The organism is Myxococcus sp. AM011 (assembly GCF_013372595.1).
Lineage (GTDB): Bacteria > Myxococcota > Myxococcia > Myxococcales > Myxococcaceae > Myxococcus > Myxococcus eversor.
In genome coordinates this window covers 1-48713 of the sequence record NZ_JABXEM010000051.1, presented here as the reverse complement: position 1 = coordinate 48713, position 48713 = coordinate 1, and the positions used below count along the sequence as shown (strand labels likewise).

Annotated in this window: 31 protein-coding genes; 11 read left to right on the top strand and 20 right to left on the bottom strand. The window is 70.8% G+C overall.

The annotated features are described in order from the left end of the window. The first annotated feature begins 359 nt into the window (after positions 1 to 359). On the top strand, positions 360 to 1448 hold the full coding sequence (locus tag HUW62_RS13515; protein ID WP_163867822.1) for an SGNH/GDSL hydrolase family protein: 1089 nt from the start codon (positions 360 to 362) through the stop codon (positions 1446 to 1448). Between the two features lie 96 nt (positions 1449 to 1544). Here HUW62_RS13515 and HUW62_RS13510 read toward each other — a convergent pair whose 3' ends face one another. Next, positions 1545 to 2456 (bottom strand): hypothetical protein, encoded by a 912-nt coding sequence (locus HUW62_RS13510; RefSeq protein ID WP_176434678.1) that lies wholly within the window; start codon positions 2454 to 2456, stop codon positions 1545 to 1547. A gap of 88 nt (positions 2457 to 2544) precedes the next feature. Between HUW62_RS13510 and HUW62_RS13505 the strand changes: the two genes are divergently transcribed. The 5 genes from HUW62_RS13505 (at position 2545) to HUW62_RS13485 (ending at position 7063) form a co-directional block, all read left to right on the top strand. After that, positions 2545 to 3201, top strand: coding sequence for a hypothetical protein (locus tag HUW62_RS13505; RefSeq protein ID WP_163867821.1), 657 nt, complete (start codon positions 2545 to 2547; stop codon positions 3199 to 3201). Beyond that, positions 3198 to 4829 (top strand): apolipoprotein N-acyltransferase, encoded by a 1632-nt coding sequence (gene lnt, locus HUW62_RS13500; RefSeq protein WP_255203407.1) that lies wholly within the window; start codon positions 3198 to 3200, stop codon positions 4827 to 4829. The genes HUW62_RS13505 and lnt overlap by 4 nt, the downstream gene beginning before the upstream one ends. Before the next feature lie 214 nt (positions 4830 to 5043). Continuing rightward, positions 5044 to 6207 (top strand): bestrophin family protein, encoded by a 1164-nt coding sequence (locus tag HUW62_RS13495; RefSeq protein ID WP_163867820.1) that lies wholly within the window; start codon positions 5044 to 5046, stop codon positions 6205 to 6207. Between the two features lie 98 nt (positions 6208 to 6305). Further along, on the top strand, positions 6306 to 6701 hold the full coding sequence (locus HUW62_RS13490; RefSeq protein WP_240356638.1) for a hypothetical protein: 396 nt from the start codon (positions 6306 to 6308) through the stop codon (positions 6699 to 6701). A 218-nt stretch (positions 6702 to 6919) separates the two neighbouring features. Then, positions 6920 to 7063 carry a hypothetical protein gene (locus HUW62_RS13485; protein ID WP_163867818.1) on the top strand — a complete coding sequence of 48 codons (144 nt, stop codon included), beginning with the start codon at positions 6920 to 6922 and terminating at the stop codon, positions 7061 to 7063. Between the two features lie 53 nt (positions 7064 to 7116). Here the strand turns inward: HUW62_RS13485 and HUW62_RS13480 are convergent, their stop codons facing one another. Beyond that, on the bottom strand, positions 7117 to 8643 hold the full coding sequence (locus HUW62_RS13480) for a GMC family oxidoreductase (RefSeq protein WP_176434677.1): 1527 nt from the start codon (positions 8641 to 8643) through the stop codon (positions 7117 to 7119). Positions 8644 to 8811: 168 nt separating this feature from the next. Here HUW62_RS13480 and HUW62_RS13475 point away from each other — a divergent pair, with 168 nt between their 5' ends. Next, complete coding sequence (locus HUW62_RS13475; RefSeq protein ID WP_176434676.1) at positions 8812 to 9717, top strand: alpha/beta hydrolase; 906 nt, start codon at positions 8812 to 8814, stop codon at positions 9715 to 9717. A gap of 10 nt (positions 9718 to 9727) precedes the next feature. Here HUW62_RS13475 and HUW62_RS13470 read toward each other — a convergent pair whose 3' ends face one another. The 17 genes from HUW62_RS13470 to HUW62_RS13390 all read right to left on the bottom strand — a co-directional run bounded on the left by HUW62_RS13470 (position 9728) and on the right by HUW62_RS13390 (position 44589). Next, positions 9728 to 11185, bottom strand: a complete 1458-nt coding sequence (locus HUW62_RS13470; RefSeq protein WP_176434675.1) for a reverse transcriptase family protein — start codon at positions 11183 to 11185, stop codon at positions 9728 to 9730. A 409-nt stretch (positions 11186 to 11594) separates the two neighbouring features. Next, complete coding sequence (locus HUW62_RS13465) at positions 11595 to 13439, bottom strand: SWIM zinc finger family protein (protein ID WP_176434674.1); 1845 nt, start codon at positions 13437 to 13439, stop codon at positions 11595 to 11597. Further along, a complete protein-coding gene (locus HUW62_RS13460; RefSeq protein WP_176434673.1) occupies positions 13436 to 19966 on the bottom strand; it encodes a HEAT repeat domain-containing protein in 6531 nt (2176 codons plus the stop codon). Before HUW62_RS13460 ends, HUW62_RS13465 begins: the two co-directional genes overlap by 4 nt. 41 nt (positions 19967 to 20007) lie before the next feature. Then, positions 20008 to 22737, bottom strand: coding sequence for a hypothetical protein (locus HUW62_RS13455; protein ID WP_176434672.1), 2730 nt, complete (start codon positions 22735 to 22737; stop codon positions 20008 to 20010). Positions 22738 to 22863: 126 nt separating this feature from the next. After that, positions 22864 to 23682, bottom strand: a complete 819-nt coding sequence (locus HUW62_RS13450; RefSeq protein WP_163867811.1) for a phospholipid scramblase-related protein — start codon at positions 23680 to 23682, stop codon at positions 22864 to 22866. A gap of 54 nt (positions 23683 to 23736) precedes the next feature. Continuing rightward, positions 23737 to 27072, bottom strand: coding sequence for a carboxypeptidase-like regulatory domain-containing protein (locus HUW62_RS13445; protein ID WP_176434671.1), 3336 nt, complete (start codon positions 27070 to 27072; stop codon positions 23737 to 23739). A 60-nt stretch (positions 27073 to 27132) separates the two neighbouring features. Then, positions 27133 to 27819, bottom strand: coding sequence for a lysophospholipid acyltransferase family protein (locus tag HUW62_RS13440; protein WP_368670404.1), 687 nt, complete (start codon positions 27817 to 27819; stop codon positions 27133 to 27135). Positions 27820 to 27921: 102 nt separating this feature from the next. After that, entirely contained in the window at positions 27922 to 29475 is a 1554-nt protein-coding gene (locus tag HUW62_RS13435) for a cyclic nucleotide-binding domain-containing protein (protein WP_176434670.1), read from the bottom strand. A 241-nt stretch (positions 29476 to 29716) separates the two neighbouring features. Next, positions 29717 to 32968 carry a carboxypeptidase regulatory-like domain-containing protein gene (locus tag HUW62_RS13430; protein ID WP_176434669.1) on the bottom strand — a complete coding sequence of 1084 codons (3252 nt, stop codon included), beginning with the start codon at positions 32966 to 32968 and terminating at the stop codon, positions 29717 to 29719. 71 nt (positions 32969 to 33039) lie between these two features. Beyond that, positions 33040 to 36324 (bottom strand): AAA family ATPase, encoded by a 3285-nt coding sequence (locus HUW62_RS49655; protein WP_176434668.1) that lies wholly within the window; start codon positions 36322 to 36324, stop codon positions 33040 to 33042. Beyond that, on the bottom strand, positions 36321 to 37577 hold the full coding sequence (locus HUW62_RS13420) for a DNA repair exonuclease (RefSeq protein WP_176434667.1): 1257 nt from the start codon (positions 37575 to 37577) through the stop codon (positions 36321 to 36323). The genes HUW62_RS49655 and HUW62_RS13420 overlap by 4 nt, the downstream gene beginning before the upstream one ends. Positions 37578 to 37665: 88 nt before the next feature. Then, entirely contained in the window at positions 37666 to 40920 is a 3255-nt protein-coding gene (locus HUW62_RS13415; RefSeq protein WP_176434666.1) for a carboxypeptidase regulatory-like domain-containing protein, read from the bottom strand. A gap of 68 nt (positions 40921 to 40988) precedes the next feature. Continuing rightward, on the bottom strand, positions 40989 to 41189 hold the full coding sequence (locus tag HUW62_RS13410) for a hypothetical protein (protein ID WP_176434665.1): 201 nt from the start codon (positions 41187 to 41189) through the stop codon (positions 40989 to 40991). Between the two features lie 130 nt (positions 41190 to 41319). Then, positions 41320 to 42189, bottom strand: a complete 870-nt coding sequence (locus HUW62_RS13405; RefSeq protein ID WP_176434664.1) for a cyclopropane-fatty-acyl-phospholipid synthase family protein — start codon at positions 42187 to 42189, stop codon at positions 41320 to 41322. Next, on the bottom strand, positions 42186 to 42923 hold the full coding sequence (locus HUW62_RS13400; RefSeq protein ID WP_176434663.1) for a hypothetical protein: 738 nt from the start codon (positions 42921 to 42923) through the stop codon (positions 42186 to 42188). The genes HUW62_RS13405 and HUW62_RS13400 overlap by 4 nt, the downstream gene beginning before the upstream one ends. After that, positions 42920 to 44275 (bottom strand): HAMP domain-containing sensor histidine kinase, encoded by a 1356-nt coding sequence (locus HUW62_RS13395; RefSeq protein ID WP_176434662.1) that lies wholly within the window; start codon positions 44273 to 44275, stop codon positions 42920 to 42922. The genes HUW62_RS13400 and HUW62_RS13395 overlap by 4 nt, the downstream gene beginning before the upstream one ends. Beyond that, complete coding sequence (locus HUW62_RS13390) at positions 44272 to 44589, bottom strand: hypothetical protein (RefSeq protein WP_217911304.1); 318 nt, start codon at positions 44587 to 44589, stop codon at positions 44272 to 44274. The genes HUW62_RS13395 and HUW62_RS13390 overlap by 4 nt, the downstream gene beginning before the upstream one ends. A 385-nt stretch (positions 44590 to 44974) precedes the next feature. Here HUW62_RS13390 and HUW62_RS13385 point away from each other — a divergent pair, with 385 nt between their 5' ends. The 3 genes from HUW62_RS13385 to HUW62_RS13375 are packed head-to-tail and all read left to right on the top strand — an operon-like array spanning position 44975 to position 47490. Beyond that, on the top strand, positions 44975 to 45874 hold the full coding sequence (locus HUW62_RS13385; RefSeq protein ID WP_176434661.1) for a halocarboxylic acid dehydrogenase DehI family protein: 900 nt from the start codon (positions 44975 to 44977) through the stop codon (positions 45872 to 45874). Beyond that, complete coding sequence (locus HUW62_RS13380) at positions 45871 to 46770, top strand: alpha/beta fold hydrolase (protein ID WP_176434660.1); 900 nt, start codon at positions 45871 to 45873, stop codon at positions 46768 to 46770. The genes HUW62_RS13385 and HUW62_RS13380 overlap by 4 nt, the downstream gene beginning before the upstream one ends. Positions 46771 to 46821: 51 nt before the next feature. Continuing rightward, positions 46822 to 47490, top strand: coding sequence for a hypothetical protein (locus HUW62_RS13375; RefSeq protein WP_176434659.1), 669 nt, complete (start codon positions 46822 to 46824; stop codon positions 47488 to 47490). Positions 47491 to 47566: 76 nt separating this feature from the next. Here the strand turns inward: HUW62_RS13375 and HUW62_RS13370 are convergent, their stop codons facing one another. Then, positions 47567 to 48301, bottom strand: coding sequence for an SAM-dependent methyltransferase (locus HUW62_RS13370; RefSeq protein WP_176434658.1), 735 nt, complete (start codon positions 48299 to 48301; stop codon positions 47567 to 47569). A gap of 182 nt (positions 48302 to 48483) precedes the next feature. Here HUW62_RS13370 and HUW62_RS13365 point away from each other — a divergent pair. Then, positions 48484 to 48713 (top strand): alpha/beta fold hydrolase (locus HUW62_RS13365; protein WP_176434657.1); only part of this gene is annotated, 230 nt, incomplete at its 3' end.

The window sequence follows — 48713 nt, the reverse complement described above, 5'->3', positions numbered from 1 at the left end:
CTCCTGGCCCTCCCGCAGCCGGGTCGCCGCATCCAACAGCCACAGGAACCCCGCGGACGCCACGCCGCACACCACCCCCACCAGGGCCCCCAGCACCAACCACTGCCCCAGGACTCGCGCTCCTCCCGTCCACCTCACCGGGCCTCCCTCCCAAACCGTTGAAACATCGTGAAACACCGCGTCATACGTCGCGACGCGTCAGGAATCAGACACCCCAAGGGCGCGACACTTTGGGTTCCATGCAATCCGCGAATTCTGACTGGTCGCGTTATTCCAGTTTGCGGGTGATTCGCGAATCGACGGCGTGTAGCCTTCGGTTTCCCCCTACATCCCCCCAGCGGGAAGAAAAGAGAGCGGGCATGTCCTTCCGTCGCAATGGGCTGTCCTTCGCCGCCGTTGTCGCTGCCGCCACGGTGAGCGGTAGCGCGATGGCGAGCACCATCAACCAGAACACGTCGTGGACCATCGACCGGTCCACGTCCACGACCAAGTATCGCGTCGTGGCGTACGGCGACTCCATCTATGCCGGCTACAACGGAGGCATTGGCGGCGTCGCGCGCCGCGCGGCCCCCGTCGTCCAGGGCGAGTACCTGGCGAAGCTGTGGAACACGGACATCGAGGTCATCCGCCGCACGAAGTCCGGCGCGAAGGCCGACGACATCTACAACAACAAGATTGTCTCCGAGCGCTCGTACATGCAGGCGACCAACACGCGCGCCGTGATGTTCGAGATGTGCGGCAACGACTACCTGCAGGCGCGCAGCGCCTTCACGGATCAGACGGGCACCTGTAACTACAGCGGCCTGGAGGCGGCGCTGGCGGCCTGCACCACGTACACGGAGAGGGCCATGCAGGCCATCAACCAGTACGCGACCACCGCCAAGGTCAAGATTGTCTCCAACATCTACTACCCGGGCTTCGGCGCGGACAACGTCCAGACGGCCTGCAAGGACTCGGCGACGGGCGCCACCATCAACAAGCAGGTGAAGTTCCTCCCCCTGCTGGCGCGCAGCAACTGGCGCACCTGCAACCTGGCGGGCCGCTACGGCTTCCAGTGCGCGGACTCCTTCGCGGAGATGATGGGCGCGGACTACGACTCGAACGGCGACGGCCAGGTGGACTCCGCCGCCCTGCGCTACCGCGCGGGTGAGACCGAGGACGCGTACGTGGCTCGCATCACCGGCGCGCTGCGCTCCACGCTGCGCGACGCGAACACGCACTTCGTCAACGCCTCCACGAGCTACGACTACATCCAGTCGGACAACACCCATCCGACGTACTTCGGCACCACCATCAGCGTGAGCATCTTCTCCGGCTCGGGCTCCGGCACCGGCGCGCCCCAGTTCACGGACGCCCAGGTGGTCGACGGCAAGAACCCCGAGTGGAACAAGACCGGCCACGAGCGCATGGGCTGGGAGAGCGCGCGCTTCAACCCCGCCGCTCCGTAGTCCTCGCGGCACCTGCCTTGCGCGGGTGAGCTTCACCTCGAGGCCTCCGACGCTCGTACCGCGTCGGGGGCTTCGTCGTTTCCAGCGCCGCTCATGTCACATCAGGAAGCGCGACGCGGTGAAGGCCATGATGCCCGCGTAGTACACCAGCCGGCAGACCCACTCGGCGCTCCGACGCACGCCGCGCGTCCATGACGGCACGAAGCGCGCCGCCGCCAGGGACACCAGCTCCGCCACCCCGCGCCAGAAGCACGCGATGAGCAGCAGGCTCAGCGTCACCGGGGCGTAGTAGCGACCGAACGAGCGCAGATACGCCGTCAGCCCGTTGAGCTGGTACTCGCCGAACGGACCGCCGAAGGCGATGTACTGGTGCGCTCGGAAGAAGATGCCCGCGGGCACGAGCGGGAAGACCACGAGCTTCAGCACCAGGTGGTACCAGCGCTTGCGCCACAGCTCCCGCCGCGCTCGCCCGTAGCGGACCAGGGGATGCACCACCGCCGCGCCCAGTGAGCTCTCTTGTCGCGCCAGCGCCACGAGCAGTGGCACCGCGTCCTCTACCTCCAGGCCGTACTCGAGCGCTCGCCCTGACTTCAGGCGCAGCGTCAGCCCGGGCCCGGGGAGCGGCAATCGCCAGGGGCGCACGGACTCCACGGCGTCGAGCGGAATCTCCAGCCGGGCGCCGTCGCGCAGCGTGAGCGTCAGGGTGCTGGCTCCTACCTCCAACGTGGCGCGGGCCCGCGAGCGCAGCGCGGCCACCAGGGCCAGGGGCAGGCCTCCGCCCAGGATGAGGCTCCAGATGAGGGGCTCGGCCTTGAGCGTCTCCGCGCCTTCGAGGATGTCCGACAGCAACCAGGCGGTGAAGAAGAGCAGGTTGCCCACGGTGAGGAGGCGGGCCGACATCGCCACGCCGCGTCGCGCGGTCGTCCAGGCGTGGAGCGTGAAGCGCTCGGGCTCGGCGGTGGGCGGCGGCGCGCTGACGGGGAGGGTGTCGACGGAAGGGGAGCTCATGGTGCGAGGACGGGTCGCCGGGAGAGGCCACATTGCCTCGGCGAGAGGGTGTCCGTAGCATACGCAGCGCGGAGGTCTCACGGCGAGCATGCGGCCGCAGCACCCATCCCCTGAACGGCGTGTCGACAGCGACGGCGTCACCCATGTCGCCCCGACGCGCTCCTCCTCCGGAGGCGGTGTCGCGCGGTGGCTGGTGGGCGGCGCGCTCGTCTTCACCGTGCTGTGCATCGCGCTGAGCGCGTGGCTGAGCGCCTCCGACGTGGCGGTGGAGGGCGAGCCCTTCGTCGAGGCCACGCCGCCTCCCGTCGTCGAGTCCGCGCCCGTGGTGGCTCGCGCTCCCGTGCGCAAGCCTCCCGTGAGGCAAGCGCCGCAAGGGGACGCCACGCCCGTCATGGGCGAGCCCACCGCGCCACCCGAGCCCGCCACGGAGCCCGACGTGCCCTCCTCCGGCCCCACGGGGATTCAGCTCTATCGCCCTGGCACCAAGCCGCTGAAGCGCGGACTCGTCGTACCCGAGGGCTTCGAGCTGCCTCCCGGCTACGTGCGCCACTACCAGTCCACGGACGAGGGTGAGCGCGTGGAGGCCATCCTGATGTTCCATCCGGACCACCAGCCGGTGGATGCGAACGGGCAGCCGCTGGAGATTCCGGAGAATCGCGTGGTGCCCGCGGAGCTGGCGCCCCCAGGCATGCCCGTGCGCATGCTGGAGCTGCCCAAGTCGGACGAGTCCAAGGACTCGCCTTGACGCTGCTGGGGCGAGAGGACGCGTCATCCGGGCGTCGGTTCGTCTGGAATCTGGGCGCGGTTGTCGCGACCACCGTGGCGTTGTGGGCGTTCTCGCTGCTGCGGATGCCGTGGACGTTGCTCGGTTGGTTCGCCTTCGTGCCGTGGCTGGTGGTGGTGGACCGGGCCCGCTCGTCGCGCGAGGCGCTGCTGCTGGGCGCGGGACTCAGCGTCACCTTCAGCGCCGCTGTCTTCGGGTGGTTTCCGGGCGCGCTGCAGTCGTACTCGGGCGCGCCGCTGTGGCTGTGCTGGTTGTTGATGGCGCTCCTGGCGCCGGTGTTCCAGCTCCAGTTTCCGCTCACGGCGCTCGCGCGACATCTGGCCCGGCGCGCGGTGGGGAATCGGGCCCGGTGGCTGCCGCCCGCGGTGAGCGTGCTGGTGTACGTGGGCGTGGAGTGGCTGGCGCCCAAGCCCTTCGCGGACACGCTGGGACAGGGCTTCGTCTACTCGCAGCGACTGCGGCAGTTCGCGGACATCGCGGGCGCGCCCGGGCTCACGCTGGGGCTGTTGTTCGTCAATGAGTGCCTGTTCGCGATGGGGCACGCGTTCCGGACGCGCGGGGCGCCGGGTGCGCTGAAGCCCCTGGTGGTGGCGGTGGCGATGGTGGTGGTGATGTTGGGCTACGGCTCGTGGCGCTTCTCCCAGTACCAGGAGGGGCGGAACGCGCAGCCCGCGCTGGTGGTGGGCGCGGTGCAGGCCAACATCACCCACTACGAGAAGCTCAAGGCGGAGCACGGTGCTTACGAAGTGGTGCGGATGATTCTCGACACGCACTACGCGATGTCGGACGCGCTGCTGCGCGAGGCTCCGGTGGATGTGCTCATCTGGCCGGAGACGGTGTATCCGACGCCCTTCGGTGTGCCCAAGAGCGAGGCGGGCGCGGAGCTGGACGCCGAGATATCCGCCTATGTCGCCGCGCGGAACGTGCCGCTCATCTTCGGCTCCTATGACCTGGAGGGCGGAAAGGAGTTCAACGCCGCCATGTTCCTGTCGCCGGGCGAGAAGGAGGGAGGGGCCCCGACGCGCGAGGTGTACCGCAAGTCGAAGCTCTTCCCGTTGACGGAGTGGGTGCCGGAGCTCATCGACTCGCAGGGCCTGCGCGAGTGGCTGCCGTGGACGGGGCGCTGGACGCCGGGCCCGGGGCCTCGAACGGTGATGCTGCGTCGGCGCGACGGGCGGATGCTCACGGTGGCGCCGCTCATCTGCTACGACACCATCTTCCCCTCCTACGTCGCGGAAGAGGCAGAGGGCGCGGACCTGCTGCTCACGCTGTCGAATGACTCGTGGTTCGGGGGCACGCACGGGCCCAGGTTGCACCTCACGCATGCGGTGTTCCGCAGCATCGAGACGCGCCGCCCACAGGTGCGGGTGACGAACTCGGGGATCTCCGCGCTCATCGACGACACGGGCGAAATCCTCACGGAGATTGGCGATGGCCAGCGCGGCACGGCCGTCATGCGCGTGCACTGGCATACCGCGAGCTCCTTCCTGGCGCGCATGTGGGGCAACTGGCTGGGACCCGTGGCGCTGATGATGGCGGTGGTGCTGCTTGGCGGCGCGGTGCTCGGCGCACGGAGCGACCGGTACTGACGAGGCCGTGCGCGGCCCGTGACGTGGCGACAACGGCGCTGTCAGGGGCGGCGGACTCCGGAGTGGCTCTGCTCGCTCCAGGACACTTCATCACCCGGCAGCGCGCCTGCGTGACACATCCGCTTCGCGGCACGGCGTGGGCCGTTGTCGCCCCGCACCGTCGGCACTAGACGCTCCGCGCAGGGACGCCTCACTCAGGAGCGGAGCACTCGCGATGATTGTCGGACGGCGGCTGTCGTGGCACATCATCCTGCGTTACACGGGCATCCCCGTCGCGGTGCATGTCATCTTCGCCCTCGCCATCATCGTGGGCTATCGCCTGTTCCATGCGTCCTGGATGGCCGTGCCCGCGATGCCCATCTCGGTGCTCGCCGCCGCGCTGGGTGTGCTGCTCGCCTTCCGCAACAACTCCGCCTACGACCGCTGGTGGGAGGCCCGCACGCTGTGGGGCGGCGTGGTGAACTGGTCGCGCACCTTCTCCCGCCAGGTGCTCACGCTGCTGCCCCGTCCCGGACGTGAGCCGGGTGACACCATGACGGAGCTGGAGCTGGCCGCCGTGCCCTCACGCCTGCTGCGCAGCGCGGTGGAGCGCCCCGGTGCCATGCTGACGGTGCGCGGCACCCGGGCGAGCGACGGCGCCGTCCGCGACAGATTCGGTCAGGCCCGGGTGCGCTCGGGGGAACGAGACTCGGAGGGAGAGGTCGCGGTGCTCGGCACTCCGCTACAGGCCCAGGGAGAGCCGCGCGGGGTCATCACCCGCATGGTGGAGGACATCACCGAGGACGCGCGTGAGCTGGTGTACGCGCAGATGGGCTTCGTACACGCCCTGCGCTGCCACCTGCGCCGACAGGACCCGTTGCCGGAGATTGTCTCCTTCTTCCGCCCCGACGTCATCGACGCCCTGCGCGACGAGCACAACGTCCCCTCCGCGATTCTCCTGTGGATGGCGACACGCCTGCGCCGCATCTACGGACAGGTGTCCGACCCGCAGAAGGTGCTCTTCCTCCACGTGACGATGGACCGGACGTTGACGGAGCTGACCAACCTGCTGGGCGCCTGTGAGCGCATCAAGAACACACCGCTGCCTCGCCAGTACGACAGCCTGCTGTTCGCGATGACACGCGCCTACCTGGTGCTGCTGCCGCTCGGTGTCGTGGAGGAGCTGGGCTGGCTCACCCCCGTCGTCACCGCCATCATCGCGTTCCTCTTCATCGGGCTGGATGCCGTCGGACGCGACATCGAGACGCCCTTCGAGGACGACGTCAGCGACACGCCGATGACGGCCCTCAGTCGGACCATCGAAATCAACCTGCGGCAGATGCTCGGAGAGAACGAGCTGCCCCAGCCCGTGCAACCCAAGGACGGGCTGCTCTACTGAGGCCGCGAGCTTCTCGAATGGACCCTGTCAGCGCCGCGCCGTCCGTGCCGGCGGCCCGCGTTGCGACAGGGGCGGGCGGGGCGTATACCCGAGGCATCGTGTCCGGACTGTCTCGGCTCCTCACGCTCGTGCTGCTCCTCGGCTGGCAGGTCGCCGCCAGCGGTGTGGCGGGGCTGGGGCACTACTGCGAGAAGCAGGTCCAGACGCGCGCTTCCAAGTGCCGCTGTCATGAACACGCGAAGGCGGACTCCCACGGCCAACCCACGCTGAAGTGGGACTGCTGCGAGGAGCCTCACTGGGACCTGCCTGCTCCCCTTGAAGGCAGTGTCTCCAGCGCCACTGTCTTCGTCGCGCCGCCCGTTGCTGTACCTCCGGTCGCCTGGCTGCCGCTCAAGGCGCCCGAGCGGGGCCCTCGTCGCTCCCTGTCCCCGTGGGACATGCCCCCGTCCCAGGGGCCCCCTGTCTTCCTCCGCATCCGCACGCTGCTCCTCTGAGCGCTCCGGCGTACGGGGCTCGCTCGTGGTGTGTCCTCGACTCGACCGGTGTCTTGTCGAAGGCCCCATGCGCGCCGCCCCGTGCCCTGGGCGAGGTGCCTGTGTCCCCGTGACTTGGGGATGCGCGCGGCCGCGCCTCCTGAACGCAACCGAGGAGCCGTGTGCGCGAGGTCTGTCGCTCCGGCTCGCCGTCAGCCCGACTTCAGAAGAGCGAGACCATGGACATGATTTGGGAGTTGATGATTGGCACTGTGCTGTTGACGCTGCTCATCGTGGTGATGACGCCCGCGATGTGGAGCTCCAGAACCAGCCTGCGTGAGAAGCCCAAGGAGCACGAGAAGCCCCCCAAGCCCGACGCGTGAGGCCTGGCTTCGAGGACGCGGCCACGTGGAGCGAGGTGGCCGCGTCCCTCGGGTCAGAGCCTGCCGGCCTTCAGCTCGTCGACCAGGTGCGCGCTGGCGCGCACGGCGAGGGCCATCATCGTCAGCGTGGGGTTCTGCGGCCCTTGCGAGGGGAAGCTCGCGCCGTCCATGACGAGGAGGTTGGGCACGTCCCAACTCTGGTTCCACGGGTTGAGCACGGACGTCTTCGCGTCAGTGCCCATGCGCGCGGTGCCCACCTCGTGGATGGCCATGCCCGGCGTGGACAGGGTGTCGTTCACCTTCTCCACCGTGAAGCCCGCTTCCTTCATCATCTCCTGGCACGCCGCCACGGCGTCCTTGCTCATCCGCAGCTCGTTCTCCGAGTGGCGACAGTCGATGTGCGCCGCCGGAATCCCCCAGCGGTCCTTCACCGTGGCGCTCAACGTCACCCGGTTGCCCGCGCGCGGCACCATCTCCCCGAAGGGGACGAAGTGGCAGCTGTCCGCGAAGGTGAAGACCTGCACGCCATAGCCTCGCGCGAAGCCCTCCTCGCGGGACGTGACGTTGCGGAACTGGGGGATGTACGCCCAGCTCTGCTCGGCGCGCTGCTGCTCGGGCGGCAGGTTCATCTTCGCCTCGATGCCGAGCAGGTACGTGTGGTCCATCAGGTTGCGGCCGAGCTGCCCCGACGAGTTGCCCAGCCCGTCCGGGTGCGCCGCGCTCTTCGAGTGCAACAGCAGGCGCGTCGTCTCGATGGTGCCCGCGGCCAGAATCACCACGCGGCCATGCGCCTCGTGCGTCCTGCCGGACTCGGTGTCGACGTAGGTGACGCCGGTGACCCGGCCTGTCTTCGCGTCGTGCAGCACCTGGCTCACCACCGCGTGGGTGCGCAGGGTGAGGCGGCCCGTCTTCAGCGCGGCGGGGAGGGTGACGGGGGCGCCCGCGGTGCGACGGACGACGACGCGGCGCTCGGGCCAGCGGCGCTCCACGTGCGCCTTGAGGTGTTGCTCCGCGGGGTTCATCGCGATGGAGGAGGCGAAGACGGAGTCGGGCAGCGTGTCCAGCCCGTCCGCGTTGCCGGAGAGGCCCATCCACCGCTCCACCGTCTCGTAGTGCGGCGCCAGCTCCGCCAGGCTCAGCGGCCAGTCCGGGCCCTGTCCGTCCTGCCCGCCTGCTTTGAAGTTGAAGTCAGACAGCCGGTAGAACTGGCGGCCGTGCGCCTTCACCGACGTGCGCCCACCAACCTGCCGGGCGCGAATCCACGCGAAGGGCGCGTCGACCGGTGTCGTGTAGGGATTGTCGACGTCATCCACGAAGGCGTGTGGATGGAACGGCCACGCGAAGGTGGTGGACTGCACCGACTGGCGCTGCTTGCGCGCGCTGTCCGTCTCCGCCTGGTAGCCGAGCAGCTTCTGACGGAGGCGGTGCCACACCCAGAGCATGCGGTCCGCCCGGTTGCTTCGCCCGGCCTCCAGCACCAGGACGTTCAGCCCTGCCTCCGTGAGCTGCTTGGCCGCCCAGCCGCCACACGCTCCGGAGCCCACCACCACCGCATCGAAAATCTTCTTGGACGTGCTCACAGCATCCCTGCGACTGCAAAGGGGGTGCGCGGTACGCGTCACCGCGAGTTGAATCACCTCAGTGTAAGCTGGGCCGCGCGAGATTGACCATGGACGCCCCCCCTGTGTCGCGGGTGACTCGCGTTGATGCTGGACGGGCAGCCGGGCAGGACCCGGGGAGGGTGTTTCATGAAGTGGAGGCGAGTCGTCGCGGGCGTGCTGGTGCTGGGGGTGCTCGCCGCCCTGGCCCTCTTCGGACGGGCCCTGCGTCATTCGGAGTCGTACTTTCACTATCCCCGCACCGCCCCCACGCGGCCCGCTGACTTCGCGCAAGCGCAAGACGTGCGCCTGTTCACCGAGGATGGGCTGGAATTGCGTGGCTGGTATTCGCCTTCACGCAACCGCGCCGCCGTGGTGATGGCGCATGGGTTATCCCAGACACGCGCGGACCTGCTGCCGGAGGCGCGCATCCTCCGCGATGCGGGCTACGGCGTGCTCCTGTTCGATTTGCGCGCCCATGGTGAGAGCCAGGGCGAGACGTCCACCTGGGGTGACAAGGAGCGGCTGGACGTGCGCGCCGCGCTGGCCTTCGTGCGGGCCCGCCCTGACGTGGACGCGGAGAAGGTGGCGGCCCTGGGCTTCTCGATTGGCTCCGCGGCCGTGGCGGAGGTCGCCGCGAAGGACTCGGGCGTGCGCGCGGTGGTGCTGCTGTCTCCGTTCAACACGCTGTGGCTGGCGGCGGCGTATGACTTCCGCCGCTTCGGCTTCGTGTCCCAGTCCGGCGCGCTGGTGCCCTTCTGGCGCCGGGGAATCGCGCTCGACGAGGTGCGCACCATCGACGCGGTGGACCACATCCGTCCCCGGCCACTGTTCATCGTCATGGGCACGGAGGAGTCCGGCCAGCCGCTCGCGGACGAGCTCTTCGCCCACGTGCGCGAGTACGCCCAGACGTGGCGAATCCAAGGCGCGGCGCACGGCGGCTTCAGTGACGTGGAGCCCCAGGAGTATCCCCGCCGGCTGCGCGCCTTCTTCGACTCGGCGCTGCTGGCGGGCGGGGAGGGTGCTTCCGGAAGCGCTGCCCCGGCGGTGCCCTGACGACTCCGCGTCAGGAGACCTTCGGAGTCTCCTTCTCACGGGCCTCGAGCTGCTCCAGGTCCTTGAGGAAGGCGCGGCCCTTGTCCGCGTCCGTCATGTAGACGAAGGCGGCCATGCCCTTGAGCTGCTCCAGGGACTCGCCCTCGCGGCCGGGCTTGCCCTTCTGGCGGTTGTGGATGGCCGCGCGCAGGCGGCGCACCACGTCGCGGGGGACTCGCGCGGTGGCCACGCCATCCCGGGCCTTGTTCACCACCAGCCCCGTGACTTGCTGCCGGGTGCCCTTGCGGCTCACCCGCGTCTTGTCCGGGTGCACGGTGAAGCCCTCGGCCTCCACCACTTCCTTCACGCGCGTGAGCAGCACCGACACCGCGGGGCCCTGCGCCCGCTTCGCCTTGGGCTGCTTCGTCTTCGTCCAGGAGAAGGTGAGGTCGTCCGCGTAGCGCGTGTAGATGAAGCCCAGGCGCTTCGACAGCGCGGACAGGCGCTTGTCCAGCTTGAGGCACAGCGCGTTGGTGATGCCGGGAGACGTGGGCGCGCCCTGCGGCAGCGCGCGCGGGCCCTTGGCGACGTAGAGCGTCTTGCCTCGGAACTGCACCGTCTCGCGAGGCGCCTCGGTGGCCATCAGCGACAGCAGCGTGGCGGTGTTCTCTTGCAGGCCGCCCTTGCGCAACAGGCCCTTCACCCGCCGCCACGTCACGGTGGGGAAGAAGTCCTTCAAGTCCACCTTCACCACCACGTCCGCGCTGTGGTGGGCGAGCGCGTTGGTGAGGATGGAGCGTCCCGAGACGAAGCCGTGCGCCGCGCCGTGCACGGGCAGCCGCTCCACCACGTTGGACAGCACCCAGCGCTGGGCCTGCTTCAGCTCCGGCTTGGGTGACGTAATCGTGCGCGTGCCGCCGTCGCGCTTGGGGATGCCCCAGCTGATGTAGTGCGAGCCGGTGTCCACCTCGCGGTGGAAGGCGAACCAGCGCAGCTTGGAGACGCTGAGTCCGAGCGCCTTGGCGAGCGCGTCCACGGTGCCCAGCTCCGGCAGGCCGTTGGCCTTCGCCCGCTCCTCGCGGTGGGCCACGTCGAACTTGTCGGAGCCGGCGTCTTCCTTCCAGTGCACGCCAGCGCCCAGATGGCTGATGTGCGTGGCCTTCCAGGCCTCATGGGCCTGTCGACCCAGGGCGCGGAGCTCGGCGGCCTCGGCCTTCTTCTTCTCCTTCCAGGCCGTCTTCTCCTTCTCGGAGGCGCCGGAGAAGTCCAGGTCCGCCACGGCGAGGCCGCGCGAGACGAGCTGGCCCTGGGCCCAGGCGTCGGCGCCGCCCGCTTCGGTGATGGCCTTCCAGCGGATGAGCAGGGCTTCGTGCGCGGCGCGGCGGGCCTCACGCTGGGCGACCGCGTTGGCGGCGGGAGCCTGGGGCGCGGGCGTGGCAATGACTTGCGGCGCTGCTGCGGGGACGAACGACTCCAGCCTGGCGGTCATTTCAAGAACCTCGAGGGGGCGCGTCGGCGTCGGACGAGGCGGGCAGTCATCGCGAGCAGTCGAGGGAGGCCAGGAAAGCACCACCATCTTACCTGGTGCACGGTAGCCTCACCGGCTCTCCCCTCCTAGTCACTACGGCCGGGGTGGGCAAACGGCGGTCGCGTCGTTGGTTCCGCTGCCCACCCCGGCCGTAGTGACTAGGAGGGAGAGAGCCAAGAACAGGCTACCTTGCGGAGAGTGTCCTGCATTCCAACCGGAGCGGCGCAACGCCGCTCCCGCGCTCGAGGCGCTCAGGCTGATGAATTCCAGACCTCTCTCGGCTGCTCGCGCGTGAAGCGCGTCTCATCGTGTCTTCCGTCGCACCTGCCCTTTCGGCCGCTGCGTGAGCGGCCGAGCCGTGAGTGGGGGTTTACACCAACGCCGATGCCGCGTCGATGTAGCCTTCAGCCGAAAGCTTCTCCAAGCGCGTGAAATATGCAGTCCGCGCCTCCGTGTCCGTGTCGAACCAGAGCCGCTGATGACGCGCCTCGCCAGTGCGAGGGCCCCATTCCACGGCGACGACCTGGCCGTCCAATGACACGCGATACACCATCTCCTGTCCGCTCTCCGCGTCGCGCCGCACATACGAGCGAGTCTCCGCGCGGATGAGCTTGCGACCCTCGGGCGTCTTGCGCAGCGCCTCTTCCTCGGCGCGGCGGCGCGCATAGGCCAGACGCAGCGCGAGCTGATGCTCGCAAGGCCCCTCGCGCATGCCGGAGCGGCGGAAGTGCGGACACCCGCAGGACGCGTCCTTCACGCGGCCTTCCAAATCCAACGTGAAGCTCGGGAAGAAGCTGCGCACCGCCTCGCGGTCCACGACTTCGCCGTGGATGCGGGTGCCCTCTCCGACGAGCTCGTGCACCTTGGTCAGCTTCACCTCGCCCGCGCCCGGGCCGCCGTCACCCAGCAGGCGGTGGGCCCGCGCCTCGCGCTCGCTGCCGAAGCGGATGACGGACTCGTCCACCGGCTTCGCCATCAGCTCGCGGGGACGGTACTGGCCCTTGGCGACGTCGAAGAGGATGCGGCCTCGCAGGCACTCCAACTGGAGCGCGGCGCGCACGTGCTCCTTCGATGCGCCGTCCGCTCCCGCGACGAGCGTGTCGAAGGGCTGGGGCCCGTCCGCGCGCAGCTTGTTGCGCAGCTTCTCCGCGAGCCCGTCCGGCACCGCGCGGGGCATGAGGACATCGAAGGCCGCCGCGGAGGACCAGCCGCTCTCCGTCCAGCCCGTGAGGCCCAACGTCAGCGTGGCCGCGCCCATGTCGATGACCCAGAACACCGGCAGGCCAGGGCCCATCAACTGGAGACGCACCGACTTCGCGTGCGGCAACAGCCGGGCGAGCGCGACCAGGCGCTGACGGCCGAACGTGCGCACCACGGCGGGCGCGGTGCCGTTGTACGTGCCGCCATGGCACTCCAGCACCAGCTCCCACGGCTCCAACACCAGACGCGGCGCGGCGCCGGGGACCAGCTCGAAGCGCAGCGCGCGCGGGGCCTTCTTCGCCTTGCGGGTGCGCAGCGCGAAGAGGAGGTTGTAGAGGTCGATGGGCGCCAGCACGCAGGAGCTGGCCGGCAGCGTGGCGGCGGACTGCACCTGGAGGAAGCCGCGCAGCCAGGCGTGCGGCACGTCGACATTGCGAGGCTCGCGGGCCGCCTTCGCGGGCAGGGCGACGTGGGCCTCCAGCGACACGGGCAGGTAGGTGCGCAGCCGGTCCATCCTCGTGGAGAGGTTCGCCGGGACGTCCAGGAAGGTGGAGCCGTGCGCGGCCTCGCGGCCCTCGAAGAGGCTGTTGTCGAAGGACAGGCGCGCGTAGGCGCTCTCGTCGCGGGAGAAGACCTCCAGTGAGACGCTGTCCGGGTCCACGGTGAGGACGGGGTCGAGCACCTCGTCCTGCTTCTCCTCACCGTCGAGCGCGTTGTCGAGGAACGCCTTCTGCGCCTCCCAGATTTGCGCGCTCGCCCGCTTCCCCTTGGACATGAGGTAGGCGAGGTACGCGGTGCGGTCCTTGCCCCGGTAGCGCAAGTCGCTGGAGAGGATGCCGAAGGCGGCGGTGAGCGCGTCGCGGAAGAGGGCGGCGTCCTTCAGTCTTCCGCGCACGCCCACGGTGCCGCGCGAGCCCTCCAGGGCCAGCAGCACGCGGGACGCGTCGGACGTGGACTCCACGTCGCTCGCGGTGGCGTAGCGAAGCTCGACGGGGTGCCGGGTGGCGGTCGTCACGACGGGGTTCCTTCCTTCCGGTTCCGCGCACGCTCGACGGCGCGACGTGCACGTTTGTGGGCGCGCCACGCGGCCTTGCGCAGCTCCACGGACTGAGACTTGTCGAAGGCGGCCTCGTGCAGCAGCTTCGCCGCCTCGTCACTCCCGAGCCGACCCAGGCCGGCCCACGCTTCCTGCTTCAACTCCGGCTTCGCATTCTGCGCCAACGCCTTCAGCGGGGCGATGTTTCCGTGGCCCAGCAGCGCGGGCTCGGCGAGGCGACGGCCCTCGGAGGTGACGAGCGCCTCGGCGGGCACCTGCGCGCCCGTGGGGCCCAGGGCCACCGGGTCGAAGGGCTTCACCTCCAGCGCCCACGTCGCGGCCTTCTCCGGCGCCAGTCGCGCCAGCGCATCCGCCGCCGCCGAGCGCACCCGCGCGTCCGGGTCCACCAGCGCGCCCTTGAGCGCCTCGGCCGACGCCGCGAGTTCCTTGGTGTTGGTCAGCACGGCGCCTGAGTCCTGGCCCACGAGCTTGAGCGTCGCGCCCGCCGTGCCCAGTCGAGACAGCACTCGCGCCGCCTCCTGACGCACGGTGGCCGGAGACGCCGTCTCGCCGCCCTGGAGGAGGGCTCGCGCGGAGTCCGCCAGGCTGGCCGCGCCCAGTCGTGAGCCCGCCCACAACAGTCGCTCCCACGCGGTGGCCAGCGCCTCGCGCTTCTTGCCCGGAGGTGAAGCCGTCCAGTCGGCCGCCGTCTTCCGCTCGGCCGTCACCAGCGCGCGGGACAGCGCGGCGACGTCCACCTGACCGGCCTGACGCGCCTCACCGGTCCACGTGCCCACCAGCAGCGCGGCTTCCTGCCGTGCCTCCGGCTTGTCGTTGGCGAGCAGGGCCACCGTCTCCGGCACGGGCAGCGCGCCACGGCGGGCGAGTCCCCGGCGCAGTCGCAGCCGCAGCTCCTCGTTGGTCAGCGTGGCCAGACGGGGCACGAGCAGCGCCGGGTCACCCTCGCGCGACAGGTACGCCGCGGCGGGCTCGGAGATGTCCTCGTTGATGCTGGCCACGGCGAGGAACTCGACGCGGGTGCGCTCCTTCGGGAAGAGCGCGTCCAGCGCCTTGCGCGCTTCCTGACGCAGGTCCTCGTCGCCGTCGTCGAGGATGGTGGCCAGCGTGGCCTCCGCCTCCACGTCCTTCAGCTTGCCCAGCTCCTGGGCGATGGTGATGCGCACCTCGTCGCGGGTGCTCGTGTCGAGCAGCAGCGCCTCCAGCTTCACGCGGGCACGCTCTCCGCCGATGGCGCGAAGGCCCTTCACGCCGGCTTCCTGCAGCTCGGAGGTGGAGCCCTCCACCGCGGCGGCCTCCACCTTCTCCTCGACGCGACGGCGCTCCTCGCCCTCGGGCAGGCGGCCCGCGAGGCGACCCAGGCCCTCCAACGCCGCCCACACCATGGACGGCTCGGTGGGAGCCTCGGGCGTACCGCCAGCGGCCACCGTCTCCAGCTCGCTCAGCGCGCGCGGGTCACCCAGCGTGCCCAGGGCGAGCAGGGCGCGCTCGCGCTGCCCATCCTCACCGGCGCGGGAGTACAGCAGCAGGGGCCGCAGCGCGCTGACTCCGCGCAGGTGCGCCACGCCCTCGGCGGCCGGGAGCATCAGCTCGCGCGTCCCGCCGCGCAGCACGTCCTCCAGCGGAGCCACGGGGATGCCGTGCTCGATGACGCGCTTGGAGTACAGCTCCACCGCCGCCGCGCGCACCGCCACGTCCCGGTCCGAGAACAGGCCCACGAGCAGCTCGGCCTGACCGGCCTCCGTGCCGTGCTCCAGCTCCTTCAGGGCCGCCAGCCGCACCGCCACATCGTTGGACTTCACCGGCGAGCGGAGGAAGCGCACCGCGAGCGCCGCGTCCCGCTTCTTCACGTCCGGGGGGCCCGCGATGTTCATCGCGGCGGCCACACACGCGACGCGCACCGAGCTCGTGTCGTCCTCCAGGCTCCGTCGCGCGAGCACATCCAGTGCCTCCGCGCGCTTCGTCTGTCCCAGCGCGGCCACCAGACGCAGCCGCTCGTTCACGTCCGTGGCGACGGCCACGCGCGCGGCCAGGGCGCTCACGGCGGAGGGCGTGCCCAGCCGTGCCAGCGCCTCCGATGCGCGCTTCGCCACGGCCGACGTCTCCGAGCGCAGGAAGGAGGCCAGCACCTCCACCGCGCGGTCATCTCCGCGCCACGCCAACAGCTCCGAGGCGCGCAGGCGCAGGTCCTCGTGCTCGCTGGCCATGGCCCGACCCAGCGCCTCGGTGACACGCGAGTCGTTGGCGCCGGCCAGCCGCTCAATCACCCCGACGCGCAGGTCCGCGTGCTCACTGCCCAGCGCGGCCAGCAGCGGCTCCAGGCTTCCGGCCGGGCTGAGCTTCTCCAGCAGCTCGAAGGCGTAGCGACGCACGTCCGGCAGCGGCGAGTTGAGCGCGGCGGTGATGCGCGGCTTCGCGGCGTCACCGCGCTCGGCCAGTTCGTCCAGCGCCGCGCGGGCCACGTCCGGCGCCAGCGAGGCGAGGGCGAGCGACAACGGCTCATCGCTGCCCGCGGGGAACAGCTCCTTGAGCCCCGTGAGCGCCGCCTTGCGCACCAACTGGTGCGGGTCCTCCAGCGCGCGCAGCAGCGCGGCGACGGCGGCGGGAGTCCCGGCGAAGCCCTCCAGCGTGAGCTTCACCACGCGGTCCACGGCGTCGCGACGGACGCGGTGGCTCTCGTCGTCACCCGCGGACACCTGCCGCAGCAGACCCACGTACGCGCCGAAGGCGAGCCGACGCAGGTGCTGTCGCTCCGCGCTGGCGGCGGCCTCCGGCGAGGCGCCCGGCGTCCCCGGCTTCACCGCCGAGAAGAGCCGACGCAGCCAGCTCTTGCCCTGGGCCTGCACGGGCGAGGTACCAGGGGCCGTCTCCGGCTTCCACGGGGCCTCCAGCGTGCGCGGACGGGCGACCTTCTGGGCCTCGCGGAAGTAGTCGAGCGGCTTGTTGCGCAGCAGCAGCACCTGGGCCGCCGCGTAGCGCTGCTCGGGCTGCTCGCTGGAGAGGGCCTCGGCGAGCCCCACCATGCGCTTCGCGCGCTCCTCCTCGGCGGGCCACTCCTTCATGTCGCCGGCCTTCTCCGGGCGCGGCGGCAACAGTCCCTCGACGAGGTTGGCGCGGTACGCGTCCGTCTCCGTGCGCAGCTCCAGCGCGCGGGCCGCGGCGTAGCGCACCTCCGGCCTGCCGCTGGACAGGGCGCTGGCGAGCAGGTCGGGCGGCTCGCCTCGACGGCTGGCGCGCAAGTCACGGGCGAGGACGATGGCGAACACCATCTCCTGCACCTCGCGGGCGCGGTCCTCCAGGCCGTGCAGCAGGCCACCGTCGCCCTCGGGGCCCAGGGCCGCGAAGGAGAGGATGGCGCCCAGGCGGATGGGCAGGTGCTCATGGCGCAGGTTGCCGGTGAGCACGGGCAGCGCGCGCGCGTCACCCAGGCGCGACAGGCCATCCGCGCCCCACGAGCGCACCGCCACGTTGGCGTGGCCCAGCGTGTCCAGCAGGAAGCCCTCGTCGCCTCGACGGCCGGCGGTGGCGAGGCCGCGCGCGCCCTGCTCCTGGAGGTCGCCCAGCTCGCTGGGCACCAGCACGGTGGCGAAGAACGTCAGCAGCCGACGCGAGCCCAGCGACGCCAGCGCGCGAGCGGCGCGGATGCGCAGCGGGATGAGGTACGCCGGAGTGTAGAGCCGCTCCAGGTCCTTGTCGGTGATGAGCCCGCGCATCGGCTCGATGATGTCCTCGGCGCCGCGCGGGGCGAGCAGCTCCGCGGCCCGCACGCGCACCTGCAGCTCCCCGGCGGCGATGCCCGCGAGCAGCGGCCCGTTCTCCCCGGGCACCAGCTTGTCCAGCGCCTCCAGCGCGGCGACGGCGACGACCACCTCTTCGTCCTGCACGCGCTTGAGCAGCGGCGAGCGCAGCGTCTCCACCGGGGCGTGCACGGAGCCCTTGGCACCCAGCACGCGCACCGACGGGTGCGTGGACGCGAGGGCCGCCAGGTGCGGCTCCGGCTTCTCCTTGCCGACCAGCTTCACCCACGCCTCGTACGCGGCGGTGGCCACGCCCGCGTCGCGGTCCTCCACGGTCTTCTTCAGGCGCTCTTGCGCCCAGCCCTCGGTGCCGCGCTGCGAGAGGACTTCCACCGCGCGGCCGCGCAGGTCCGGGAAGCGGCCGGCGAGCGCGCGGTCCAACGCCTTCTCCGGCACCTTCTCGTTCCACGCCCACAGCGTGCGGAAGGCCTCGCCGCGCACCTTGGCGGACTCGTCCTCCAGCGCGTCACCGAGCAGCGGCTCCGCGCCCTGCGTCGCCGCGCCCAGCTTCACCAGTCGGTCCAGGCCGCGCACACGCACGTCCTCGTGGCCGGAGCGCAGCGCCGCCTCGGCGGAGGACAGCGGCGCCTCCACGTCCAGCGTCACCACCGCGTCCAGCGCGGCGGCGCGCACGTCCGCGTCCTCGTCATCCAGCATCCACACCAGTCGCTCGCGAGCGCGGGCGTCCTGGAGCGCCTGGAGGGCGGCGGCGGCCTGACGGCGGATGGGGGCTTCCGGCTCGCGGGAGAGCTGGAGTAGCGCGCCCAGCGCCCGCGCGTCACCCAGCTGCGCGAGGCCGCGAGCACCGCGCACGGCGGTGTCCGGAGTGCGGCAGGCCATGGCGGCGAGCAGCGGCTCCAAATCGCTCTCCGCCAGCGCGCCACCCACAGCGCCCTGCGCGGGCAGGGTGTCGCGAGCGGCCTGCACGTCCGCGTCGGTGATGGTCAGGGCGGCGCCACTCGGGCCGCGCGTGCGAGCGACGAGTCGCCGGGCCACGTCCTTGACGGAGCGGGCGAAGTCCTCGTCGCGGGCTTCCAGCGCGTGGGCCAGGGCCCGGCGCTCCAGCACGCGGATGGTGAAGGCCACGCGGCGCACGTCCGCGTCCGCATCGTCCAGCGCCCGAGCCACCAGCGGCTGCAACTGCGCATGACCCAGGAGGCCCGCTCCCGCGGCGCGGATGAGCACCTCCACGCGAAGCCGCGCGGGCCCGCGCTCGAAGGCGGTGCGCAAAGGCTCGGTGTTGCCGCCCGGCGTCACCTCGGAGAGCGCGTCCAGGGCGGCCAGGCCCACGGCGGCCTCGGTCTCACTCAGCTTGCCGGCGATGAGGCCGGGCACCAGCGGAGACGTGCCTCCCAGCTTCGCGAGCCGATGCAGGCCCGCAACGCGCATGTCCACGAAGCGCGAGTCCAGCGCGGCGCGGGGCGCGGCCAGGGGCGACTCCGTCTCCAGCACGTCGAGCGCCTTGAGGGCCTCTTCACGCACCTGGGGGTGGTCGTCGTTGAGGCGCTCACGCAGCTTGGGGCGCGCGGCGATGCGGCCCCTGGCGCCCAGCTCGCGGGCGGCGAGGCGACGCACCTCCGCCTCCTTGTCCGAGCCGAGCACCTGGAGCACGAACTCCAACGCCTCCGGCTCGTCCAGCGCGGCGGCCTCGCGCACGGCGGCCTCGCGCTTGGGACGGGCCGCCTTCACCGACTCCGTGAGCAGGTCCAGGCCGTGCACCGAGGTGTCCTGGTCATTGCCCGGCTTGCCGTCCGTCTCGATGCCGAAGCGGAGCACGCGCCGGTCGTCGCTCGCGGTGAAGACGGAGCCCAGCGCCGTGCGCGCCGCGCGAGGGTTCGCGGGCGGCATGAAGGCCAGCGCGTTCACAGGCTTGCTGCCGCAGTCGAACGTGCGCGGCTTGCGGCGCTCGTCCACCCGCCACACCTTCACCTTGCCGTCGCTGCCCGCGGACCAGATGCGGTCCGCCGGCTCCTCGTCATCCTTCGTCGCGGGCGTGGGCGGGAAGAGCAGGGTGAGCACGGAGCCGGCGTGGCCGGAGTCCTTGTCGCCGCGCACCTCGAACTCCACCGCGCCCACCAGGTACCAGAGGCGCAGCTTGCCGTCGTCGCCACCGGAGACGAGCCGACCGTCGCGAGGCGTGAAGGCCAGCGCGCGCACCGCGCCCTCGTGGCCCACCATGTCCCGGCGCTCACCGGAGGCGCGCGTGAAGGAGCGCACCACGCCGTCGTCACCCGAGGTCGCGACATACGTCCCGGACGGGTCCACCGCCACGGCGCGCAGCGGCTGGGGCGACGCCTTCCACTCGTGAAGCTTGCGAGTGGAGTCCCACTCCCAGCCGCGCACCACGCCATCCGCGCCCGCGCTGAAGAGCACCTTGCCGTCCGGGCTGGAGGCGAGCGCGGTGACACCGCCAGGGTGCACGCCCTCGAGCTTCCACTGCACGTTGCCGTCGGCGTGGGTGCCGAAGCGCAGCGTGCCGTCCGCGCAGGCGGCGGCGAAGCGCTCACCCGACAGGGCCAGGGCGTTGACGGCGGAGGGGAGCTCGGTGCTCCACAGCACCTTGTTGGTGCCCGGCTCGTACGCGGTGACGCGACTTGCGGCCGAGGCGCGAGCGCCGCCGAGCAGCAGCACCCGGGGGCTGGCCGCGAGGGCTCGGAGCTTCTCGATGTTGCCGATGGAAAGGACGGACATGGTGTTCTTTCGAAACTCGTTGGAGGCGAGTGACGCGAGGCTCAGAGGCCCCCGAGCTGCGCGCTCGGATGCGCCGTGCGCAACTGGACCAGGGAGGCGAGACAGCTCTGCCATTCACCCTTCGCCATCGAGCCGGTGAACTCCCCCAGCACGGGCGACACGACGCGGGCGAAGTTCTCGTCATCCAGGCCCAAATCCCTCACCAGCTCAATCACGCGGCGCTTGGCGACGCTGGCCGACAGGCGCTTCTGCACCTCGCCCTCGCGCGCTTCCTTCGCCCGGCCCGGGGGCAGGCCGAAGAGCATCTTGCGCAGGAAGTCCCGCAGGGCCGCGACGTCCGCGAAGCGCTCGCCGCCACCCGCCGTCGGAGCCTCCTTCGCGCCCGCCGGCTTCCAGCCCTCCGGCAGGTGCGTGGGACGGTGCTTCTCCCAGAGCAGGCGCACCGCGAACAGGCCCACCTCGCGGTCCGCGCTCTGCATCAGCCACGCGAGCCGCTCCGCGCCACCCAGCCGCGCGTAGTGCCGACGGATGAGCTCCACCGCCACTTCGCGCGTGCTGCGCCTGGTGCTCTCCGTGAGCGAGAAGACCTTCACCGGGTCCAACTCCTCCGGGTGCAGCACGTAGCGGGCATCCGCGCCGTCCTCGCCCGCGCGCAGAAGCGCGTCATAGGCCAGGTTGCGAATCTCCTTCGCCTCGGCCTCGGCCAGTTCGTACACGCGCGTGTGCCAGCCCCAGGCGCGCAGCTCCGCGCGGGTGATGGCCAGGGCGAAGCGGCGCACGTCGTCGCGCGCGTCGAACAGCGCGGGCCACAGCTTCTCCGGCGTGTACGCCTTGCGAGGCGCCTTCGGCTTGAGCTCGTACGACTTCGACTCCGGCTGCTCCGGGCCAATCACGGGGTGGTGGCAGCGCAGGTACGTCTGGGCGAACGTGCGCACGGGCACCGGCTGCTTGGCTCCGAGTGCCAGCTCGAACAGGCGCTCCAGGCCCGCCGCCGCGTCACCCGTGTCGCTGAAGTCCGCCGGCACCACGTACTCCAGCAGGTAGCGGTGGGCGAAGTCGTGCAGCGTCGGGTCCGCCCGGCGCGCGAGCGCCAGCAGCCAGGGCACCGTGAGCTGCCGCGCGGTGAACAGCTTGCGGTTGCCCAGGAGCGCCAGCGCCACTTCCCGGTGCTTCGCGCTGAAGACCAGCCCCTTCACCTTCTCCACGTCCAGCCCGGGCAGGCTGTCCGCGCGCTTCAGCCACGTCGCCATCTGGTCGCCGAACGTCGGGTTCGCCGCCTTGTCCAGCATCCACTCCGGACCGATGACCGCGGGCGTGTAGGCCGACAGCGCCTTCACCACCAGCCCCTCCACCGGGTAGCGCTTCTTCTTCAGGCGCGGGTCCTCGAGCAGCTCCTTCCAGAAGGCCACCGGCATCTCCCCGGCGGCGTACTTGGAGGAGACGAAGCCCTTGACCCAGTTGAGCTGCTCGGAGGTGCCCAGGTACATGTCCCGCAAGAAGCTGGCCGTCAGCTCCGCGCGGTCGAACGACTGCTCCAACGACCTGGCCGCGAAGGCCGCCGTGGGCTTGTACGACAACAGCCGGCCCAGCAGCTCCAGCCCCAGCTCGCGCGGGTTGCGCTTCTCCAGCACCGCCGCGGCGAACGACTTCACATCGCTCTCGCCCTGGGCCACCAGCTCCGCCAGCCGGTCCGCCGCCAGGTCCTGCGCGTGCGCCCGCGCGTACTCAATCGCGTACGTGCGCGCCTTGCCACTGGGAGACAACAGCAACGCGAGCACCGCTTCGTGCAGGCCGAGCGCGCGCAGCTTGCCCTGGTGGAACTCCGGCGAGCCCTGCAGCGTCTCCACGAGGAAGTCGTGCGCGCTGCCCAGCGGCCTGCGCGCGAGCCGGTCCAACCACGCGGGCGTCACGTTGCGCAGCGTCTCCGGGAAGTCCTTGCGCAGGCCCTGGATGGCGAAGCGCGCGGCCGGGTCCGACAGACACGTGTCGAGCAGTCGCATCAGCGCGTCCGGCGAGCGCTTCCACGCGTCGGGGAACGCGCGGTGCTTCAGCGTGTCGTTGGGCGGCTGGATGGCGAAGCTGGTGGCCGTGTAGTTGCCAGAGCCGTGGGCCCAGATGTGGTGGGCCACCCAGACGGAGGACCAGGTCGTGTCCTCGTCGTAGTGACGCAGCACCTCGGCGGCGAACTGCGGGTACAGCTCCGGCACCGCGGCGCCCAGGTGACGCAGGTAGCGCCACGCGCGGCGGCGCAGGTACTGGAGCGTGCCACCGGAGACTTCGTGCCGGTACGCCTGCCGACGCTCCACGTCGAAGCGCCACGCGAGCACGCCGAACAGCTCCGCGTCGTGGTTGGCCTCGGCCAGCTTGTAGATGCGCTTGAGGCCGCCCCAGAGGCCGAACCTCAGGTCCGCCTTGCGCGCCAGCTCCAGGATGATGGCGCGGGAGGCGTCGGTGTTCTTCGCGTAGAGCGAGACGAGCAGGTCCGCCAGCGCGAGCCGCGCGGGCTGGGGCAGGTCCTTCTGCGCCTGGAAGCGTTGCCACGCTTCGGCGGAGGCCTCGCGGCGGCTCGCGGAGTTGTAGCGGGCCTGCGCCTGGGTGAGCGAGCGCAGCAGCTTCTCGAAGGTGAAGGCGTCCTTGGGCGGGGCCTTGCCTTCCTCCGGCTCAGGCTCCGACTGCTCGAGGAGGGCGAGCACGGCATCCGCCAGGTCCGGCGACTCCGCCTGGGCCAACCGCTCGAGGTCTGCTGCGTTCAGCGCATCGCTCGTCGACATGGGCCTGGGGACTTACCACAAGCCGCTTGCCTGGACAGCGCTGGAGCGCGGGGGGCCGGGAGTTCTCGGTTTCGGCTGTTCCGCGAGTCCACCGCGCCTGGCGGGCCCGCCGAGCCCTGCGCCTGACTACGAGCCCACGTCCACGCCCCCGCCGGAGCCGCTCTTCCGGTTGTCGAAGTACGTCAGGTCCACGAGCAGCGCGGCGGCCAGCACCATTTGACGCAGCCTGCCGTCGCTGCACGCGGGCTGGAAGTCCAGGCTGAAGTTGTCCGCGTCGCTGAAGGTCTCCTGCAAGAGCCCGCTCCACCTCTTGCGGATGACGGCGACCTCTTCACCTCGTTGGAGGATGCGGAACGTCCAGGGCTTGAAGAAGGGCCCATGCACGGTGGCCATCACCACACCCGCGGGAGAGAGGATGTCGAACCGGCGGGTGAAGAAGCGGAAGCGCTGGACGATGGTGCCCATGAGCCGGCCGTCCCACGCCGACACCTCCGCGCGCGCGAAGAAGAGGTGCCAGGGCAGCTCCACCGCCAGGGCCAGCGTGCCGCCCACCGTCATGCACTCCAGCCGCGCGCGGTAGAAGGGCCAGAAGTTGCGCAGGAGCTGTGACGCGAAGCCCTCGCCCGTCTCGCCCACGTACACGGTGTCGCGGCCCTCCGCGTCGCAGACCTCGTAGCGGTTCTTCCCCTCCCAGCCGATGAGGATTTCGAGCGCCTCCCGGAACTGACGCATGCGCACCTGGGCCGCCGTCAGCACGGCCTCCAGCGACAGGCGCAGCTCCACGCTCATGTAGCGCGGGTCTCCCGGCGGGCCCTTGCCGGCGAGCATCTCCTCGGGCGGCTCTTCTTGGGGCACTCCTGGCTCATCCGCCCTGGGCCGCGGCGCACGCGCGCCCCAGTCCAGCTCCAGCGTCGTGTCGTCCCCGGCCCATGGCTTGTTGCCCATGTCGCGGAGCCTTAAGCGGCACCCCCGCGGGACGCAAACGGGGCGCTTCGGACCTCAGTCGTCATTCGACAGCGAGACCCAGGCGGGAGGGATGTCCACCGTGATGGTGCCTTGTGCGGGCAGGTCCACCTCGCCTCGGTGGAGGGCCCAGTGCTGGGTCAGGTGATTCCTGCCCATCAGGACGTAGGTGTAGTGGCCCGGGGGCAGTTGGTCGAACTGGGAGTCGGACTCCGAAGAGGGTGCGATTCCCAGCGTCTCCGAGAAGTGTTCCAGCTCCTCCCGGTCCTTCGGCACCGGCACGGTGCCGGCGAACAGGTGGTAGCCCACGACCATCACCGAGGAGGTCGGGTTCATGACGGCGAAGGGCGGCGGGCGCAGCTTCAGCGTGGTGCCTCCGCTCAGCTCCTGGAGGTGGAGCTCCTTGCGCTCGCCAGCGGTCAGCTTCACGCGCTGGGGCATGAAGCGGATGGAGTCTCTTCGGGAGGTCGTCGCCGCCTTGGCGACGAGGGTGTACTCCCCGGGCGCCAGGCCCGTCGCGTGGAAGCTGCCGCTGTCCTCCTCCATCGTGATGGACTCCGCGCCGACCGGGGACAGGGGGCGCAGGGAGAGGAAGGTGCTCACGAGCCGCCCCTCGCGGTCCTTCACCGTGCCCTCCAGCCTGGCACCCGTGAGCAGGCGCAGCTCCAGCGTCGTCTCGCCCGGTGCCACCTGCTGGCTCAGCGGCAGGTAGTCCGGATGGGAGAGCTCCAGACGCAAGGCCGCGCCCGATTCCAGGGGAGGCAGCACGAAGGCGCCATCGGCGGTGGTGCGCGCATGCGCCAGCGACTGCGCCTCCGGCTCCTCGTCCCCTGGTGACGCGGGGACGACGAGGTTCGCCTGCACTTCCACTCCGACGACCGGCGTGGACGTCACCGCGTCCAGCACCCGGCCGCGCAGCCGACGCCCGGCCTTGAGGACCACGTCACCCAGGTCCGTGTCCCGCCCCACCTCCACCTCGACCTCCCGCATGACGCGCGTGAGGCCCGGCGCCTCCATCGTCACCCACGTGCGGCCCGGCTCGTCCACGGTGATGTGGAAGACGCCGTCAGGCTCGCGAAAGGACTCCTCGTTGACGTCGAAGCGGGTGATGGGCGTGCGGTCCTCGCGCACCAGACGGCCCCGGATGCCTCCCTGATAACGCACCACCAGCTTCACGTTCGTCGACCCGGCCGCCACGAGGACCTGGGGGGTTCGTGAGCGGGCCCCCTCTTCTTCCTGAAGCGGCTCCGCCACCAACTCGAAGCCCTCCGCCCTGACGCTGAGCTTGCACGGGCCCGGCGACAGGTGGTCGAACGTGAAGCGCCCCTGCTCATCCGTGGTGACGCTGGAGCCATCATGGAAGGGATATCGCCCGTGGTGGAGGAACCTCGGACGAGGGCTCTCCTCGCTCAAGACGTAGGCGTGCACGTCGGCGTCGGCCACCGGCTTGCCGGCTTCGTCCACGACGAGGCCCGACAGCGACAGCCCCGGCTCCAGTCGCAGCGTCACCGTCTTCGTCTCCGCGCCCTGGAGCACGACGGGGAGCTGCGCGCGAGGCGGGCCGCCCCGGGTGCGGTGGGCTCGCAGGGAGTACCGGCCCGGAGAGAGGCCCCGCAGGATGAAGCGGCCCTCCGCGTCGCTGATGATTTCGGAGGTGGCGGAGTCCTGGCCGTCCTCCCAGAGGGAGACTGAAAGCCCCGCCAGCGGAGCGCCGCTGGTGCTCACCACGGTGCCCTCCACGCTCGCGCCCCGGCGCATGACCAGGCGCACGTCCCGGGAGGGCGCCTGTACCTCCCTCCACTCCGTCTCCAGGAAGCCCGGGGCCCGCGCCTTGAGTCGATGGAGCCCTGGCTCGCTCAGGTTGAGCACGAAGCGCCCCTCCTCTTCGGTCGAGGTGTAGGCCGTCTCCGCGTCGTTGGAGACGTCGTCCAGGTCCTCGTCGGAGGCCGGGGTGCCGTCGGGCCGGAGCCCCGGCTCGCGCCGCCACTTCATGGCGATGACCTCCGCCTCCGTCAGCGGGTTGCCCTCCGTGTCGGTGACGACGCCTGCCAGCACGAACGCGCGCTTCAGGGTGAAGTCCAGCGGCGCCGGCTTCCGCGTCACCACCACGTCGCTCACCGAGAGGTGCTGATAGCCCACGGCGAACACCGAGAAGTCGTTGTGGCCCAGCGTCGCGGAGTGGAACACGAAGCGCCCATCCGCGCCGGTGTCGACGACGGTGCTCATGGACACGTCCCCGTGGGTGTCCAGCGTCACCTTCGCGTCGGCGACAGGCTGCCCCGCCTCATCGCGCACCAGGCCCTCCACCTTGACGACGGTGCCCAGGTGCAGCGTCACCTCCGCCTCGGCCTGCTCCTCCGCGAGCGTGGTCTCCGTCTCTCCCTGGTGGTCGCCTTGCGCCGCCCGCAGCACGTAGTCGCCCGGCGACACGTCCTCCAGGACGAAGCGCCCCTGGGCGTCCGTGACGCCGGTGAAGGGGGCCTCGCCGTCGGTCTCTGGTTCGTACTCGGAATCGTGGGCTCGCACCCGCACCCCCGCGACGGGGCGCTCGTCCAGCAGCACCTGTCCCACGATTCGCCGGGGCCGGTGCAGCACCAGGTCCTCGGCCGAGAGGTCCTCCGCGACGATGTCCGTCAGGTGCGCCGTCAAGAACCCCGGACTGGAGACGACCAGCGCGTAGTCGCCAGGAGGAAGGGGCCCCACGCGGAAGCGGCCCTCCGCGTCGGTGCGGGTCTCGAAGTAGCGCGAGTGCTCGGCGTGGAAGAGCGTCACGCTGGCGTCCGCCACGGGCCGCACGGCCTCGTCCACCACGCGGGTGGTGAACACGTCGCTCGGCTGGAGGATGAGCTCCACGGCCTGTGAGCTCGTCGCCACGTCGAGCTCCAGCGCGGAGCCCTGGGCTCCCACGGCCCACAGCGCGACGCTGCCCTCGGGCAGGCCTTCCAGCATGAAGCTGCCGTCCTCCGCCGTGGTGGCGCGCGTCAGCAGGGGCGCTGTGCCGCGCCCTTCGTCGATGAGGCCGCGCAGCGCGAGCAGGGACTGGGTGTCCAGACAGGACGAGGAGGACATGGGCGTCTCGGCGTCCTGGCCGCAGGGGAGCGCGGACAGCGATTCACCGGGCAGGGCTCGCGACGCGGAGACCTCCACGCCCCGGGCGGGCGCCCCTTTGTCGGTGAGCACGCGGCCCCGGAGGGACAGCGCGCCGCGCGGCGGAGGCGAGGGCTCGCTGGGGCCGGGCAGCTCCTGGGAGGCGGGCCTGGAGGTGGAGGGCGCGGTGTCGCCGTCGGAGGGCTCGCGGAAGGTGATGACGGCGATGACCGAGCTCAGGCCAATCACCCCGAGCATGAGCCCCACCATGGCTGGCCTTCGCATGGACCCCTCCCGTTGGCCCCCCAGGCTAGCAGGGCGCTCGGGACGAAGTCGCCGGGGGGCTCAGGCGCGAGCGGGGAGCGACTCCAGGCGGGCCTTCTCGGCGGCGATGAGGTCCCGGACGTGCTCGCGCAGGACGGCGACGTCGTCGAAGCCGCTGACGTCCACTGGAGGCATGACCTGGACGTGGCAGTGGGCGGAGGTCTGCATCACCAGTCCATGCTTGGGAAGGACTCGCGCCGTGCCGGTGAGGACGACGGGGATGATGGGGCAGCGCATCTTCAGGGCCAGCGCGAAGGCGCCGTCCTTGAAGGGCTTGAGCTGGCCGTCCGCGGAGCGCGTGCCCTCCGGGAACATGAGGATGGGGACGCCGCGCTCGAGCCAGCGCTCACTCAACTGCATCATCTTGATGATGCTCGGCTTGTCGCCGCGCACCAGGGGCACGTAGCGGTTGAGCCTCATGTTCCAGCCGATGAGCGGCAGCCGGAAGTTGGCCTGCTTGGAGACCCACTTGAAGGGGCTGTACAGGCCGAAGAGGACGAGGATGTCGCCGAGCGACTCGTGGTTGGCCACGAGCACCGCGGGCCCGTGCCAGGGCAGGTGCTCGCGGCCGTCCACCCGCAGGTGCCACAGCGGGTTGACGTAGAAATACAGCTGCGCCCAGAAGCACGAGTACAGGTGCAGGACCCGGCCGTTGCGGTCGAAGGGCGTGGTGACGGCCCACACCACGATGGCGCCCAGGAAGAGCACCACGCTGGAGAGCGCGAAGAACGCCCAGAAGAAGATGGAGAACAGGAGTCGAATAGGGCGCGCAGTCTGCCACAGGGTTGCGAGTGGAGGGGAAGGGAGTTGTCACGCCCACGCGTGGAGAAGGTTCGCGGGAGGTCTTGCCCGAGGGAGTGTCAGGTCCACGGCGAGCTGGAGCTCCGGCGACGCCAGCCGAGGCAACACGACGAGCCGCGTGGCCTCCATGGTGACGACGGGGAGCGGACGCTCCACCTCCAGGAGCAGGGCCCCGCGCGCCGTCAGCCGGGGCGAGGCGTGCGCCAGCTCCACCGCGCCCAGCACCATGAACAGATGGGAGCCCGGCTCCAGCAGCAGCTCCTTCCTGGGCGCGAGCACGTGCCCCTGTCCACGCAGCAGCCACGCGCGCCGCTCCTTGCGGCCCAGGTGGGCATAGCGGTTGCGGCCACGGACCAGGTCATCGAAGCGCCGCTCCGCGAAGGTGCCCCAGACCTGCCGGCTCAGGTCCGCGTCCGACTCCAGCAGCTCGCGCAGCGCGGCGCCCGGAATCCGCACCACGGTGGAGGCCGACGCCGTGCGCACCGAGGCGGAGCGCCTCCCGCCCGCGAGCGTGGACTGCTCTCCGAACACCGTGCCGCTGCCGAGCTGGTTCACCAGGTCCTCGTCGGCGCCGTGGGTGGCGAGCACGTAGGCGGCGCCGCGCGCGAGCAGGTACAGCTCATCGCTCATGTCGCCCTGGCGGAAGACGAAGTGGCCCGCGGGCAGCTCCTGCACCTGGGCGCGCGCGGCGAGTGACTCCAGCGCGCGCGTGTCGACGTGGGCGAACAGCGGGGAGGAGCGCAGCTGGCGGGCCACCGTCGAGCGCAGCAGGCGCGAGCCTCCTGGCAGCCGGTACGCGAGCTTCATGGCCGGCTCCACGGGCTTGCGCAGGACGCGCCCGCTCATGACGCGCAGGACGCTGAGGACGTTGCCCATCGTCACCGGCGCGAGCGTCAGCAGCCCATGGCCCAGCGTGTAGCCCGGGTTGGTTTCGAGGAAGTAGCGCGCGGACCGCTTCTCGCACTGTTGCCAGTAGTCCTGCTCCACCTCGGACTCGCGGGTGCGCCAGCCCACGTGGCGCAGCAGGGGATTGCGCGCGTCGACAGGGGCCAGTCCGAACTCGGTGCCCAGCTCCGCCAGGAAGTCGCGCAGCCCGGGAGGCACGGGCTGCTCGTGACGCGGCCACAACTCGTCGCAGTACTTCGCGAGCAGGGCATAGCTGGACGGGTGCACCAGCGCGCCCAGGTAGTACGCGGGCCGGCCCGGGTGGCGGAGCAGGTATCTGAGGATGAGCGACAATCCGAAGCGGGTGTTGGTGTTGCCACCCCGGTAGGCGCGCAGCGAGCCGGCCTCCGCGCGGAACACGGCCGTCGTCACGCCGTTCAACTGTTTCTCGAAGACATGCAGTGCGAAGTAGCCGACGAGCGCGCCCGCTTCGTTGCGGTGGAGCTGAATCCAGGTGTGCTCGGCGGTGGACTCCACCACGTACTTCGCGAAGCCCTCGCGCTCGACTCCCTCGAAGATTTCCTGATGCACGGCGTAGAGCACGTCCGTCAGGCGTCGCCGCTGCTCGGTGGACAGAGACTGGGGGATGACGACCTCGGTGCTCGCGATACGGGACATGGTGGGGTGGCTCTCCGTTCTTCTGGCGGCGGACCAGTGCGGCTCCGTTGCCAAGTAAGTCCGGACACGCCGAGCGACGGCGCTCCCGAGCCTGGATGCCGAGTCCTCAACGTCGACCGCGTTTCAGGGCCTCCGCGCGCGTTCGAAGATGATGCGAGCCCTTGTACGAAGGTCTGGTTGTACGAAGGTCTCGCTCACTCCCTGTCCCTGTTGAGTGGAACGCGGGGCGGACGAGCGGGGCTCACTGCCTGACGGCCTGCCATTTCGGCGTCACGTCGCGCACCACGGTGCCTGTCTCGGGGATGTCGATGAGCTCGCGATAGCTGCCCCGCCAGTCGTTGGTGATGAGGAAGAGCGTCAGCTTTCCGGCGGGGAGGTTGCGGAAGGTCATCGTTCCCTCCTTGCCGACTTCATGTGGAAGGGAGCGTTCGCGCAGTGACGAGAGGTCGTAGCCCTGTTTGGGCCAGGGGTCTTCACCGGAGACGAGCGCCAGGGTGAAGAGCAGGGGGCTGTTCACGCGCAGCTCCAGGGTGGCGCCTTCGGACCGCGCCTTCACCGTGATGGAGACTCCACCGCTCGCGGGAATCTGGATGCGCTGCGAATGGTAGCTCTCCAGACCCCCTTCGCCAGCGGAGGCATTCACCCGGTAGGTGCCTGGCGCGAGGTCTCGCACGACGAAGGGGCCCTCAGCGGGGACCTCGATGCTGTAGGGGAACGACTCCGCTCCTTCGCGGTCCAGGAAGACGGTCGCGCTCGTGGGCCGACCCTTCGCGTCCAGGACGGAGAGCTCCACCCGCGCGCCCTTCTCCATGCGCACCGTGAGGTCCTCCTGGGAACCTGGAGCCAGGGTCAACTTCTTGGAGAGATAGCCGTGGGCCCGGATGTTCAGCGTGGCGGAGTGCTCGTCCACGCGAGCGATGATGAAGCGCCCATCCTTGTTGGTGTACGCCTGCGTCCAGGTTGTGTAGGGGTGGAGCCTCACGCTGTCGGAGTGTTCCAGGTCGGGGACGAGCAGGGCGCTCTCCACGGGGGCAGAGGTCTCCGCGTCCAGCACGCGCCCGGCCACCTTGCGTCCCGCGCTCATCCGAACCTCGCCCAGGTCCACCACCCCCGCGTCGTGAGGCACCTCGACCTGACGGAACACCGGCGCCAGGTCCTCCGCCTGGAAGATGACGGGCCGCGCGCCCGCGGCCACCACGTCCAACGAGAACTCACCTCGGGGATGCTCCACGACCTCCCGCATGACCCGGAAGCGCGTGAGGGGCTTGCCGTCCGGGCCCACCACGCGCCCGTGGATGCGCGCCTGTCGCGACATGACGAAGCGGACAGGGGGGCCGCCTTCATGGGCATGCAGTGAGTCGAGCCCGATTTCGCCGCCGGTGGACAGGTGGGGGGCGAGGCGGAAGGACTGCTTCTTCACGCGCAGCTCCACGTCCCGGCTCGACAGGTTGCGCAGCGTGAAGCGCCCGTCCTCCCGGGTCCGCGTGAGGAGCTCCACGGTGTGGTGGCGATAGCCCACGCGCCATGGGGGGGTGGAGTCCTGCGGAGGCTCGATGAAGACGTCAGCTCCGGAGAGTGGTTGTCCCTGGTTGTCCACCACGGTGCCCGACAGCGTCCAGCCTGCTTCGAGGCGCAGGTCCACGTGGGCCTCCTGCCGCTCTCTCAGCTCCAGGTGTCGGGTGGCGAAGCGCTCCACGGCGCCGGAATCGTGGAGGGCCTCGAGCACGTACTGTCCTGGCTTCATGCCCCCGAACGCGTAGTGGCCCTGTGCGTCCGTCCAGGTCTCGCTCAGCACCCCCTGCTCGGGGCTGTTCGTCGTGCCTTCTTCGGGAGGTTCGGTCGACAGGCGCACGCGGAGCCCGGACAGGGGCGTGTCCAGCTCGTCGAAGACCCCGCCGGAGACAGCGGCTCCTCGCTTCAGGACCCAGCGGACCTGTGTGTCGGGGGCCTGGATTTGAAGCTCCTCCATGCGGAAGCGAGGCTCGTCGAGGAGCTTCAGGAGGAAGGGCCCGGGCGTGGGGAAGTTCAGGTGGAACCGACCCTGCTCATCCGACACGGCTTCATAGGGCGCGAGGAGGAGCGTGTCGTCGGTGTCCTCGGAGGGAGGATTGTCGACGGTGATGTGCATGTCCGGGACGGGGCTGCCTGCTTCATCGACGAGGACCCCGTCGACCCAGAGCGGGGTGCGCAGCGTGAAGTCGAGCCGCTTCGTGCCAGGGCTCAGCTCCGCGACGGATTCGCTGGTGGGAAAGTGTCGCGGAGAGGTGAGCTCCAGCTCGTGGGGCGCGAGGGCGAGCGGGCCTAGGCGATAGTGGCCCGTGGCATCCGTGGTGGTCTTCACGTACCGCGGCTTGAGTCCGCGCTCCTGGAGTTGGACGAGTGCGCCCTCGATGGCGGCTCCGGCTTCGTCCTTCACGGTGCCTTCCAGCATGGCCCCGGGGCTCAGGCTCAGGAGGACCTCCTGCTTGGAATCATGGGTCCACATGGGGACCTCGGCCCTGCCGTGATGCTCGCCCTGGGTGGCCTCGAGCCGGAACAGACGCAAGGAGAGCGCCTCGAAGGTGAAGCGCCCCTGGGCGTCCGTGGTCTCCTGCTTCGAGGACAGCAGGGGAGGAGCGATGCCGCGCTCGTTGAAGGTGATGTCTCGCAGTTGGACTGTCGCGTGGGGGACGGGGGTGCCCTGTCGCATCACTCGACCGACGATGCGATGGGGGCGCAGGAGCTTCACGGGCTCGGCGAACACGGAGTCCTTGAGGTCGGGAATCCAGCCGTCCTTGGTGAAGGCGAGGGCGTAGTCTCCGACGGGCAGCGGGCCGATGCGATAGCGCCCGTCCGCGTCCGTCTCCACGTCGAAGAAGCGGGTGAAGCCTTGATGCACGGCCATCACCTGGACCTGGGGCAGGGCCGCGAGGTCCTCGTCGATGACCGTGCCTTCCAGGAACACGCCCTCTTCGAGTCGGAGTTGGAGTCCCTGCGTTCCCGCGACGACTCCCGGTTGCAGCCGCGCGCCTCGCGGGCCGAGGGCCCAGAGGGTGAAGGGTCCTTCGGGGAGCTGTTCGAGGGTGAAGCGGCCGTCCGTGTCCGTGACGGTCTCCGCGTACAGCGGGGCTTCGCCCTGGCGAGAGAGGAGCAGCTCCAGGGTGGTGGCAGGTTCCGTGAAGAAGCAATCCGCGAAGCCGTGACGGTCTCCACGACGGTGGGGCAGCACCTCCTCGCACGTCAGCTCGGAGAGCGTCTGATGTGCTTCGGAGCGGGTGGCGGAGATGCGGACTCCCGCGAGGGGGCCCTGGTCTCCGTGCACGATGCCTTGGATGCGCAGGGAGCCTTCGGCCCGTGGCGCGGGCGGGGGCAGGACGAGGCCCGTGCTTTTTCGAGGCGTGGAGGTTCTGCGCGGGGTGGGCGCATCCTCGGACTTCAGGAAGTAGGGCACCGCCAGCGTGCCCAGCAGTGTGAGCACTCCGAGGATGAGTGCCGACCGTCGCCACTTGTGCATGTCTCGTCCACTCGCCACGTCCGTGAGCGTAGCAGTGGAGGACCCCGGGCGCTGAGCCCTGGGGGCTCGATTCAGACGGCTCGGAGCGTGGCGGCGGAGTCTCTGGACTCCAGTGTTTGCGTCTGTGCGCCCTCTGCCTCGAACAGCTCGCGCAGCCAGGGGTGGCAGGTGAAGGCAATCACCTGTTGGTGTTCGGCGAGCTGGGCCAGGAGTTGGATGGCGCTCCGGGCCCGGCCGGGGTCGAAGTTCACCAGCACGTCGTCCACGATGAGCGGCAGCGCGCTCCGCGTCTCTCCGAAGTCGCGCACCACCGCGAGGCGGAAGGCGAGGTAGAGCTGCTCGCGGGTTCCTCGTGAGAGCTGGGCCGCGCTCCAGTCCCGCTCGCCGTCGCTCACGCGCAGCTCTCGCTCGTCACCGGCGGGGATGAACACGCGGCGGTAGCGCCCTTCTGTCAGCAGGGCGAAGTGCTCCGAGGCGAGCTGCACCACGCGCGGCTGCTGCTCCTCCTCGAAGCGCCGACGCGCGCGTCCCAGCAAGGCCAGCGCCAGCTTGTCCTCCGCGTAGCGCGTGGCGAGCTCCGCCACCTTCGCGCGCAGGGTCTCCTCCTGGATGCGCAGGCGCGCGAGCAGGTCGTCGTTCTCCCACTGCTCGAGCTGGTTCCGCGTGGCGCCCTGATCGGTGAGCACCTCCTTCGATTTCTCCTGGGCCTCCGCATGGCGCGCGCGCACCTGGCTCAACACCGTGCGCAGACCTTCTTCTCCGCCCAGGGCGCGCAGGGCCTCGCGAGCCTCGGTGTCGGACAGGCCCGTGCGAGCCTCGATGCGGTGGGCCAGTTCGCGCGCTCGGTGGGTGAGCTCCGCGTATCGGTGTGCCTGCACGGCGCGTCGACGGAAGGTCTCCTCGTCACCACCACCGCCCTCGGCGAGCAACGCGGAGAGTGAGGCCTCCTCCGTGCGACACAGCTCGTCGAGGCGGGCCTTCTCCTCGCGCAGCTCGCGACGACGCTCCTCCGCCGCACGTCGCTCTGTCTCCTGCTCGCGTGCTGTTTCCAGCGCCGCGTTCACTCTCATGACCACCAGGTCCATGGATTCCGATGACGCCGTGCTGCTCTCCTTCGATGAGGCGTTCGCGGAGCCACGCTCGTGTTCCATGCGCGGGAGGTTCGAGTCCTCGGACAGGCGCGTTGCTCCTGGCGCCACGTCCGTCGCCAGCGCTCGCAGTCGAGAGACCACGTCCGCGCAGGCCGCTTCATCGGCGGACAACGCCGCTTCGTCCGCGACCAGGTCCTGCCACCGTTGCCGCAGCGCCGAGGCATCGCGCCACAGGGCTAGCGCCGCCTGCGCGGGCAGCCCCACCGGAAAGCATCTCGCCGACAGGCACGCGGTCAGCTCCGTGCTCAGTGACGCATGTCGCGCCTCGTGCCCGCGCAGCAGTTCATCCGCCTGTCGTTCATCACGCAGGGCCAGGTCATGCGTGGAGCGCAGTGTGTCCCGCTCGCGTGACAGCGACTCGCGCCGTCCCGCCTGCTCCAGTGCCTCCGCCAGCGCGCTCTCGCGTGCCGCCATGTCCGAGGACGTCGCCGCCGGGGACAGCCCTGCCTCCGTCGCGGAGGCGAGCAGCTCCCGTCGCGCCAGCTCCTCGCGAGCCACGTACCCAGCGAGCTCGACACGCAGCCGTTCCTCTTCCTGCTTCCGCGACTGCTGCTGAGCCTCCCATGCTCCACGCTCCGCATCACGCGCGGACTCCACCTTCCGCCGGGCGAACTCCAGCAGGCCCGTCAGCACCAGCCCACCCACGAGCCCGAGCACGCCCACCACCGTGCCCCCGAGCAACCACGCCGCCACCGCGAGCGTCACCGCCACGGCCGCCGCCACTGGCACCAGCCACACCGGAATCACCGGGCTCGAGGAACTCGGAAGCTCCGTCACCGGCCCTCGCAGGCCGTCAATCCGCCGCCGAGCATCCATCTTCTGCTCACCCAGCCGCTCCAGGTCCGCGCGAGCGACGCGCATCCGCGCCAGCCCCGCCTGCTGCTGTCGCACCTGCGCCGGCCGGACGTCCGGAAGCTCCGCGAGCTCCAACTCCGTGCGCGCCAACACGCCCTCCACCCGCTCCCGCTCCGAGCGAGCCCGAGCCAGCGCCCCACCCACCTCGCGCCGCCCCGTCTCCTCCACGTCCAGCCGGGACGACAGCGCCTCCAACCCCGCGCGAGCCCCCGCGCTCAAATCCAGCGCCACCAGCCCCGGCCCATCCACGCCGAGTCCCAGCTCCTCCAGCGCCGACTCCACCTGTCGCCGCTTCATCCCCAGCGCCGCGCGTCGCGCCGGCAGCGCCCGCACCAGCTCCGAGCGCTCCGAGTACGCCGCCACCGCGGCCCGCAGCGCCTCCTCCCGTCCTCGCACCGGCGACGGAGCGGACAGCCGCTCCAGCTCCGCCTCCGTGAAGCTCAACTGCTCCGCGAGCCGAGCCACGTTCCCGCGATGGGTCCTGCTCCGCTGGAGCGCATCCTCCAGGCGCGCCTCACCGCCCTCGGGGAACGTCTTCAACGAAGGAAGGGACTCCAGCTCCGCCCGGGTCGTCGCCAGCGAGGAGACATCCCCCAGCGCCGACTCCAGCCGGGCCAGTCGCTCCAGCTCGCGACCGTCCTCGCGCAAGCGCGAATCCAATCCCCCCAGCTCCACGCCGAGCGACTCCAGCCGCTCCCGCTTCGAGAAGTAGAGCGCGGGCCGGTTGCCCACCTCGCGAAGCTGCGCCTGCACCTCCTCCAGTTCACGCAGCTTCACGTTCAGCTCGGGGTTCGAGCCGTTCGGCTTGTAGAGCTGCTCCGCGTTCTTGCGCAGCGACGACATCGCCTCCGGCAGGCGCCGAGCCCCCCGCATGCTCGCGGCGACCAGGGCCTCGGAGGCGCCGCGCTCCTCGGTGAGCTGCTCGAACCCCGCCAGCTCCTCCAGCCGGAAGGCGAAGACATCGAAGAACAGCTCGCGCGTGACATGGCCTCGCGCATCCTTCAGGCGCTCCTCGGACACGGCATCGCCGTTCGGCCCGAGCACCGTCAGCGTCTCCGACTTCCTTCCCTTGGGCGCCGCCATGCGCCGCACGAGCAGTGGTCCCATGCCCGTGGAGAGTCGAAGCTCTCCGCCGAAGGGAGCATCGTCCTCTGGAGGCGCGTAGCGCTCCGGACTCCCGCGCTTCTCGAAGCCGAACAACACTGCGCGCAGGAAGGCGAGCAGCGTGCTCTTGCCCGCCTCATTGGGTCCGTAGAGCAGATGCAGTCCGGGCCCCAACTCCAACGTCAGGTCCGAGAAGTGCCCAAAGCGCCGCACTCGCAGCGTGTCGATGCGCAACCCTGGCTTCATGCCCCCTCCTCTTCTTCGTGAAGCGCCTCCACACCCAGCAGGCTCGCGCGGGAGACCCACTCCATTCGGGGCACCTCCAGCACATCCACCCCCAGGCGCTTCAGCCGCTGGCCCAGACTGCCCAGCGCTTCCTGCTCCCACAGTCGCGCCAGCGCGACCGGGTCTTCCTTCAGCGAACGTGCTTCTTCCAACAACGTGCGCGCGAAGCCGCCCTCCGCCTGGAGCGCTTCCCAGTCCAGCTCCGGACGACTTCCATCCCGCAGCGACTCCAGCAGCACCGGCGGATGTCCCTGTGCCAGCCGAGCGCGCAGGTCCGCCTCCAACTGCACCAGCGCTCCGGGCCGCGCCAGCTCGCGATGCAGCGGCCCGCGTCCCGTCAGCACCAGTCGCACCGCGTGGCCATCCAGCTCCCGCGCGCACGCCACGTCCACCACTTCTCCCACCGCGCCCAGCAGCGCATCCAGTGTGGCCACGCCCGTCAGCGACACCTCCAGCCGATGCCAGCGCACCGTGTCCACCGGCACGAAGCGCCGCCGCATGCCGCCGTCCTCCACCTCCACCAGCACGCAGCCGCGCTCGCCTGTCTCCAGCGCGTGTCGCCCCTGCGGATTGCCTGGGTACACCGCGATGCCGCCACCGGGCAGCATCAGCTCGCTGCGCGTGTGCACGTGCCCCAGCGCCCAGTAGTCCAGTCCTCGCGCGCCCAGGCCCGAGGGCGTGCAGGGCGCGTAGTTGGCGTGCCCCTCCACGCCGCCCAGGTTCGCGTGCAGCAGGCCCACGCTGAAGCCATCCCCGGTGCGACGGAAGCGCGCGGACAGGTCGTCGCGCACCTCCACGTCCGGATAGGAGATGCCCTGCACGCGGCACAGCCGTCGTCCCTCGCGCCGCACCTCCGCCTCTTCCCAATCCGGACCGAACACCTTCACGGAAGCAGGCAGCCCCAGCGTCCCGGTGTCGCCGCTGAGCGGATCATGATTGCCGTGGACGATGAAGGACTCGATGCCCGCGTCGTGCAGTCGGCCCAGCTCGTGCCGCAGCACCAGCCGCGCGCGCACCGAGCGGTCCTTCACCTCGAACAAGTCTCCGGCCAGCAGGAGGAAGGCGACGCGCTCGCGCAAACACAGGTCGACGATGCGCGACAGCGCGTGGAAGGTGGACTTCTGGAAGCTCCCCAGCAGAGGGCCTTGAGCAGCCACGCCACGGAAGGGAGTGTCCAGGTGCAGGTCGGCGGCGTGGACGAACTTGAAGTGCATGTCGAGCCCCGCACCGTATCCGAAGCACGGCGAGGAGCCTGCTTTCCACCCCGCAGCTCCCGCGTGCTGTCAGGCAGGCAAGAGGCGCTCACTTCGACGCGACGTCGAGCCTCCTCCAGGACGGCTGTAGGGTGAGTGACATCGTCCCTCCCGCCGGGATGTCCAGCTCCTCGGTGTGGAAGCGACCGGGCATGGTGGACGTGTGGAAGAAGACGGTGACCCTGCCCTCGGGGACATGGGTGAAGGTGACCTCCGGGTCGTCCTCCTTGTACGTCCAGGGGACGCCCTGGAAGATGAGGTGGCGCAACGCCGGGAGGGTGCTGGGAGGCGGCACGCTGCCGGGCACCAGCCCCAGGCCCACCCCTTCTTGCGAGGGTAGGCGCAGCTTCACCGTGGCACCGCCCGTCGTGGGCAGGAAGGCCACCGACAGCGCCCCGCGCTCGGGCAAGTCCACGCTCATCGGCTGGAAGTCCGGGAGTGGCTCATTGCGCTGCCGCGCCGTCAGCCGGAGCGCGTAGCGGCCGGGCTCCAGGCCGCGCAACTCAGCCATGCCCTTGCCCAGCTCGAACAGGCCTTCAGCTCCGCCGGGTCCCTGGTAGCTGATGAACCCGTCCACCGGACGGCCCTGTCGGTTCCGCGCCGTCACCTTCACCCGAGCGCCGGACTCCATCCGCGCCGTCACCTTCTCCTGCGTGGCGGCCACCGGAACGAGCAGCTCGCGGTAGTGGCCTTCGTGGCTCATCCGGAGCGTGTGGGGGCCGGAGGCCACCTTGTCGAGATAGAACTCGCCATCGTCGTTCGTGCGCGCGCCGGCGAGCTGGCCACGCTGACCGTCCTCGTCAGGCTCGGCGTCGAGGCGGACCGTGACGCCCTTCACCGGCGCGCCTGTCTCCGCGTCGAGCACCAGGCCCTGGACGTAGCGCCCCTCCTCCAGCCGTAGCTCTCCCAGGTCGACATCCGCCACGTCCACGCCGCCCTTCACCGCGCGCGTCACCTTGGGCTGCTCGTGGACGCTGAAGAGGTACTGACGGGTGATGGGCTGCTCGTGGAGGGGGACGGTGAAGGTTCCGTCCTCGCTCTTGATTCGCGTGTCCCCGACGGAGAAGTCGCGCTGGGGCGCGCCGTCCGCTCCGAGCAACCGTCCCCGGATGTGGGGGCGGCGACGGAACACCAGCCGCACCTGCTTCGTGTCTGCAGTGACGTGGACCTCTTCGTCTCCAGGCACGATTCCCGAGCAACGCTCCGGCAGCAGCTCATGGCCTGGCTTGATGGCGCGCAAGGAATGGTCGACGGGGCCCAGGCCGCGAAGGACGAAGCGCCCCTCCTCATCCGTGAGGACACCGAACGGTGTCTCGTTCCTGTCCTCACCCATCTCGATGAACTTGGGACCGTCGTCCCTGACGAGAGACCGGGCTCGCACGGTGAGGCCCTGGACCGGCCGGCCCGTGGTGTCGACGGCGATGCCCTCCAGTGAGTGCTCCTCCTGGAGCCGCAGCTCCACCTTCGTCACCGTGTCGGCAATCAGCTCCACGTCGGCCCAGGCCCTCCGGTCCACGCTGGAGGACTTCTGTTTCGCCTCCACGCGATAGCGCCCCGGATGGATGCCCTTGCGGCGGAAGTGGCCCTGGTCATCGGTGCCCTGCGTCTCCAGGAAGCGCTCCTCCTCGTCGTCATGGTCTTTCGGGAGCACGTTCACGATGAACCGCGACAGCGGCAGGCCCCGCGCGTCCGTCACCGTGCCCTCCAGTGTCGCGCCCGCGCTCAAGGTGAGCGTCACCTCGCGGCCAGGGGCCTTCACCACCACGGTCTCCTCGACGTAGTCCTCGCTTCGCGCCGTGATTTTGTAGGAGCCCGCTCGGGTGGCATCCATCACGAAGAAACCGTCCCGGTCCGAGAAGGCCGACTCCTGCGGCTCGTAGTCCAGGGGGCCCTCGATTCCCACCGGCTCCATCGCCAGGGGCACGCCCGATATCGGCTGGCCCGCGCTGTCCACGACGCGACCGGTGATGGTCTGCGTGCGCTTCAGCGTGAAGTCCCGAGGGCCCATGCCGAGGCTCAGCTCGTGCTCCTGGCCCATCGTCAAATCCACATGGCCGCGAGCCTCGACGGTGAACTCCCAGTGGCCGGGCTCCACCGGGCCCAGACGGTAGCGGCCGTCCGCCTCGGTGACGGTCTCCAGCTCCTCCCGTCCACCTCGCGAGAAGCGCGCCTTCACGCGCGCCCCCTCCACCCTGCCGCGCGCGTCGTCGAACACCGTGCCTTCGACGTGGAGCGCCTCGCCCAGCTTCAGCACCATCTCGCGCGGAGCGTCCGAGTGCAGCACCACCCGCGCGAAGGCATACCGTCCATCGTGCGCCACGGTGAGTGCGTACGCGCCCGTGCTCAGGTCGAGCGCGAAGCGTCCCTCCTCGTCCGTCTTCGTCCGGGGAACCGGGGCCCCGTCGTACATGGCGGCGCGCGATGCCCGGACCTCCACGCCCGGCACGGGGGTTCCGTCGGACAGCACCCAGCCGTGAATCACGCGGGGCCGATACAGCATCACCTCCCGAGGGTCGTCGGCGTACCGGTCCGGCTCGAGCGAAGCCAGCCAGCCCTCCTTCGTCGCGAGCACGTGGTAGCTCTGGCGGGGCAGGGGGCCCACCTTGAAGTGGCCCTGTTCATCCGTGCTCGTGTCGAAGAAGCGGGTGTGGTGCATGCTGACCGCCGTCACCGAGGCGCCCGCCAGCGGCTTGCCGTCCCCGAGGACGCGGCCCGTCAAGAACCACGGCTGCGCCAGGGTCAGCTCCACGTCCTGGCTGCCGGAGGGCACGGCGGGGCGCAGCGCGGCGCCCTTCTCGGAGAGCGCGAGGAGGGTTTGAGGACCCTCGGGAAGTCCCTCCAGCACGAAGACGCCGTCGTCGCCCGACACGGCCTCCGCGTGGATGGGGGCCTCGCCCTGTCGAGCCACCAGCAGCGCGGTGAGGGTGTCCTCCACCTGCGGCAGACACGAGGGGAGCTTGCGCTGCCGCTCGGGCGCATCGTCCAGGTTCTCCCAATAGGGGAGGAACTCCTCCGGACAAGGGAGCTCCGACAGCGTCTCGCCCGCCTCGGGCCACGACGCGGAGACGCGGGCGCCCGTCACGGGACGACCCAGCGAGTCCACCACGGTGCCGCGAATGGACCGTCCCGCTCCCCGCGTCGCGTGCGTGGCCGCGGACGTGCGCGGAAGCGAGTCCTCCGGTGCACGTCGGGGCGCTGAAGTGACTTCAGGCACAGGGGCCGGACGTTCGGTGCTTCCGAGCAACCACCACCCCAGGAGCGCGAGCATCCCCGCGATGATGCTCCCCCACATCCACCCGCGCATGATGTGCTCCGGCTGTCCGACGTCGAGTCGTCAGGATAACAGCCGGAGCCCACCTGTCGCGGCGAGGGCTACCGCACGGTGCCTGCGTCCGTGCCCTGCATCTGCGGCTGGCCGGAGCCGCCGGTGCCCTGGTGCTGCAGGGCGTCCTTGTTATTGCCGGAGCCGCCCATGGCCCCCGAGTTGTCCTCCCGGCTCCGCTCCCGGCACCCCGTCATCGTCAAGGCCGCCGCCACCGCCACCACCGTCATCCATCGCGTGAAAGTCCTCATCGCGCGTACCTCCCCTTTTGAAGACTCGCCCAAGGCTGAGGACGCGCCGCGTGCATCGCACGTGTCCGGGCGTGCTTGCCTTCTCGGCAGCCCCTGGCCGGAGGACAGGCGCGGTGTCGACTCGCGGCCGTCAGTCCTCGCGACGCAGCACGAGCAGCGCGTACTCCAGTCCGCCATCCATCAACGCCTGCTGGAGTCGCAGGTGCTCGCGGCGGGACTCGCCGCGTGCGAGGACGCGTGACGGAGGCTGGCCAGGGGCCGCGAAGCGCTCGTGCGCGAGCAGCTCCAGCGTGAGGGACCAGAAGCCCACCACGCGCGCGGACACGTCGTCGCGGACCTCCAGCTCCAGGCCCGCGGCGTGCGCGGTGGACAGGTACTCGTCCAGGGAGCCGATGCGCGTGCGCCAGTACCGGTCGAAGGGCGCGGCCAGCTCGGGGCGGCCGAGGAAGCAGTCGGCGATGGCCACCACGCCTCCGGGCCGCAAGAGCGCGCGCACCCGGCGGAACCACTCCGCGCGCGGCAGGTAGCTGCTGCTCTCCACCGCGACGACGGCGTCGAAACAGGCGCGGCCCGGCACCGCGAGCGCGTCACAGTGCAGGGCCTTCACGCGCGCGCCCACGCCCTCGATTTCGGCGAACGTCCGCACCAGCTCCACGTGCGTGGCCACGTTCGTCACCGCCGTCACCCACGCCTGGTGCTCGGCGGCCCAGTACAGCGCGCCGCCGCCCAGGCCACAGCCCACGTCCAGCACGTCGCCCCCGTTCGGGAAGCGGCCCACCGCGCGCGCCAGCTCCGCGAGCAGCGCCTCCTGCGAGGCATGGACGCGCTCGCGCACGAGCGGCTCCGGCTCGCCCGGGGGAGGCACGTCGTCCACCAGCCCCGCGTGGAAGTGGATGCGGGGTCCGGGCCCGTAGCGACGGAGGATGCGCTCCGTCTTCTCCTCATAGTAGGCGGCCACCGCGTCATGACGGGCCTCGCTCCGCGTGGGTTCCGCCCTCATGACTCCACCTCCGGAAGTATCGGTTCGATGCGGCGCAGCGCCGCGTCCAGGCAGCGCAGGTCCTCGGCGCGAAGTGCCTCCGCGGCCTGCCTGCCCCACGCCACCACCGTGAGCCTGTCGGCCGCGGGCATGGAGGTGAAGCGCGTGTCGCGGGAGCGGATGTCCTCCGCCACGTGCGCGGCCATGCCCAGGCTCATGCCCACCGACACCGCGCGCTCCTCCAGCCGCGTCCCCGCCCAGAGCACGCGCAGGTACGCGGCCCACTGCCGCCCGGCGATGCCCTCCGCGACGCGGCGGAACAAGGGCGCGTTCCACTCCCGGGCCCGCACCTCCAGCGCCTGCGGTCCCGCCGCCTGGGCCAGGAGGCGCGCGCTCTCCTCCAGCGCGTTCAAGGACACGAGCGCGCGAGGCTCGGCCAGCGTGGCCCAGGCCAGGTTCTGCAGGAGGAACTGCGTGCACGGGGCCACGCGCACGGGCGCGTCGTAGTAGGTGCAGTCGCCGTCGATGAGGTCGTCGGCGAGGTTGCCCGCGCAGAAGCTGAAGAAGAGGCCCACGCCGCGCGCCGTCAGCACGGGGCGCTCCAGTCCTGCCTCCGCGCCGGCCTCGTAGAACAGGGGCAGCGGGCCTGGCTGGGCGGCCTCCAGCGCGGCGAGCGCGTCGTGCTCAGACTCCTCGGGCAGCTCCAGTCGCCGCAGCACCCGCAGGGCCTCTTGATAAAGGGCTCCTCCGCTCATCGGTACTCCCTGGGCAGGAACAGGCGCAGCAGGGCTCCGCCGTCCGGGGCGTTGCGTCGGTACAGCATTCCGCCGCTGGCGCGCAGCAGGCACTCACTGGTGTACAGGCCCAGGCCGGTGCCCTCGGGCTTGGACGTGTAGAGCTCCTCGGCGGGGACGTTGAGCAGCGCGGCGGGGAAGCCCGGGCCGTCGTCCGCGATGACCACCTCCAGCCGGCCACTGAGCGGCTCCACGCGGGCCTGGATGCGCACGCGCGAGGCGCCCTGCTTGCCGTCCCCCTCGCAGGCGTTGAGCACCAGGTTCTCCACCACCCGCCGCAGCGTGGTGGCCCCGCCGCGCATCAAGGCGCGCATCGGCTGCCCCGGCTCCACCGCCACTTCGATGTCCACGTCCGGGAAGCGCAGGCCCACGCTGGTGCGCACGCCCTCCAGCAGCGGCGTCAGCTCCACCGGCTCCGGCTCCGAGCCGACGTAGCGCCGGCCCTTCGCGCGAATCTCGGAGACCATGTCGCGAATCTGCGTGAGGCTGTCGTTGAGCGTCTTGACCAGGTCCTCGAAGTCCCCCCGAGCCAGCGCGTTGCGCTGCACGCCCAGCACGGCCAGCATGTCCGCCGCGGTGCCCGCCGACATGAGCGCGCTGTCCAACTCGTGGTGGTAGCCGAGGATTTCTCCCAGCGCGCGCGACAGCCGCCCCACGTCCTGCTCCTGCTGCTCCAACAACTGTGCCTGCACCGCGGCGCGCAGGCGTGCCGCCTCCGCGCGGGCCTTGTCGTGCTGCACGGCGAAGGTGCCCAGGTACAGCTCCGCGGTGAGCGCCGCGGGGCCGATGACGCCGAACAACACCAGGTGCTCGCTGCTCTCCATGAGGGGCAGCGCCGTCACCAGCGCCAGCGCCGTGCCCAGGGCCACGAAGGGCTGCTTCGGTGTGACCCGGTGCAGCCGGCCGTGGAACGCGGTGGTGAAGAGGAAGAGGGAGGTGATGACGGTGGCGCCCTGCAGCTCCGACATCGCCATCAGCGCGGCGAGGAAGAAGTGCAGCGACGTGACGCCGAGCAGCAGCCACAACCAACCCCACGTCTCGATGTGACGCCGCTTCCGGTGCACCGAGGAGAAGAGCAGCCCGCTGACGAGCATGGGCGATGCGCACAAGAGGCCGTCGAAGAAGGAGATGCCGAAGAGCGTGCTCGCGCCAGGGGCCCACGCGACGGCGGCGAGCACCGCGAGCACCACGGTGGTGAGCGCCCACCAGGCGCCCACGCTCGCGGCGGAGAGCACCTCGGCGCTGTCCTGGGCGCGCGTCCAGTGTCGGAAGGAGGCCGTGATGGCGGCGGCGCCCGCCGCGCGTGGACTCATACGGTGGTGGACAGGGTGCAACCCGCCACTCGCTGGAGCTCGTTCACCTCGCGCGTGGCGTCGTCGACGCGCTGACGCAGCTCCTGGACCAGCCGGGGGTGGCCTCGTCGCGTGACGCGGACCTCCACCTCGCCACCGGCCAGCAGGTGGTGCAGCGCCTCCATCACCGGCTCCAGCGCGGGGTTGAGTCCCACCGCGCCACCCGGGCCCTCCACGGCGCCCAGGTCCTGGATGCGCTGGAGGTAGTCGCTCACCGCGCCGACGAGGGGGACGCTGACGAGTCGTGGTCCCCAGGTGTCGTTGTCGCTGCTCATGTCGTCTCCCCCGGGCGCCGCATGGCGTCCTCTTGGCGATGGTGGCGCGCGGTGCGGGTCGCCCGTGGGGAGCTGCTTCGAAGTGGCCGTCTACGAGACAGGTGTCGAAGCCACATGCTGGTTGCCCCCCGCGAACCAGGCAGGCGCGACTCCTTCGTCGCGCGAGAGGAAGCAAAGCGAGCCGTCAAGGACGGAGTCAAACGGACCTCGGCCCGAGTGTTCTTTAGTGTCCGGCGGCACCTCCCTCCAGGGGGGCGAGGTGGTGGGGAGCCGACGCCAGGCCCGCGCGGAGCCTGCCCTGGGGGCGGGGACTTCCGGGCGGCCGGGCCGCGCGGGGAGGTGTCCACGCCGCCGCGCCGTTCCCACCGTTGCCGGGGGTGCCGGCATGGCCAGGGTGAGACAGGTGAGCGAGCACGGGGCGGAGGGCGGTGTCGAGCGCGTCTACCACGAGCTGCGGCAGACGCTGCGCGTGACGGGCGTGGACGTGTCCTTGCGCACGTGGGCGGCGTACCCGCGCTTCTTCGTGGCGATGTGGGAGGCGATGGGGCCGAACGTGGAGACGCGCGCCTTCGAGGAGGCGGCGCTGGGGTTGTGGCAGGAGGTCCTGGACTCGACGGTGCAGTGGGAGGTGCTGGGCGCGTGGAACGCGGCGAAGCTGGGCAAAAGCCAGCGCTTCCATGCGCGCGGCGCGCTGGAGCTGTGCGAGGCGATGCATCCCCGCGTGCTGCTGATGGTGTCCGCGGTGCGGATGGCGCTGGAGGGGCAACTGGTGGGGCAGGCGGACGCCCTGGGCACGTCGGAGCGACTGGAGCGCGGCATCCCCTCGCGCATGGCGGCGATGGAGTGGGTGGTGGAGAAGCCCGCGGACCCGGCGCTGCGCTCGCTGTTCGCGGACATCGTGAAGACGGTGGGGCCGCCGGGCGTGCCGGGCGAGTACCGCGCGCTGGCGTGCTGGCCCTCGTACCTGGAGACGGCGTGGCGCCGGCTGAAGCCGCGCATGAAGGACGAGGACTTCCAGCAGGCGGCCGACAGGTTGTTGGAGTCCGCGCGGCGGCGGGCTCGGGGGCTGCCGTACCCGGTGGCGCTGAGCCGCGAGCGGGTGGCGGCGCTGGGGGAGAACGCGGACGCGGTGCTGAAGGTGACGCAGGCGCTGGAGCGTCGCTCACCGGCGTTGTTGTTGAACCTGTCGCGGATGGTGCAGGACGTGCCGGACATGTTGCGGCAGCCGATGCCGGGCGCGTCGCGGCTGGTGCCGGACTGGGTGGCGGCGGAGGAGCTGCGATGAACTGGCGCGAGTGGCAGGAGCGACAAGAGGTGGCGGAGCTGGGCAACCGGTTCCTGAGCTACGTGGACTGGGGCTCCGGGCCGCCGGTGGTGTTGCTGCATGGCATGCCCACGTGGAGCTATCTGTGGAGTGGGATTGCGCAGGGGCTGGCGGTGTCGAACCGGGTGCTGGCGCCGGACCTCTTGGGCTACGGGTTCTCCGACAAGCGGGACAGGTTCGACCGCTCGATAGCGCGACAGGCGGAGGCGGTGGAGGCGTGGCTGGACCGCCTGGGCGTGGTGGACGCGACGGTGGTGGGGCACGACGTGGGCGGCGGCGTGGCGCTGCAGCTCGCGGTGCGCTTCCCCCGGCGGGTGGCGCGGCTGTGTCTGATGGACAGCGTCTGCTACGACGCGTGGCCCAAGGGGTTGATGGCGCAGTTGGGCACGCCGGGGATGGCGCGCAGGCTGACGCCGGAGCGGCTGACGCGCTTCCTGACGCCGGCGCTCAAGCGCAAGGGCTTCGCGACGCCGCAGACGGCGGAGCTGCTGGAGGGGTTGCTGGCGCCGTATGCGACGGAGGTGGGGATGGTGTCGCTGTCACGCGACGCGGTGTCGCTGAACACCAACCACACGCTGGAGCTGGCGTCGAAGCTGAGTCACCTGGCCGTGCCGACGCTGGTGTTGTGGGGCGAGAAGGACGGCCTCTTGCCCGCGAAGTTCGGCGAGCGCCTGGCGTGGGACATCCCCGGCGCGCGGTGGATGAAGGTGCCGCGAGCGGGGCACTTCGTCATGTGGGACGCGCCGCACGCGGTGGCGATGGAGTTGTTCGGCTTCCTGGAAGGGGCGTCGCCGGTGAGCCATGTGACGCGGCGCTCGGTGGCGGAGGAGGTCTGGGGCTCGGCGGCGCCTGTCTGACGGAGGAAGTTGGCGCTCGCTCCCGGGCCGTCGTCGCGCTAGAGGCGCGGGATGCGTGACCGAATCCAGGCGGTGCTCCGCCAACTGGCCCATGCGCCCGAGCTCGAGGCTCGCTGGCTGCACACCCTGTCCCTCATGGAGTTCATCGGAGCGCGGAAGATTTCGCGCACGGTGGCGGACCGTCATCCCTCGCTGGAGGTGCTCGGGCACCTGTCCGACGAGACGCGCCACGCGTTCGCCTTCAAGCGCCTGTCGGCCGAGGTGGCCGGCGGTGAAATCACCACGTTCCTCTGTCCGGAGGCGGCGGGGCGCTACTTCCAGGCGCTGGACCACGAGCTGGCGACGTGGGCCACCGCGCACACCGGCAAGGCCGACGTGTACCTGCACTACCTGCTCACCACGACGACGATTGAGCGCCGCGCCATGGTGCTCTACCCGCTCTACAAGGCGGCCTCGCGCAACGCGAGCGTCCGCGAGGAGCTGGGGCGCGTCGTCACCGAGGAGCAGGGCCACCGCCGCACCATCGAGGACGCGTGCGTGGAGCGCCTCTCCGCGGTGGGGGCCTCGCTGGACGAGGCGCTGGCCCTGGAGGAGCGCCTCTTCGGAGCGTTCATCTCCGAGCTGGAGCCAGTGGTGGCGCGGGAGCTGGCGATGCTCCAGGTCCCCTCGGTCCTCGCGTCTTCCGAGGGCGCGGTGCGGGCGCCTTCCGTCGTGAAGTAGGCTTTCGCGCGGTCGTGAGCTGGAAGGGCCAGACGCTCGTCGAGGAGGAGAAGCGCCTGGAGAAGCGGGACGTGGACTACGACAAGGCCTGCGCCGGGGAGTCGCTCGTCACCAGCACGAGCTTCCCCTCGCGCCACTCCGCGCGCAGGTTGCGGGCCTTGCGCGCGCGCTTGCGGCTCAGCTCCACGCCCACCGCGTCCAGGCCCATGGCGTTGGCCACGGCCAGCGCGGTGCCGTGGCCGCAGAAGGGGTCCACCACGGTGCGCGTGGAGGTGTTCTCCAGGATGAAGCGACAGGCGAGCTGACACGCGTCCACGCCCATGCCGCGCGTCCACGTCACCTCGCCCGCGTCCGCGAGGACATCCGCGGTGGACTTCGCCAGGTCGGGCCGAACGCCGCGCGAGAAGCACAGGAAGTGGGAGTACGCGGGCCGGCCATACGTCACGGTGCCGGGAGTCCGGCGACAGACGACCTTGTGCCAGAGCAGGCCCAGGCCCGTCTCTTCAGCGGCGCGCGAGACGAGGTAACCCTTGTCGACCCAGAGGCCTTCGTCCTTCACGTCCGTCTGGTAGAAGATGGCCACGCCGTCGTCGGGCACGCGCGTCATCACCAGCGCCGCCGCGCGGATGAACCACGCCTTCCACTCGGGCAGGGACAGCGAGGGGAACTCTGACGCGTCGGGCAGGGACGCCACCGCCGAGCACCCCGCGAGCACCGGCTGGGCCGAAAGCCACGTCAGCGCGTCCTCGCAGTGCACCGTGCGTTGGGCCTCGTGTCGAGTGCCGCCCGTCCCGTCCCGTTCATCCGCCATGAGGCGGCGGACTCTGCCAGAGCGGGGCGCTGTTACGTGAGGGACGCTCCCCGCGCCAACCCCACTCATACCCACCGCGAACTCCTACATGGGCCCCTGGAACTCTCCGGAGTGTCATGGCTTGCTTTCGCTCCTGCACATTTCTTCAATACTGCTTTATCCTTTTCGTCTGAGGAGACGACATGAGCACGACTTCCGCATCTGACGGGACTTCGCTTCACTATCGCGTCGTAGGCGAGGGACCGCGCACGGTGGTGTTGGTGCATGGGTGGATGGTGTCGGGTGCGGTGTGGGACTCGATGGTGGAGCGGCTGGACGTGGCGGGGCTGCGGCTGGTGATTCCGGACGCGCGCGGCACGGGGCAGTCGGGGAAGTCGGCGGACGGGCACTCGGTGGAGGGGTTGGCGAAGGA

Excerpts from the sequence above, each read along its gene's own strand:
- HUW62_RS13515 (WP_163867822.1), top strand. The coding sequence starts at position 360 with ATGTCCTTCCGTCGCAATGGGCTGTCCTTCGCCGCCGTTGTCGCTGCC.
- HUW62_RS13510 (WP_176434678.1), bottom strand. The coding sequence starts at position 2,456 with ATGAGCTCCCCTTCCGTCGACACCCTCCCCGTCAGCGCGCCGCCGCCC.
- HUW62_RS13505 (WP_163867821.1), top strand. The coding sequence starts at position 2,545 with ATGCGGCCGCAGCACCCATCCCCTGAACGGCGTGTCGACAGCGACGGC.
- HUW62_RS13495 (WP_163867820.1), top strand. The coding sequence starts at position 5,044 with ATGATTGTCGGACGGCGGCTGTCGTGGCACATCATCCTGCGTTACACG.
- HUW62_RS13485 (WP_163867818.1), top strand. The coding sequence starts at position 6,920 with ATGGACATGATTTGGGAGTTGATGATTGGCACTGTGCTGTTGACGCTG.
- HUW62_RS13475 (WP_176434676.1), top strand. The coding sequence starts at position 8,812 with ATGAAGTGGAGGCGAGTCGTCGCGGGCGTGCTGGTGCTGGGGGTGCTC.
- HUW62_RS13470 (WP_176434675.1), bottom strand. The coding sequence starts at position 11,185 with ATGACCGCCAGGCTGGAGTCGTTCGTCCCCGCAGCAGCGCCGCAAGTC.
- HUW62_RS13460 (WP_176434673.1), bottom strand. The coding sequence starts at position 19,966 with ATGTCCGTCCTTTCCATCGGCAACATCGAGAAGCTCCGAGCCCTCGCG.
- HUW62_RS13455 (WP_176434672.1), bottom strand. The coding sequence starts at position 22,737 with ATGTCGACGAGCGATGCGCTGAACGCAGCAGACCTCGAGCGGTTGGCC.
- HUW62_RS13450 (WP_163867811.1), bottom strand. The coding sequence starts at position 23,682 with ATGGGCAACAAGCCATGGGCCGGGGACGACACGACGCTGGAGCTGGAC.
- HUW62_RS13445 (WP_176434671.1), bottom strand. The coding sequence starts at position 27,072 with ATGCGAAGGCCAGCCATGGTGGGGCTCATGCTCGGGGTGATTGGCCTG.
- HUW62_RS13435 (WP_176434670.1), bottom strand. The coding sequence starts at position 29,475 with ATGTCCCGTATCGCGAGCACCGAGGTCGTCATCCCCCAGTCTCTGTCC.
- HUW62_RS13430 (WP_176434669.1), bottom strand. The coding sequence starts at position 32,968 with ATGCACAAGTGGCGACGGTCGGCACTCATCCTCGGAGTGCTCACACTG.
- HUW62_RS49655 (WP_176434668.1), bottom strand. The coding sequence starts at position 36,324 with ATGAAGCCAGGGTTGCGCATCGACACGCTGCGAGTGCGGCGCTTTGGG.
- HUW62_RS13420 (WP_176434667.1), bottom strand. The coding sequence starts at position 37,577 with ATGCACTTCAAGTTCGTCCACGCCGCCGACCTGCACCTGGACACTCCC.
- HUW62_RS13415 (WP_176434666.1), bottom strand. The coding sequence starts at position 40,920 with ATGCGCGGGTGGATGTGGGGGAGCATCATCGCGGGGATGCTCGCGCTC.
- HUW62_RS13410 (WP_176434665.1), bottom strand. The coding sequence starts at position 41,189 with ATGAGGACTTTCACGCGATGGATGACGGTGGTGGCGGTGGCGGCGGCC.
- HUW62_RS13405 (WP_176434664.1), bottom strand. The coding sequence starts at position 42,189 with ATGAGGGCGGAACCCACGCGGAGCGAGGCCCGTCATGACGCGGTGGCC.
- HUW62_RS13400 (WP_176434663.1), bottom strand. The coding sequence starts at position 42,923 with ATGAGCGGAGGAGCCCTTTATCAAGAGGCCCTGCGGGTGCTGCGGCGA.
- HUW62_RS13395 (WP_176434662.1), bottom strand. The coding sequence starts at position 44,275 with ATGAGTCCACGCGCGGCGGGCGCCGCCGCCATCACGGCCTCCTTCCGA.
- HUW62_RS13390 (WP_217911304.1), bottom strand. The coding sequence starts at position 44,589 with ATGAGCAGCGACAACGACACCTGGGGACCACGACTCGTCAGCGTCCCC.
- HUW62_RS13385 (WP_176434661.1), top strand. The coding sequence starts at position 44,975 with ATGGCCAGGGTGAGACAGGTGAGCGAGCACGGGGCGGAGGGCGGTGTC.
- HUW62_RS13380 (WP_176434660.1), top strand. The coding sequence starts at position 45,871 with ATGAACTGGCGCGAGTGGCAGGAGCGACAAGAGGTGGCGGAGCTGGGC.
- HUW62_RS13375 (WP_176434659.1), top strand. The coding sequence starts at position 46,822 with ATGCGTGACCGAATCCAGGCGGTGCTCCGCCAACTGGCCCATGCGCCC.
- HUW62_RS13370 (WP_176434658.1), bottom strand. The coding sequence starts at position 48,301 with ATGGCGGATGAACGGGACGGGACGGGCGGCACTCGACACGAGGCCCAA.